Origin of the sequence: Streptomyces sp. NPDC088725 (assembly GCF_044751305.1) — a bacterium.
Classification (GTDB): Bacteria; Actinomycetota; Actinomycetes; order Streptomycetales; family Streptomycetaceae; genus Streptomyces.
This window is the reverse complement of the sequence record NZ_JBIVLO010000006.1, coordinates 457078-512823: the sequence shown is the minus strand read 5'-3', so window position 1 is coordinate 512823 and position 55746 is coordinate 457078. Positions and strand designations below refer to the sequence as shown.

Here is a 55746-nt window from a genome sequence, read left to right as displayed (position 1 = left end):
CGGCTGGCAGTAAGCCGTCACCACGGACCAGCACCAGGAGCACATTCATTCGCGGCGGACGGATCGCCGCACAAGCGGAGACGGGTGAGATGGAGACAACGCTGCGAGGCGTCGGCGTCAGCCACGGTGTGGCGGTCGGCGAGGTCCGCCACATGGGGACCGCCGTGCTCGAGCCGTCGGCCGGGCAGATCCCGGAGGAAGAGTCGGAGCGCGAGCGGGAGCGCGCCCGCCAGGCCGTCGAGGAGGTCGCCGCGGACTTGAACACGCGCGGCGACCTGGCCGGGGGCGAGGCGCAGGCCGTGCTCGAAGCGCAGGCCATGATGGCTCAGGACCCTGAGCTGATGGCCGACGTCGAGCGGCGCATCGACGGCGGCAGCACGGCCGAGCGCGGCGTGTACGACGCGTTCGCCTCGTACCGGACGCTGCTCGCGGGTGCCGGTGAGTACATGGCGGGACGGGTCGCCGACCTGGACGACGTGCGGAACCGCATCGTCGCGCGGCTGATGGGCGTTCCGATGCCCGGCGTGCCGGACAGCGACACGCCGTACGTACTGATCGCCCGTGATCTCGCGCCCGCCGACACGGCGTTGCTCGATCCGGCCCTGGTGCTCGGCTTCGTGACCGAGGAGGGCGGCCCGACGAGTCACAGCGCGATCCTGGCGCGTGCGCTCGGGGTGCCCGCCGTGGTGGCGCTGCCGAACGCCGGCACGCTGGCCGAGGGCACCGTCGTCGCGGTGGACGGCGGTACCGGCGAGGTGTTCGTCGAGCCGAGCGCGGAGAAGCGCGCGGAGCTGGAGGCCGCCGCGGCGGAGCGTGAGGCCGCGCTGGCCGGGTCCTCCGGGCCCGGCTCGACGTCGGACGGGCACAAGGTGCCGCTGCTCGCGAACATCGGCGGTCCTGCGGATGTGCCGGCCGCTCTCGCGGTGGGCGCCGAGGGCGTCGGTCTGTTCCGCACCGAGTTCCTCTTCCTGGACGACAGCAAGCGGGCGCCGTCGGAGGAGAAGCAGGTCGAGGCGTACCGCGCGGTGCTGGAGGCGTTCCCCGAGGGCCGCGTGGTCGTACGGGTGCTGGACGCAGGCGCCGACAAGCCGCTGGAGTTCCTGACACCGGCCGACGAGCCGAACCCCGCGCTGGGTGTTCGGGGTCTGCGGACTCTGCTCGACCACCCTGAGGTGCTGCGGACGCAGCTGACCGCGCTGGCCAAGGCAGCGCACGGGCAGTCCGGTTACCTGGAAGTCATGGCGCCGATGGTGGCCGACCGCACGGACGCGAAGGCGTTCGCCGACGCCTGCCGTGAGGCGGGTCTTGAGGCGAAGGTCGGCGCGATGGTGGAGATTCCGTCCGCCGCGCTGCGGCCGCGGTCGATTCTTCAGGAGGTCGAGTTCCTTTCGCTGGGGACCAACGACCTCGCCCAGTACGCCTTCGCCGCCGACCGTCAGGTGGGCGCCGTCTCGCGGCTGCAGGATCCGTGGCAGCCCGCGCTGCTCGACCTGGTGGCTTCGTCGGCGGACGGGGCGAAGGCCGAGGGCAAGAGCTGTGGTGTGTGTGGTGAGGCTGCCTCCGATCCGCTGCTCGCCTGTGTGCTGACCGGTCTCGGTGTGACGTCGTTGTCCATGGGCGCGGCTTCGATTCCTTATGTGCGGGCGGAGTTGGCGAAGTACACGCTGGCGCAGTGCGAACGTGCCGCTGCCGCCGCGCGGGCCGAGGACACCGCGGAAGGTGCCAGGACGGCTGCGCGGGCCGCGCTTTCCGGCTCGTGACCGTATAGGCGCGCACAGCGCGTGAAGGGGCCTTCCGCCGTCCGGCGGGAGGCCCCTTCCGGCGTCAGTGGTGCGTTCCCGCGTCGTGTGTTCCCGGGTCGTCGACGCCGAGGTCGAAGCCCGCGCGGTAGTCCACGCCTGACTCCGGGGAAAGCGGCTCCCCGGTGTCCGCGTCCGTGCAGTAGGCGTTGAAGACCTCGCCCGCGCTCAGCGGATCGAGCCGCCCCTGATGCAGCCGCCAACCGTGCAGCCGGTCGGGGAGGCCGGGTTCTGTGGTGCGCAGTACCAGTCCGCCGGTGCTCTCCAGCGCGATGCCCGCGGCGAGCACGGTGGCGAACTCCGCGGCCTGGGGCGAGTCGAGTAGTGCGGGCACTCCCCTGGTCCGTTCGGTGTGGAGCGCGGCGAGCAGGTGTTCTTCCACGGCGGGGACGCTGCACACCAGGTGGTGTGTGCCGGGACCCGCCGCTTCGAGGAGGCGCAGCAGGAGGTGGGAGGCGCGCTCGAAGGCGGCGCGTCCGATGTCCTGCCCGCAGTCGGCGCATTCGTCGAGATCGGCGAGGAGGGTCGTCGCGTATTCCCAGGTCGCCTGGCGTGCGGTGGCGTCGATGAGCAGCGGGACGAGGCTGTCGATCGGCTGACCCGTGTATCTGATGACGGCACCGCTGGTGGCGATGCCGGCCGTGAAGCGGCTGCGGCTGGCCGCGGTGTCGGGGTCGAGCCCGGCTTCCGCGCAGTATTCGGCGAACTCCTCGGGGTCGAAGAGGACGACGGAGGTGTGAGTCCCCTCGTCGGCGAGCGATCTCAGCAGCCCTTCGAGCTGCCGCAGGTAGGTGTCGTGGTTGTCGAAGGTGAAGGAGCGGTAGTGCCGCATGGCGGCGAAGTCCCGTTCGTCGGCCAGCAGGCCCACGGTGCTCGGGACTTCGCGGCGCAGTCTGCGCCGGATCGCCTCGGTGTCATCGGGCCGCCCGTGGTGATCAGCCTGCCCGCTGTGGTCGGTGTGCGCCATGATTCCCCCTGAGCGCTGTCGATCAATGCTCACTCACCGTAACCACGGGGTCTGACAACGGGGTCCTGGGCGGCGCGGCCCTCCCCCGTCGGATCAGTGGCGCTCGCGCGCCAGGCGCACGTAGAAGCTGAGCAGTTCCGGGTGGTCGACGGAGCCTGTGTTGACCGCCGTGTCGAGTGCGGCGCCCTGGAGGAGGCGTTTGACCGGGACTTCGAGGCGCTTGCCGGTCAGGGTGTGCGGGATGGCGGGCACGGCGATGATCTCGTCGGGGACATGGCGCGGCGAGAGCTGCTGCCGGATGGTCTGCGTGACGCGTGCGCGCAGGGTGTCGTCGAGCGCGGCGCCTTCCGCGAGGTGGACGAAGAGTGGCATCCAGTAGCCGCCGTCCGGTTCCTCCAGGCCGATGACAAGGGATTCGCGGATTTCGGGGAGCCGTTCGACCGCCTCGTAGATGTCGGCGGATCCCATGCGGACGCCCTGCCGGTTGAGCGTCGAGTCGGAACGGCCGTGGATGACGACGGAGCCCCGGTCGGTGAGGGTGATCCAGTCGCCGTGCCGCCAGACTCCGGGGAACATCTCGAAGTAGCTGTCGCGGTAGCGGCTGCCGTCCGGGTCGTTCCAGAAGCGGATCGGCATGGACGGCATCGGGGCGGTGACGACGAGTTCGCCAACCTCGCCGACGACGGGCTCGCCCTGCGCGTTCCATGCCTGGAGGCTGGTGCCGAGGCAGGCGGCCTGGAGTTCGCCGAGGTGGACGGGGAGCGTGGGGACGGCGCCCGCGAAGCAGCTGCAGACGTCCGTGCCACCGCTGACCGAGGCGATCCAGAGGTCGTCGGCCACCTCGTCGTGGAGCCAGCTGAAACCGTCCGGCGGCAGGGGTGATCCCGTGGTGGCGACGCACTGCACGCGGGAGATGTCGTGGTCGCGCGCGGGGTGCGCGTCCGCCTTGCGGCAGGCCATCACATACGCCGCCGAGGTGCCGAAGAAGGTGGTGCCGGTGCGCTCCACGATGCCCCACTGGGCGTCGACGGCGGGGTAGCCGGGGCTGCCGTCGTACAACACGACCGTCGCGCCGGTGAGCAGGCCGGAGACGAGGAAGTTCCACATCATCCAGCCGGTGGAGGTGTACCAGAAGAACCGGTCCTCCGGGGTGAGGTCGCAGTGCAGGCCGAGCTGTTTGAAGTGCTCCAGCAGGATGCCGCCCTGGGACTGGACGATGGCTTTGGGCAGGCCGGTCGTGCCGGAGGAGTAGAGGACCCACAACGGGTGGGCGAAGGGGACCTGTTCGAAGACCGGCTCGGTGTCCGCGGCGGTGAGGGCGGACCAGTCGAGCGCGCCTTCCGGTGCCGGGGTGCCGAGGAGCGGGATGTGGACGACGGCGCGCAGGGTGGGCAGTTCGCGGCGGAGTTCCGCGACGGTCTCCGTACGGTCGTGTTCCTTGCCGCCGTAGCGGTAGCCGTCGACGGTGAACAGCACGACCGGCTCGACCTGTTGGAAGCGGTCCAGGACGCTGCGGGCCCCGAAGTCGGGGGCGCAGGACGTCCAGACGGCGCCGACGGCCGCGGTGGCGAGGAGGGCGGTGACGGCCTGCGGGATGTTGGGGAGATACCCGCTGACGCGGTCGCCCGGGCGCACGCCGAGGGCGCGCAACTGCTCGGCCAGTGAGCCCACTTGGCGGCGCAGTTCGGTCCAGCTGACGGGGGTGGTCTCGGCCGTCTCGTCCACGTGCAGGAGCGCCGGTTCGTGTGCGCGGGCCGGGTCCTCGGCGCTGCGCAGGGCGTGTTCCGCGTAGTTGAGGGTGGCGCCGGGGAACCACTCGGCGCCGGGCATGGCGCGTGCGCCGAGTACCCGTTCGTACGGGGTGGAGAAGCGGACGCCGAACCAGTCGGCGATCGCGGCCCAGAACGTGTCGAGGTGGTCGACCGACCAGCGGTGCAGCGCCGCGTAGCCGCCTTCGGCCGGGGCGTCGTACCGTTCGGCCGCCCAGGCCTGGAAGCGGGTGACGCTCGCGGCGGCGATGCGCTCCGGGCCCGGCTGCCAGAGGAGGGCGGGGCTGGCTGCTGCGGTCATGGGGCGGCTCCCGTGCTGGCTCGACGCGTCGTGTGCGTGCGGTCGCGCGCACGTGCGGGGTGTGCGCGTGACGCGGCTGACACGGACGATGCCATGTGATCGTCGTTCGCACCAGGCACCGGCGCCGGTGACCGGCAGCGTGTGAGGGGGGTCCGGGGGAGGTGAACGGGAGCTGAACGGAGCCCGCGTAGCCTGGGCCGGATGGCAGGCTGAGCAGCATGGACGGTCGTGAACTGGTGCGTTCGATGAGAGTGGTCGGCTCGATACAGGGGTTCCGCGCCGCGCGGTCGGCCTGGCGGCAGCGGCGCGCCGACGCCGGGGAGCCGGCGCGGCGGGGTCCTGAGCGCGCCCGGGTGCCCGGTCCTGTGAGTGGGGCGGAACCGCTGCCCGGCGGGGGCACCGTACGGTTCGCGCGTGCGCGGCTGCGGCTGTGCGTGACGGTGAACGGCGCGGTCTTCTGGGGGTGGGACGGCGCGGAGCCGCTGCCGTCGTACGCGCTGGACGGCGCGCCGCCCGAGCCGGATCCGCGGGCCTGCCTTGAGCCCGACACGGACGGCGGCTGGCGGGTGGTGTCGGAGCGGGTGACGGTGGCGGTGTCCCGGCACGGCGCGGTCGAGGTGCGTACGCCGGGCGGGGTCGTGCTGCGCCGGGAGCTGCCGCCGCGCTGGTGGGAGCCGGTCGCGGGCGGTCGCGCGCGCTGGGTGCAGCGCAGCCAGGTGCCCGCCGACGCGCGGTTCTTCGGTCTGGGCGGGCGTGCGGGCGGGTTGAGGCTGCGGGACGGCACGTACCGGTTGTGGAACAGCGATCCCGGCAAGGGGTCCGGGGCCATCGGCGACGCGCCGAGTCTGACGATGCCGGTGCAGGTGGTGGTGGCGGACGCGGGTACGCATCTGGCTTTCCACGACAACGCGTGGGACGGCGGGTTGACCCTCCGGGAGGGCGAGGAGGGTGAGGGCTCGGGGCACGACCGGCCCGGTACGGCCGAGTTGCGGATGGACGGCGGCCCGCTGCGCTGCTGGGTGGTGGTCGGTACGCCGGCGCGCGTGCTGCACGGCTGGACGGCGCTCACGGGTGCGCCGACGCCACCGCCGTCCTGGGCTCTCGGCCCGCAGCACGCCCGGTCGGGTTCCGGCGGTGTGCGTGAGGTGCGGCGGACCGTTGCCGGTTACCGGGAGCACGGGCTGCCGCTGTCGGGGCTGCATCTGGGCACCGGTCATCAGGACGCGCCGACGGCCGGCCGGGACGGTTTCACCGATCTTCCGGAGCTGGCGGGGGAGTTGTGCACGGACGGGATCCGGCTGGTCTCGGCCGTCGGTCCCGCGGTACGGGCGGAGCCGGGGAACGCGGTCTACGCCGAAGGACAGGCCGCCGACGCCTTCGTACGCGATGTGCGGGGCCATGAGGTGCGCGGGCGTCAGACGCACAGGGGTCGGACCCGCGGGGCATCGCGGTCCGGGGAGTACGCCTATCCGGACTTCACCGATCCGGCGGTGCGCGCGTGGTGGGGCGGTCTGTACGAGGAGCGTCTCGCGCGGGGCTTCGCGGGGGTCTGGCACGATGCCAACGAGCCCGTGGCGTTCGCGCCGTTCGGCGCCTCGACGCTGCCGCGCTCGGCCAGGCACCGGCTGGACGGGCGCGGCGGCGATCACCGTGAGGCCCACAATGTGTACGGTCTCGCGATGGCGAGAGCCGGGTTCGAGGGACTACGCCAACTGCGCCCCGAAGAGCGGCCGTTCGTCCTCGCGCGCTCCGGCTGGGCCGGTTCGCAGCGGTACGGCGGTGCCTGGTCGGGCGGGGTGCCGGAGGGCTGGCCGGCGCTGCGGGCCGCACTGGCGCTGGTGCTGGGGCTCGGTCTGTGCGGGGTGCCGTACTCGGGTCCCGACGTGGGCGGCTGCGACGGCGCTCTTTCGCCGGAGCTGTATCTGCGGTGGTGCCAACTGGCCTCTTATCTCCCGCTGTTCCGTACGCACGCGAGGACCGGCGCGGGCCCCGGGGAGCCCTGGGAGTTCGGCGGCGACGTACTCGGACACGCGCGGACCGCGCTGGTCGAACGGGAGCGGCTGCGGCCGTACTTGGTGACGCTGGCGCAGTTGGCGCGGCTGACGGGGGCGCCGTACGCGCGTCCGCTGTGGTGGGGCGCTCCCGAGGACAGGTCGCTGCGTGACTGCGAGGACTCGTTCCTGCTGGGTGACGCGCTGCTGGTCGCGCCGGTACTGGAGCGCGGGGCGGAGAGGCGTGCGGTGCGGCTGCCGCGCGGGCGGTGGTACGACACGCTCACGGAGACGGCGTACGAGGGCCCCGGGCCGGTGGTGCTGGACGCGCCGCTGTCGCGGATTCCGGTGCTCGCCAGGGCGGGTGCGGTGATTCCGGTCCGCGGCGAGGACGGCGGCCTCGAACTGGAGGCGTGGGCCCCGGCGGCCGGGCGTACCGGTGGCGGCCTGGTGGTCAGGGATCCGGGTGACGGCTGGGAGCATGCGGAGGTCGAGCGGTACACGTCACGGCTCGCGGACGGCGAGGTCCGGGTGACGCGGGTGACGGCCGGCCGCTCGGTGGAGCCGGGGTGGCCGGTACGGGTACGGGGTGCCGGACGCTGACCCGCACCGGTGCGCGTGCGGCGACGTGAGGCGCATGAGGTCCGCGCCGGGATCAGCCGGTCAGCCGCGCGCGTCGGGCCGGCCCGGCCAGTCCAGCGGCTCCGGCCAGGCGTGGAACGGCAGCAACTCCCGGAGTGTGGCTGACTCGTGGCGCCCGAGGACGACTTCCGTGTCGATGTTGGCCGGGTCCAGCTGCCGGATGAACTCCCGGCAGCGACCGCACGGGGGCAGGACGTGCAGCGCTCCTTCGTCGCTTCGCCAGACCGCGACGATCTTGGCTATGCGGTACTCACCGGCCGTGACCATGGCGGCGATCGCGGCGTGTTCGGCGCAGAACCCCGTGCCGCAGCCGGTGTCGACGCACACGCCTCCGTGGAGGTTGCCGTCCTCGGTGAGGAGGGTGCTCGCGACGTTGCCGAAGAGCCGGCCGCCGACGGCGTGCGGGTTCAGCAGGTCGTCGGCGTGGGCGATGAGTGCGTCGTGGCTCAGCTCGGTCATCAGCGCTTCCTTGTCGGTCAGTCGGTGTAACGGCCCGCGAACCAGGCACGTACCGCTTCGGTGTGCAATGGAAACGTCAACTCGGCGGGCGCGCGCAGGAGATGCCAGCCCTCGGTCTCGTCGGTGGGCTCGGAGACGGGCAGTTGGCCGGCCGGGCGCTCCGGCAGCAGGCCGAAGAGCAGCAGATGACCGTCGGGTGAGCTGAGCGCGTCGGCCAGCCGTACGTCCTCGGCGCGTGCCTCGATCCCGGTCTCCTCGTGCAACTCCCGTACGACCGCGTGCCGCCAGTCCTCGGTGTGGTCGACGAAGCCGCCTGGAAGCGCGACACCGCCGCGCTGTGGCTCGATGGTGCGGGTGATGACCACGAGGGCGGTGCCCTGCTCGTCGGTCACGGGCAGCAGGGCGACGCCCACCGGCAGGGGGTTGAGGTAGGCGGTGGCACCGCAGGCCGCGCAGGTGCGGGGCCAGGACGCGGACACCGTGTAGGGCGTACCGCAGCTGTCGCAGTGCGAGTGGGGAACGGGCTTCTTACGGGGCTCGGACACGCACGGACTGTATCTCTTGCGTTCTCTTCGGCCGTCCGGAATTCCCGCCGCCGGATTCGCCGCCACCCGAAGAGTGGTAGACGGTGTGTTCATGACACGACTCATGACTGGACCCGCGACGCGCCGCACGACACAACCCGCGGCCCGCCTCGGCTCCCTGCTCCGCGCGTCCGCCGCCACCGCCGCCGCGCTCCTCGCCGTCACCGTCACCGCTCCCGCCGCCCACGCCGCCCCGGAGCCCCGCGCGCCGCAGGAGTTCGTGGCGCTGCGGACGGTGGCGCCGACGATCATCCAGGAGATGCGCTACATCACGCCGCACGACTTCATGGGCGAACCGGTGGACGGCTATCAGCAGCCGCTGTGCATCGTCACCCGTCCCACAGCCCTGGCCCTGCGCCGTGCCCAGGCGACACTGCTGCGGCAGGGCTACTCGCTCAAGGTGTACGACTGCTACCGGCCTCAGCGGGCCGTCGACCACTTCGTACGGTGGGCCAAGGATCTCCAGGACGAGGTGATGAAGCCCGAGTTCTATCCCCGGGTCGACAAGTCACGGCTGTTCGAGGACGGTTATATCGCGGAGAAGTCCGGGCACAGCAGGGGCAGTACGGTGGATCTGACGATCGTGAAGCTGCCCGCGCTGCCGACGCCGCCGTACGTGCCCGGCCAGCGGCTCGCGCCGTGCTACGGGCCGAAGTCCGAGCGTTTCCCGGACAATTCCGTGGACATGGGCACCGGCTTCGACTGTTTCGACACGCTGGCGCACACCGACGATCCCCGGATCCAGGGCGTTCAGCGGGCTAACCGGCAGTTCCTGAAGAAGACGCTGGCCGATGTCGGATTCACCAACCTGCCTGAGGAATGGTGGCACTTCACGTACACACCGGAGACCTTCCCGGACAGCTACTTCGACTTCCCGGTCGCCCGGCGCTCGGTCACGGGACACTGACGGGCCGCGCGCCCGGGAGGCTTCGAGGACGGGCGGCCGGGACCACCCCCGTGGGCTCCGGCCACCCGTCTCTGCCACACAGACGCTCGCGCACCCGTTCCCGGTTCTCCTCCGAGCGGCTACGGTGCCCCTATGGCGCAGCAACCACCTGAACGGCCGACCGCGAAACAGGCGTCAGTGTCCCCGTCCACCGGGCCCCTGCCGTCCGAGTCGCAGGCATCCGAGTCGCAGTTGTCCGAGCCACAGGCATCCGAGCCACAGCCGACCGAGCCGCCGGCATTCGAGTCGTACGAGGAGTTCTGGCCGTACTACGTCGCGATGCACTCCCGGGCCGCGACCCGCTGGATCCATCTGACCGGCACACTCACCGGGCTCGCGATCAGCGCGTACGGGCTGGCGCGCGGCCGCAAGCGGTATCTCGCGGCGCTGCCGCTGATCGGCTACGGGACGGCGTGGCCCGCCCATTTCCTGATCGAGAAGAACAATCCCGCTTCCTTCGGTCATCCGGCCTGGTCGCTGCGGGGCGATGTGGAGATGATCCGGATGATGCTGGCGGGCCGGGACCGGGAGTTGGCGGATACCGCCGCCAAGTGGCTCGCGGAGCACCCGCGCTGAGGCGCGGTCCGGGCCGCCGTGCCCGGACCGCCGCAGACACACGGCCCGTACCCCCGTCGGTGGGGGTACGGGCCGTGTTCCGTACCGATGTGCCGCGACCCGCCTGTCAGTTGACGGCGTGCTCGCGCTTCGCCGCCGCCCGCTTCATGGCGTGCTCGACCACCGACACCAGAACTTCCTTGACGGACTCGCGCTCGCGCGCGTCGCACATCACCAGCGGGACCTCTTCGTCGAGGTCGAGCGCGGAGCGTACGGTCTCGCCCGGGAAACGCTCGGCGCCTTCGAAGCAGTTGACGGCGACGCAGAACGGGATGCCGCGCCGTTCGAAGTAGTCGACCGCCGCGAAGGAGTCGGCGAGACGCCGGGTGTCCGCCAGGACGATCGCTCCCAGGGCTCCCTGGGCCAGTTCGTCCCAGAGGAACCAGAAGCGGTCCTGGCCCGGCGTGCCGAAGACGTACAGCACCAGGTCCTCGCGCAGCGTGATCCTGCCGAAGTCCATGGCGACGGTGGTGGTCGTCTTCCTCTCGACACCGTCGACGTCGTCGACGGGACGGCCGACCTCGCTCAGCACCTCTTCCGTACGGAGCGGCTTTATCTCGCTCACCGCGCCTACCAGGGTGGTCTTGCCCACCCCGAATCCGCCCGCGACCAGGATTTTCAGCGTCACCGGATCGACCGGCGTCTGCCTGCGGCTAGAGCGCCCGAAGACCATTGATCACCTCGCGGAGAATGTTCACGTCCGGCAGTTCTGCCGGCGGAACGGGACGGGTTACGTGGACCAGTTCGTCGTCGAGGAGGTCGCCGACCAGGACCCTGACCACCCCTACGGGGAGATCGAGACCGGCCGCCAACTCGGCGATTGACTGGGGGGTTTCGAAGCAGCGTTCCACGATCTCCACATGTTCCGGGGAGAGCGTCTGATCGCGTCCGGGGTCGTCGGCCGCCGCTTCGGGGACGACGACGGCGATCAGGTCGAGCTGATGACGGGACGTGCTGCTGGTACGGCCGCGCGTCATCGCGTACGGGCGCACCACCGGTCCGGCTTCGCCGTCGAACCAGTGCTGCGGATCCTCACCCGTATCACTCATGCCGGCCCACTCATCCTCCGGCGGGCAGACCGGTCCGCGGTGCGGTGGCGAGGTGCGCCCCGACCCGCTTGACCATGAGCGTCATCTCGTAGGCGACCTGCCCGACGTCGGAATCAGCGTCCGACAGGACGGCGAGGCAACTGCCGTCGCCCGCCGCTGTGATGAAGAGGAAGGCGTCTTCCAGTTCGACGACGGTCTGGCGGACGCCACCGGCGTCGAAGTGCCTGCCGACGCCTTTGGCGAGGCTGTGGAAGCCGGAGGCTACGGCCGCCAAGTGCTCGCCGTCCTCGCGGGTCAGGTCTCGGGACGCGCCTTTGGCGAGTCCGTCGCCGGAGAGCACCAGCGCCTTGCGGATGCTGGCGACCCGGTCGACGAGTTCGTCGAGGAGCCAGTTCAGTTCTCCGTGTGCGTCGGGGTCGGTGGCGTTACGTGCTGCGTTCGGTGCGGTCATCGACCGTCCCCCTCCGATGTGGTTCCTTGTGTCTCGCCGGAGCCGGTGGTGTCGTCGGCGTCATTCTGCCGACGTCCGCGCTGCCAGCCGCGTTGGAGCGAAGCCATGCGGTTGCGTACTTCGTCCGCGTCACGTTCTGTGTCGTTGCGCCCGGTGGGTGCGGGTCCCGCGGAGCGGTCCGAGCCCTCCCTCAGCTGAGGGGCGAGGCTGGCCTGCCTGACCCGGCGGGGCAGCCCGCCGAGTGCGGACGCGGCCTCGTTGGCCAGGGCCGCGTCCTGTGAGGAGGGTCCGCGCGGCGCGGTCCGCCCGGCGTCCGGGGCGGACCGTTCGGTGTCCCGAACCGACCTGCCCCCACCCTGAGTTGCCCGGTCAGCGTCCGGCGCTGTCCCGTCGGCGTCCTGCGCCGGGTGGGCGCGGCCCTCTTCGTCCACCCTCCTGCCGCGGTCCGCGACCAGTGTCGGGGGCCTGCGGCGCGGCAGTTGCGAGGGTCCCGCCGGACGCGCCGGGTCGGAGGCCTGCTGATGCTGGTCGTGGCTGTCCCGCGCGGGCTCGGCGGGGCCGCCGCGCGCCCACTCGCGCCGGTCGTCCCGCGCTTCGCGGATGCCGTCGCGGGTGATCAGCCGTGCGCCCGTCCCGTCGGGACCCGGTCCCGCGTGGCCGGATCCGCCGGAGCGGGAGCCGGAGTGGCGGGAGTCGGAGCTGCCGGAGCCGGAGTCGGACGGGTCGTGGCTGGCGTCGCGGAGGCGGTCGCGGGCGCGGAAGATCCCGCTGCGCCTGCTCAGCTTGTCGTCGATGTCCCCGGGCCGCACGATGTCGTCGTCTTCTCCGGACATCTCCGCGTCCTCCGTTCCGGGAAGTCCGACGGGCGGTTCGAGTTCGACGGGTCCGTCGATCACGGTGGTCTCGGCTTCCGCCGATACCTGAGCCAGCGTGCCCCGGCCCCCGCCGTCCACGCGCCCTCGTCCACGCTCCGGCGCCTTCTTGCGGTCGAGGCGGAAGCCGGCGCCCTGGGTCTCCGGGGCGTCGGTGAGCAGGGCGGCGGGAAGGAAGATGACGGCGGTGGTCCCGCCGTACGGGGAGGGCTGGAGGGAGACCCGTACGTTCTGCCGCTGCGCGAGACGGCTGACCACGAAGAGGCCGAGCCTGTCGGTGTCGGACAGTTCGAACTCGGGCGTCTCCGCCAGGCGGAGGTTGGCGTCGAGCAGCATCTCCGGTGCCATGCCGAGACCGCGGTCGTGGATCTCCAGCGTGAAGCCGTTGGCGACCCGCTCGCCGTGCACGTGCACCGCGGTGTGCGGCGGCGAGAACATCGTCGCGTTCTCGAGCAGTTCGGCGATGAGGTGGGTGAGGTCGGAGACGGCGGGGCCGCCGACTCCCAGGCGCGGCAGCCTGCGCACCTCGATGCGCTCGTAGTCCTCGACCTCGGCGACGGCGGCGCGCACGACGTCCATCAGCTGGACGGGCTTGCGCCACTGCCGGGACGCGGCGGCTCCGGAGAGGATCACCAGACCTTCCGCGTGACGGCGCATGCGGGTGGTGAGGTGGTCGAGGCGGAAGAGGTCCGCCAGTTCCTCGGTGTCCTCCGTGCGGCGCTCCATGGTGTCGAGGAGCGTGAGCTGACGGTGCAGCAGGACCTGGTTGCGGCGCGCGAGGTTCACGAACACCTCGGAGACTCCGCGCCTCAGCCCTGCCTGCTTGACGGCCGCTTCCACGGCGGCGCGCTGGAGGGTGTTGAGCGCCTGGCCGACCTGGCCGACCTCATCCCGTTCGTATTCGAGCCGCGGTGCCTCGGTCTCCACGTCGACCTGCTCGCCCGCCGCGAGCCTGCGTATCACGCTCGGGAGCCGCACGCCGGAGACCTCCTGGGCCTCCTTGCGCAGCTGGGACAGGTCTCGTATCAGGTCGCGCCCGACGCGTACGGACACGATCACGGAGACCAGCAGCGCGACGAACCCCAGCACGCCGGCGACCCGCACGCGCAGCAGAACGCTGCTGGTGGGGGGCTCGATGTGCTTCTTGAAGAGGCCGTGACCCTTCGTGCTTCCCTCGGCAAGGTGGTGCAGGACGGGAGCGGTGATCTTCTCCCAGCGCTCCGCGGTGGTCGTCTTCGGATTCAGGACGGGCCCGGCCGCGATGAGACGGTTCTCCACGTCACGCAGCGCCTCGGTATCGGGACCGCGCCAGTAATTCCCGATTTCCGCCTGGGCCTCGGGCGGCATCGACGGCGTATACGTGTCGTAGAGGAATTCGCGTCCGGCGACCAGGCTGGTGATGACGCGGATCTCGTCGGCCGTGACCCGGCCGGCTATCAGCGCGGAGTTCACGAGGGCCTCCTCGCGGGAGACCATCTCCTGCGCACGGTCGAGTCCGATCAGCGCGCGGCCCCTGTTGTCGAGGTCCACGTCCGCCTCGCCCTGCACGGTCTCCAGGAAGTTCTCCGCGGGGACGATCACGCGGTTGTAGAGGTTCAAGCCCTGGGTCGCCGAGGAGACGCTGTGCTCGTCCACGGAGACGCGCAGCGGGCGAAGACCGCTCAGCGCGTCCGAGAGGGTGGCCATGCGGGACGTCATGTCGTCCGACATCGCGTCCCGGACTCGGGACTCCTCGGCCCGGGCCTTGAGCCGTGTCACGGCCCGGTCGGTGACGTCGCGGCGTTCGCGGAGCGTGGCGAACGCGCCCGCGGGCCGTGGATCCGACAGATAGACAAGGGTCTGACGGCGCTCGGCCTGAACGCTCCGGATCGTTTCCGCCACCGGGTCGCTGGTCCGGTCCATGACGTGCTGCACGTCGAGGAGCCTGAGGGCCTGGCCACCCGTGATCGTGGTGGCGAACCCCCAGAGCGCGGTGAGGGAGACGAGCGGCACGAGCAGCAGCGCCACGATCTTCCGGCGGATGGACTTCCCGCGAAAGCGCATGGCCTCCCCCAGCTCGATCCCCCGCCTCGTGCGGGGGATACATCGTCAACAAACGGCGCGAGCCTACTACTGCCAGATCACCAACTCGAAGATGTGTCCGGATGTTTTTCGACTCCCGCACACTTCCGATCATGAGTTGTGGTGGTATCCCACGAGATGCCTCCGCCTCAGCCGCACGCACGCGAGCACGTTGACGACTGGCCGATTCGCACGGTCGGCTGAAAATGTTCGCTCTGCGCCTGGGCGAGGAATCTTTCCACGACATCATTCGTCGTGGCGGGCGGGACCGAAGGGGTGCGCCGGGGCGGGCCGGAGCGTGGAGCGGCGCACGCGAGGCGCTCAGCCCCTCGGCAGGGACGGCGGTGGGGAGTGACGGGTCCATGAATACGGATGAACGCGGTGGTTGGGCGTCGGCCGGCGGGTTCGCGGGGGTTCCGCGAGGGCTCTGGGTCGAGGAGCCCGCGGTGAGATACCGGATGCCTGATCCGGTCAGAAAAGTAGCCGTGCGAGCGGTGATCATCATGTCGGTGACACTGGTTCAGGCCATGGTCGCGTTCCTCAGCACACTGGCCGGTTCCTGGCTGGCGTTTCCCATGGTGATCAGCAGCGTGGTCTCGACGGTGCTGGCGACGTGGAGCGTGCTGGACGTATGGGTCACCCGTCAGGTGTGGAACCAGCGGCACGGCGTGGTGTCCGTACCGAGCAGCACGGCACGGCAGTTGCGCAAGGAGCGCCGCAGGGCGAGGCGCGCGGTGCGGCGGGCGCAGCGCGACGAGTTGCGCGGCGGGGCGCGCGTACGGACGGGTGGCACACGCGGGGTGCGCGGGCGCGCACGGCGACGGGGTACGACGGCGAACAGGCTGTCCGGGGTGTGACGGTCCTGGCGCGACGAAGCCCCGCCAACCCCCTTCGGGTTGGCGGGGCTTCGTCGTACCGAAGCGCGCGGGGCACGACGTCAGCCGGTGAGGAACGCACCGTCCTTGACACCTGCCACGAAGGAAGCGAAGGCCCCGGCGAGGACGTTCAGTGCCGGGCCGCTCGGATTCTTGGAGTCGCGGACGGGGACGATGCCGCGCGTGAGGACGAGGTTGGCGGCGACCTCGACGCAGTCGCCGCCGTTGCTGCTGTACGACGCCGTGAAGAACTGCGGTTCTGTCACGAGGTGCCCTCGGTACCAAGCGCGCTGTCCTTGACGCTCGCCACGAAGGAAGCGAACGCACCGGCAGGGACGTTCAGGACCGGGCCGCTCAGGTTCTTGGAGTCACGGACGGGAACCACGCCACGCGAGGCGACGAGGTTGGCAGCGACCTCAACGCAGCTGCCGCCGTTGCTGCTATAGGAGGACTTGAACCAGCGGGGGGAATCGGTCGTGGTCGTCACAGACTTCCCTTTCGTAACTGATTGATCATGGCCACGGATGCCGCCTGCGACAGCGATTCGGCCTGTAGTTGATGGTAGGCCGTCAACATGGGCTGCACGAGCCGCATATCGCGCTCCAGGTGCCCTTGCTGCGCGGACTCGGCGTAGACGATCACTGACCGGTCGGGCAGCGTCAGCAAGTTCACCGGCAGGTCGAATGCCCGCCGTTCACCGAGATCGTATGGAGCCACTTGCAGGACCGTGGTGGGCAGCTCGGCGAACTCAGCAAGGTGGTCCAATTGTGCCACCATGACTCTGTGGCCGCCCACCAGCCGCCGAAGGCAACTCTCGTCCAGTACGGCGTGGACCAGTGGTGCGGGGGTCCGCCCTATGGCCGCCTGCCGCCGCGCGAGAAGAGCCAACCGCTCCTCTGCCTGCTGCTCCGTGATCGCTCCCCGCCGCACAGCGCCCGTTGTGATGGCGGCGGCATACTCCGGGGTCTGGAGCAACCCGGGGACGATACCCAATTCAAAGATCCTGATCTCTGCCGCACGCACTTCATGCGCGACGTACTCCGGAAACCCCTCCAGCAGCGCGGTGTGGCGTGCGGCTCGGCCTTGGCGTTCGAGCCGGTCGCCGGTTCCGAACACCTTGTCAGCGGTGTTCGCGAAGCGGGCAGTTGGGGACCGACGGCCAGTTTCAACAGCCGAAATATGCGTCCCGGAGTAACCCATCCGTTCCGCCAGGTCATCCTGCGTCCAGCCGCGCTCGTCCCGCAACCTGCGCAGACGCTCTCCGAAGGCCGCTACCGGCGAACTCTCGGGATCCAACTCTTTGCGGTTCAACGGTCACCTTCCAACTCTCCGCGCAAAAGGTGCAAGTTGAAGACTGCCCGATCCTGAGCCAGGCTGCAACTCCTGGTAGCGAAATGACCACGGAGAGGAGCGGGTCATGCCCAGCGCAACCCCGGCCACCACAAACCTCGCCCGGCATCGGTTCGCCCGCGGATCAACAGTTCAGCACTGGGGCGTCTTGTTCATACCGCCCGAGCCCCAACTCCCGGGCTCATACGCCCCACTGACACACGAAGTGATGGAGCGGGTCCTCAAAGGATTGCGGAGGTTGTCCGATGACCAGTGAAGCGCGCGGAATCTTGTCCGGCCTGAGCGAGGCGTTCGGAGCGGATGGCAAGCTGCGGGTCCCGAAGGCCGCGCCGGGGATAGAGGGTGCGGAGATCCTCCACTGGTCGGTCCTCGACTGGCCCCCGTGCGAGTGCGGCAGCCCGAAGTGCCCCGACGCCAAGGCGCCCGCCACGCCCACCACGCCTGCCGAGGACGGTGAGGAACCCGTACAGGAAACCGAGCAGCCGGACCCGGACGAAAGCCCGACCATGCGGAAGATCCGCGAACAGATGCGGCGGGAAGACAAGTTGAAGCGCAGGGGTGGTTACTGATGCGGGACGTCAGAATTCCCCGCGCCTTTGCCGAACCCCGTCACATCGCGATCGGAGCGGTCGTCTTCGACAGCGACATCGAGATGCCGGGCAGAGTGCGGGACGTCGTGGGCGACTACGTAGACCTGGAGCGCCCCACCGGACGCGTGTGGCGCGTGGGATTCAAGCGGCTCCGCCCGGCCACCCCATGGGAACGCCGACAGTTGGCCGCCATCGGCGACCTGCACACGCAACAGCAGAAAGGCCTGGTGTGGCCCGCTCCCGCCGCTCCCGTACGGGCACGGCGCCAACTCCGTACTTCGGCCGTAACGTTCCCACCCCGCCGAAGGCCGCATAACCCGTGACCGCCGACGCACACCGGACGCGCCCCACTCGAACCGAGTTGGAGCGCGTCGGGGCGGAGGGAGCCACACCCTTCTGGCGCGACGCTCCCTGTGACGGGATCGGCTTCATGTCTCTGGTGTCCGCGACTGCTGGCGGCCACCTCGGCATTGGTCTGGTGATCCTCGGGGCCATGGTGGTCACCTGCGTCGTGTTCGTCGCCGTCTTCCGTCGGCACACCTGAGGCGTGGCCCCACCGCCGGACGGTACGGCAGGATCACCGTCCACAAGTGCCACCTTCACCCCGGTGCCGGCCCGATCCATCGGTCACCCGGACCCAAAATCCCACCGCTCACTAGGATTTCACCATGATCCGGGACGGTGAATCAATGCGCGGCGGTCTGTCGACCGTACGCCGTGAAGGCGAGACCATCCTCAGGCCCTGGCGTGTCTGGACCCCGTCGGTGCGGGAACTGCTGCGCCACCTGGAACAGGTGGGATTCGTCGGCGCACCGCGCGCGCTGGGGGACGGTCCCGTGGACGGCCACGAAGTGGTGTCGCTGCTGCGCGGCGAGGTCGGGCTGTACCCGTGGCCGCGCGCTCTCCTCGCGGACGACGGCGTCACCGCGCTCGGACGATGGCTGCGCGACTACCACGAGGCCGTACGCGACTTCCGCCCCTCGCCGGAGGCCGTCTGGTGTGACCCGGACGCCCGCTGGCGTCCCGGGCTGATCATGCGCCACGGCGACCTGACGAGCTGGAACTCGGTCTGGGCGGACGACCGCTTGGTGGGCCTCATCGACTGGGACCTGGCCATCCCCGGCGACGCATTGGACGACCTCGCGCAACTGGCCTGGTACAGCGCGCCGTTGCGGCTTCCGGACCGTCAGCGCAAGGTCGGCTACGGCGAGACCGGCGCCCCGTTGGCACGACGGCTGCGGCTGCTGTGCGACGCCTACGGCGCGGACCCCTCCGACGTGTTGGACGCGCTGGCGCGGTTGCAGCGCGACGAGACCGAGCGCATCGCGCGCCTGGGCCCGCTCGGCGCGGACCCCTGGGCGGCGTTCCTGCGGCAGGACTTCATCCCGGACATCGAGGAGGAACGCGCGTGGGCACTGGCCCGGCGCGAGGAACTCCTCGGCCGAGCCTGACGCGACCCGGCCGGACCCTGCGGCGGGGTGACGCGACGGCTCGACGGCTCGATGTGAGCCTTCCGGCGGATCACGGCGACGTGCAGACCTGGGCCGGCGCGACGCCCCGGTACCCATTTGCGACGAACCCACTTCGGCGCTCGACCCGCTCGCCGAGGAAGCCGTCTACCAATGCATCCGCACCCTGAGCGCCCGCCGCACCGTCATCCTCATCACACACCGCCTCGGCTCCACCCTGAGCGCCGACCGCATCATCGTCCTCGACCACGTACGCCTCACCGAAGAAGGCGACCACGAGACGCTCCTCCAACAGGACGACACGTACGCAACAGTGTGGCGCGCACAAGCGGAGACATACGCCTCGCTGTGATGTCTTTCCATCAGTTCGTGTCGAGATCCGTCCCCCGGGAGACCTCTTCCCACTCGGTGAGCCCGGCCTGCACGGAGTGCAGGTGTGCGGTCAGGGAGTCGACCGCGTCGCTGCCGAGGGCAAGGCGTAGCGGTGTCTTGTCGGCGTCCAGGGCCAGCAGGATCGCGGTCGCGGCCTTCGCGGGGTCGCCGGGTTGGCTGCCGTCGCCGCCCTGCACCATTTGCCGGGTCGCGCCGACCTTCTCCGCGTATGCCGGGTTCTCCTCGGAGAAGTACGCCGCGCCTTTGCCGAACAGGTTTGTACGGAACGCGCCGGGCTCCACGATCAGCACCTTGATACCGAACGGCGCCACCTCGTCGGCCAAGCCCTCCGACAGCTGCTCCAGCGCCGCCTTGGTCGCGCTGTACGCGGAGAATCCGGCGAAAGACAGTTGTCCGCCGACGCTGCTGATGTTCACGATCGCTCCTGTGCCCTGCTCCCTCATCTGCGGCAGCAGTGCCCGGGTCAGACGCGCGGGGCCGAAAACGTGCAGCTCGAACAGATCGCGCAGCTCCTGGTCGGTGGTCTCCTCGAACGCCCCTACCTGGGTGCGGCCGGCATTGTTCACCAGCGCGTCTACCCTGCCGTAGCGGGCCAGGACGTTGGCGGCCACCGCATCGATCTGTTCGCCGTCGGTGATGTCCAGGCTGACCGCCTCGACACGGTGCGGGTACGCGGCAACCAGGTCGTTCAGCGCCTCGGTTCGCCGGGCGGTGCCGATCACCGTGTCACCAGCGGCGACCGCGGCCTCCGCGATGGCCCGACCGAAACCGCTGCTCGCGCCGGTGACCAGCCAGACCTTGGCGTCCTCGCCCATCTTCGTCTCCCTCGTGAGCAACCATTAGGTGCAACCCCGTTGACAGGTCTCATCCTTCGTCAGGAACCGGGTCTGCGTCCAAGACCTGTGGTGATAGCTATGAGTTATGAATGCCCATGGGCGCGACCCGGTGGCGTACGCAGCAATGTGGCGCGCACAGTCGGAGACGCGCCTCGGACGTGAGGTGCCGCAGGAAAGTTTCGCTGCGACCGGATCCCGGTCCGGCGGTGCTGTTCCGGTGGCCCGTCGTACGGTCCGGGGACGGGCCGAGGACATCCGATGGTTCAGCGTCCGGGAAGCCGTTCAGGCCTCAATCACCCGGGGGGTCACCTGTTCGATGGAACATGGTGAACCTGGTCAGTCGTCCGGAGTTGTATTGAGGGCACCGCACGACCAGCACGACCAGTCGCCCGGCAACTCGTAATGCGTGGTCGTCCAAAACCCCTTGGGGTGGCCCTGAATGACGTTGGTTTCCCAGCAGCGCCCGCACTCGAATTCGAAGTCTTCCATCGGATGCCTACGGTTCGGGGATGAGGCGTACGACGGTGATGGTGAGGATCCCGGCCGAGATCACGTAACGGACGATCACGCGGGACACGACGGCCTCCCGCCGCTCTCTGTCCCCGCCGACCGACGTGGAGCCATGACCATAGGGATTGGCCCCGAGAGTGCGTGCCACCGCCGCCCGAAAGCCGCTGGGGGAGGCCAGCTTGCCCAAGGCCTCTTCTGCGACGGGTGCGAAGGCGACCCGGTAGGCGCTCACGCGGCGGCCGACCCGAGTCCGGCAGCCTGCTGCTCGGCACGCAGGAGGATGTCAACGCGGTCGAGGTCGTCGCCCGGGATCACCTCCAGGGCCCACCGGCGGATCAGCCGGCCGACCATCCCCGGCGGAGCGGCCGCGATCTCCTCATCGAACGCGACCCGCTGCTCCTCCGGGAGCGTCGCCCGGACGTCTTTGACGGTGAGCGGCACGAGATACCGCTCACCGTGCACGGTCACGGCGACGGGCCCGTTGACGTCGCGGAGGTGTGGTACGCGATCGAGTTCGGCGAACCCGGCGTTCTGCGCCTGGATCCGCTGAACAGCGTCCTCTTCCTCGGGGTCGTACGGCAGGGGGTCCACCATGAGCCGCTCCTTCACTCTGCGTACGGACGAGACTACCGGCCGCACGCAACCGCTCCACCCCGTACGGCACAAACGCGCCCTCGCGGGTGCTCAAACGTCCGATGCCCGCAGCGTCGCACGACACCGACTCACCCCGTTGTGGTGACCTTCCTCGGCTAGCTGAGAGCTGGTGCAACAGCGATGCGGCGGCCTTGGCGTGGTCATGTGGCATCGAATCATTCAGCGGCTGTACGCAGATCACCTCGACATCGGGCGCGCACGCCTTCACCACATGCCCCACGCCGGTGGCCAGCGCGCCGCCGCCGAGAGCGATCAGGACGGTGTCGAACGACGTCGCGGAGTCCACCAGTTCCAGGCCGATGGTCGCCGCGCCCTCGCAGTTCTCGATGTCCAGGCTGTCCTCGACCAGCCGGATGCTGTGGCACCGCGCGATGGCCGCCGCCCGCTCGCGAGCCAACCCGTGATCGCCGTCGACCAGTTCCAGCCTGGCGCCCAACGCGCGGATGCGATCAAGCTTGGCCACTGTCGCGAAGCGGGACGCCACCACGATGACGTCGAGCCCCCGGCCGCGACCGGACCAAGCGAGGGCTTGGCCGAGGTTGCCCGCGCTGGCGCACACCACGGCCGGCGAGCCATTGCCGACGAGCAGGCTCGCGACTACCTCGGCGCCTCGGGCCTTGAAGCTGCGGACCGGGTTCGCCGTTTCGAGCTTGATGCTCACCTCGCACCCGAGGCCGGGCTCCAGCGCCTCCCAGCGGTACAGCGGGGAGTTGAGGAAAACCGGGTCGATCACCTGGCGAGCCGCCCGGATCCGAGTTGTGTCGAGACGTGTCTGCCGCACAGCACAACAACGTAGTGCCGACGGCACTGTTCCATCGAGTAATTGTCCATTCCCACAGGCCGGTTGAGCTTGATCAGGCTGCGTGGGCTTCGGGGCATTCGACGAGGTGGCCTCGTTCCCAGCACGCCTCGGCTCGGAGGAGGGCGACGAGATGGTGCGCGTTCACGGATCGCCGGCGTTCCTGGGCCGGGCGCAGCGACGGCCTCAGGGCGCGATCTTCTCGGCAACGGGGAGGTAGTCGACGTGCGGCTGTCAATTACGGGAGAGGCCTGAGGACCCAAGGAAACGAGTACCGGATCCGCCGCCCCGCTCACATCCGGTTTGCGACCAGCACGTAGTCGTAGTAGATGAGGTACCCCTCTTCGTCCATCGGGTACTCGTAACTGCTCTCGTTGGCCAGGATCACCTTCAGCTCCGGCAGCCCGTCGAAGCCGGGGTCGTTCTCTTCGATGGTGTGGCCTCGCTCCGCGAGCTGCTCAAAGAGGTCCTCGCTCGGCGTGCGGAAGGCATCGAGCCCATCAAGCACCACCCGCACGTCGGCGTCCTCGTTCGTGAACCGCCACAACTCAACGCCGCTCAACGCTCCCGAGGTAAACCCGAGCACGACGCCCAGCCCGGACTCGTCGTTCGACAGCTGGATCTGCCCGGGCACCGGGTCGCTCGACACGGTCCGGAACAGCCCCCAATCCCGCACCGCGTCCCGCGCTTCCTCAACCGACATGCCCAGCCGGAAACGCGCGACACCGACGTGCGGCAACAGCTCCAGTTCCATTTCGCTCCCAAATCTCATCTTCAGAGCCCCTCTGCGGATCGAGGCTTAGACGGTGATCAGAACGTAGTCGTAATAGAGGGGGTCCCCTTCTTCGTCCACCGGGTAGTCGAAGCTGCTGTGATTCGCGAAGCGCAGCTTGAGATCCGTGACCTCGTAATATCCGTAATCACTCTCGACCACCTCATGCCCCCGCTCCTCCAGAATCCCCGGCAGATTGTCCGCCGGCGTGCGGAAGACGTCAATACCCTCAAGGAGAAAGGCAATATCTTCAGCCTCGTCCTGGAAGCGCCACACCTCAATACCGGTCAACAGTTCTTGCTCCTCCAGCTCAAAGATGAGCACAAGCTGGACGGTATACGCCTCACTGGCGATAACATACTTGCCCGGCGGGCGCCCACTCTCGGGAGAATGATGAACGCTCCCCCAGGCCCGGGCCTCCGCGACAGCATCGTCAAACGACATACCGAGCCGGAACGCCCCCAAACCGACATGCGGCAACAGCTCGATATCCATCCCGCTGTCTCCCCCCTTGCAAGCCTTTGTTGTGCCATCGGCATCATGCCGAGCGGTTCCTACAATCTGGGAACTTCGCCTTGATGTCGTTGGTGTCCGTCCGCTGGCCTCGGGTGGTGCGGCCTGACCGATCAGCTCTCCTGTTGCCTCTGGTCCGACACGTGCGCCTCAAAGCCATAGCTGGTGCTGCAGAATTCCAGGTGCTCGTCGCGATCCATGCGGATGGCCGGTCCGCGACGTACGGAAAGACGGCGGTGACGCGCTCCTCCGTCCCGCCGTACGAGAACCCCCACCCGACATCACGATGTGCCGGAAGCCCGCGCCGGTGGCTTCGGCCAGAGCGGCGCGGTTCCGGTCGGAGGCCGTGCCGATGCCGCGCGGCAGCGTTCTTCAGATCAGTGGCGATGAGGGCATATGCGAGTGCGACCACGATCCGAAGAATACGGATCAACCGCCCCAATCAACCGCCCGCTTTGCAGCGGAAATCGCAGTAACCCGCACTGGGGCGAGTACCGGATTCGCCGCCCCGCTCACATCAGGTTTGCGACCCGCACGTAGTCGTAGTAGATCGGGTACCCCTCTTCGTCCATCGGATACTCGTAACTGCTCTCGTTGCCCAGGCGCACCTTCAGCTCCGGCAGGCCGTCGAAGCCCCCATCGTCCTCTTCGATGGTGTGGCCCCGCTCCGCAAGCTGTTCCAAGAGGCCCTCGCTCGGCGTGCGGAAGACATCGAGCCCATCAAGCACCACCCGCACGTCGGCGTCCTCGTTCGTGAACCGAAATAGCTCAACGCCGCTCAGTGCTCCCGAGGTAAACCCGAGCACGATGTCCAGCCCGGACTCTTCGTGCAACAGGTTGATCTGCCCGGGCACCGGGTCGCTCGACACGGTCCGGAACAGACCCCACGCCTGCACCGTGTCCCGCGCCTCCTCCACCGACATGCCGAGCCGAAAAAGCTCGACACCGGAATGCGGAAACAACTCCAGTTCCATATTGACTCCCTCAGATATTCACGCCAGCAAGGCGGACTCGTCAATTGCCCATCCCCGCTTCTGAAGCATTGCCTGGAGGGGCTTGTTGTGCTTCAGGCTGTTTACCATTTCCTCGATGTGCTGGTCGTACTTGCCCGGGAACCGCCCCTTGATGTCGTCGATGTCCATACGCATAGCCTGGGTGATGCGCCCCTGGTTGATCAGCTCGCGCTGCCACTGATGCCACGCCAGGGACTCCGGCGAGGACCCGGTGCTGTAGAGCTTTCGGTGCTCCTTGTACTCCATGCGAATAGAAGGACCATTGTTGACCATCTGCATCTTGTGCGGCTTGTTCGCGATATAGAAGCCAGGCTCAATGAGGTCCTTGCAGGCTGCCTTGGGCGGGATGTGGTTGACCTCCATCTTCTGCGGATACTGGCTTCCGCTCGCCATCCGGTTCGCCGGCAGCAGCCCCCGTACCAGCCGCCCTCCTGCGTACACCCCTTGGCTATCAGACCCTCGGGGTCCATCCAAGTGAAGGGGTTGACGACGTACGCGGCCGGATTCGGCGCGGGCACGAGGCCGTGCGGGTCCGCCGACATATAGCGCGCGGTCTCAGGGTCGTAGTGCCGGTTCAGGTTGTCGTGCAGGCCCGTCTCCTGGTCCGCGTACTGACCGGGGAAGCGCAGCGGCGTCAGGGCCCGGGCGTCGCGGTTGCGGGAGGTGACGCCCCACACGGTGGAGCGCTTGTGCCAGGCGATGTCGCCCTGTTCGTCGACGAGTTCGGTCGGGGCGCCGATGACGTCCGTGACGATGGCGAAGAACCGGCTGTCCACCTCCTGCTGACCGGTGTCGGCCGGCAGTCTGCGCTCCAGTTGGGACATGGGCTGCGGGCCCTCGTACTCCCACGTCAGCGTCACGCCGGTGGCCGTGTCGGTCTCCTCTGCCAGTTGTGTGCCGTCCCACGCGAAGCGGACCGTGGCCGCGACGGCGTGCCCGTCGGCGGTCATGCGGTGCTTGGCGGTGCGGCGGCCCAACGCGTCGTAGGTGTAGCGCCATTCGGTGCCGTCCGGTGTGGTGCAGGACTCCAGACGGTCCTCCGCGTCCCACGTGTAGCGCCAGGTCTCGGGCTTGCGGGACAGACGCTGCTTCTGGCGCAGTACGACCCGCCCGGCGTCGTCGTACTCGTAGCGCAGCCCGTCCGCGCCGACCAACCGCGTCCCGCTGTAGGTCCGTTCGCCGCCCTGCGTGTCCCGGGCCCTGCCGGGCCACCGGGCACTCGTCTGGTTCCCGGCGGAGTCGTAGGTGTACCGCTCCGTCCAGTCGCCTGCCGTGACGCCGAGCGGGCGCCCCACAGGGTCGAGTTCGAACTGATAGGCCAGACCAGTCTGTTGGTCCGTGATGTGAGTCAGGAACCCGCCCCGGTGGTGTACGTCTGCGACCGGAGAGTGCCGCGGGGCGTGGTGAGCGACCGGCCCGAAAGGCGGCCGATCGTGTCCCACTGCGAGGCGAGCGTGACCGGTGCGTGTGCCGGCCCCAGGGTGCGCTGTGTTTCCCGGCCGAACGTGTCGCGTGAGAAGTCCAGTGCATGGCCGCCGCATTCCACGCGTACACGGTTGCCCGCGCTGTCGTAGACGTACGACGTCATAGCCCCGGTCGGTGTGGTCCGCGAGGCCAGTTCGCCGTGCGGGTCGTAGGCGAACCGCATGCTGCGTCCGTCGACCGTCTCCGCGAGCAGGCGGCCCAGGGCGTCTCACCCGAGGCTGGCAGAGAGGGGGCCCTCCCGGGCTGCTGGCCTCGGCGTTGACAGCACCGCCACTGAGACAAACTCGAGCGAGCACAGCGCCGAACCTCAGGGCGCGATCTTCCGGGCCACGAGGAGGTAGTCGAAGTACAGCGCAAATCCGGTCCTGGGATCTGCCGGGAGTTCCTGGCTGCTCGCGTTGGCCAGGATGACGTTGTAGTCGGCGATCCCGTCGAAGCCGGCGTCGTTGTAGTCGATGGTGTGTCCTCGCCGTTCGATCTCGCGTCGCAGCTTCTTCTTGGGCGTGCGGAACACGTCGAGGCCATCGAGCGAGACGTTCACGTCCTCATCCTCGTTCACGAACCGCCACAGCTCGACGCTGTCCAGCTGCTCCCGCGCGTCGAATATCAGCACGAAGTTCAGCGTGACGTCCGAGTGCTTCACCACGTACTTACCCGGCGGCCTCCCGCCCTCTGGGCTGTGCTTCACCGTGGCGCCCCGCTCCCGTGCCGTCTCCATGGCATCGTCGAAAGACATGCCGAGCTGAAAGGGGCCGGCACCGACGTGCGGCGTGATCTCGATGTCCATCCTTGGTCCTTCTCCATTCACAAGTTCGGTCTGTTCCGCTCGTCCTATTTCAACAGAGCAGCTGTGTCGATCGACCACCCCCCGTGGTTCGCGAGCATCCTCTGCAACGCGCTTGTTGTGCTGCAGGCTGTTGACCATGTCCTCTATGTGCTGGTCGTACTTGCCCGGGAACCGCGACTTGATGTCGTCGATGTCCATCCGCATGGCCTCGGTGATGCGGCCCTGCCCGATTAGATCTCGCTGCCATTGGTGCCACGCCTGCGTTTCATGGCTGTAACCAGTGCTGTAGAGCTGTTGGTGATCGTCGCGGTCCATGGGGATCGCCGGGCCGCGAGTACCTCCTGATCCGCGTGCGGTTTGCCGGCACGGTAGAAGCCCGGATCGCTGATGTTCTTCCATGCCGCCTTAGGCGGAATGTGATTGACCTCCCTGCTGTCCTTGGGCAGAGGGTTGCCTTGGTCGTCGAGGTTCGCGGGCAACAGACCGCCGTACCAGCCGCCCTTGAGCGTGCACCCCTTGGATATCAGGCCTTCGGGATCCATTGCCGTGTGGGGGTTGACGACGTACGCGGCCGAGTTGGGGGCGGGCCCTAGGCCCAGCGGGTCCGTCGAGACGTACCGGCCGGTCTCGGGATCGTAGTGTCGGTTCAGGTTGTAGTGGAGACCGGTTTCCTGGTCGGCGTACTGGCCGGGGAAGCGGAGCGGCGTGTAGGCATCGGCCTCGCGGTTCCAGGCCGTAAGACCCCAGACCGTCGTGCGCTTGTACCAGGCGATGTCGCCCTGTTCGTCAACGAGTTCGGTCGGTGTGCCGATGAGGTCAGTGACAATGGCGAAGAAACGGCTGTCCACGTCTGACTGCGGGGAGCCCGGCGTCAGCCGGCGCTCGAGCTGGGAAACGGGGCGGTGCCCCTCGTAGTCCCAGGTCAGCGTCACGCCGGACAACGTGTCTGTCTGCTCAGCGAGCCTTGTGGCGTCCCAGGAAAAGTGGACCGAGGACGCAGTTGTCACCCCGTCCGGGCTATGCGGTGCTTGGCGGTGCGGCGGCCCAGCGCGTCGTATGTATAGCGCCACACCGTGCCGTCCGGAGTGGTACAGGACTCCAGTCGGTCCTCAGCGTCCCACGTGTAGTGCCAGGTGTCGGGCTTGCGGGACATGCGGCGCTTCTGACGCAACACGACTCTTCCCGCGGCGTCGTACTCGTAGCGCGTCGCGCCCGCATAGGACAGCCGCGTCCCGTCGTAGGTCCGCTCGCCGCGGCTCCCCATGTGCCGCGCCCGATCGGGCCACTGGGCGTGAGTCTGATTACCCGTGGCGTCGTAGGTGTAGCGCTCCGACCAGTCTCCGGCCGTGACGCCCAGCGGGCGGCCCACCGGGTCAAGCTCGAAGCGCCAGTCCATACCTGCCAGTTCGTTGGTTATGCCGGTCAAGAAGCCGTCGGCGCGGTACGTGTATGACCGGTCCCGCACCGAACCACGGGCCGTGATGACCGACTGTCCCGTCAGACGTCCGATCGAGTCCCACTGCGAGGACAGGGTCACCGGCGCGTGCGCGGGCCCTAGCGTCCGCCGCAGCTCGCGGCCCAATTTATCCCGTGCGAAGCCGAGTTCATGCCCTGAGCTGTCGACGCGCACCCGATTGCCTGCGGCGTCATAGTCGTACGACGTGAACGCTCCGGTCGGGGTCACGCGGGAGGCGAGCGCACCGCGCTGATCGTAGCTGTACCGCATGGTACGCCCGTCGACGGTCTCCGCCACCAAGCGCCCGACGGTGTCCCGCTCCACGGCCAGGGAGGACGACGCCGAGTCGGCCTCCACGAGACGGTCCGCGGCGTCGTAGGTGTAGCGGGTGACGACACCGTCCGCGTACTTTGCGAGCAAGTTGCCCACGGTGTCGTAGTCCATGGTGATGCGCTGCCCGAGTGGGGTTGTCCGGGCGACGAGTCGGGACGCCGAGTCGTACTCGTAAGCGGTGGTACGGCCGTCGAAGTCGGTCTGAGAAGCAGTCAGACCCGACAGCCCATAGCGATAACGCCAGGTCGCCCCTTCGGGGTTCAGGACGCCGGTGATCCGCAGCTCGTTGTCGTACGTGAACTCGTAGCGCACTCCGTCCTTGCCTGTGCGTGCTGCGAGCAAGTCAAACCACGTGTACTCGAAGCGAACAATGCCGCCCAGCGGATCGGTGTACGTGAGGCAATTGCCTTCCTCGTCGTACGTCCACGAGTCCGTGGCCCCGTCAGGGGCGATGCTCCGGGTCAGCCAGCCGTCCGCCGTCCACTCCAGGCGGGTTACGGAACCGGCCGGGTCGACGGACTCGTACGGCCGCCCGAAGGCGTCGCGGCGCACCGCGTAGGTGGCACCGTGCCCGTCGGAGACCGAAAGGGGCAGGCCCGCCTGATCGTTACTCCGCGTCTCGGTCTCGCCGGTCGGGAACGTGACGGCTGCGACGGCACCCGCCGCGTCATGGGTGAAAGTGGTCGAGGTGCCGTCTGGCGCGACGATCGCGGTGCGGTTGCCGTGCTCGTCGAAGGTCTGGCGCCACACGATGCCGTCAGGGCCGGTCATCGTCTCCGGGAGGTGCAGGGCGTTGTACGTGGTCGACGCCTGACGCCCGTCCGGGTAGTGGACGATCAGCAGGTTGCCCGCGTCGTCGTACGTGAACCTGGACGTGTGGCCCAACTCGTCAGTCCGAGCAAGGAGGTTGTCGTAGCGGTCCCACTCGAAGCGCACCGTGTGGCCAAGCGGGTCGGTCTCGCTGACGGTCTGCCCGAGAGCGTTGAGGAGGGTGATGGTGACCGCTCCGGTGGAGTCGGTGAAGCGGGTTTCGCGGGCGGCGGTGTCGTAGGCGAAGCGTGAGGACAGCGCGCCGCCGGGGCCGATCGTCTCCACGACCCGGCCGGCCGCGTCGTACACGTAGCGGTACGTGTGACCGTTTCGGTCGGTCCATGACGTGACGCGGTGCTCGCCGTCGTACGTGAACCTCAGCGGCACGCCGCGCGCTCCCGACACCGCGTCGAGGTCGTGGGCAGCGTCGTACCCGAACGAGGCGACACGGACCCGGCCTTCCGGTGTCCGCAGATCCAGCGAGGCCACCCGGCCTATTCCTGTGTCGCTCGTGACACGCACGCGATAGCCGCCCTCGTGCAGGACCATTGAGGGGAGGCCTTCGGTATCGCGTGCGAACTGCAGGGCGTTGCCGTGGCGGTCCTCGATCTCGCCCAGCCAGTACAGGCCGCCGGAGGCATACGGGTTGCCGGTGAACCGGCGGGTAAGGCCCGCACGGACATCGGTCGTGGCGTATGTGACGTCGCCGAGAGTTGACCGGCCGTCGAAGGTGAGCGCTATGCGCTCGCCCTCCAGCGGCAGTATCTCTTCGCCCGACTCGCGGGGCAGTTGAGGGTAGACCAGCAGGGAACCGTCTTCGCGGGCCCAGACGGCGCCACTGCCCGTCAACTCCAGGCGCTCGTCGAGGGTGGAGGCCCAGCTGGGTCCGAAGCAGTGGCCGTAGCGATAGCCGGATATGTGGGTACGCCGTAGTACCAGAGGCAGGATGCCGGGCAGCGCCAAGTCCGTCTGGGAGAGGACCATTTCACCGCTGGCGATGTCGACCGGATCGGTCTTGCAGCGGCGCGTCGCCATGGCGACGGCCCTCTGACGCGCCGTGTCGAGAGCGTCCTTCATGGAGCCGGGCAGGCGCCGGACCGCGTTGACGCGGGTGCGGCCGCCGTCCTCGGCGCCCTCTTTCCTTCCGGATGTGATGGCGTGCAGACGGTCACGGACGTCGTGGTCCGTCTCCTTGTGTATCCGCGAGGCAGCCTTCACCCGGTCCGGCACGGTCTCCGTGATGTGCTTGGCTATCTTGCCCAGAGCCTTCTCAGAGCCCTTGAGCGCGCCGTGCAGCACGCTGTCGAAGGCCTGCGTGAACGGATCACGGCCCTTGCTGCGGCCGAACGCGCCCCTGGCCCGCCCGAGCGGCAGGGAAGCGGCCGCGTGCAGCTCGCTGCCGCGCCGCGAGACCTGCCCGGCACCGTCCTCGAACTCGGTGTGGTCAATCCTGGTGGCCTTCTGAGCGCCGCCCGCGCCGCTGCTTCCGTAGGAGCCGCCGGCGGAGGCGATGTGCATACTTCCATGCCCGCCGTGTCCACTCTGTCCGCCGCTACTGCCTCCGGACCCGCCGCTCCCTTCGACGGGCGGCATGGAGAACGCCCCGTCTGCCAGGTCGAGCACCATGTCCTCGACCATCGCCTCCATTTTGGCGTTGATCGGCTCGGTGATCTTCGCAAGGACCTCGTCGACGATCCGGTCCACGGCCTCGTCGATGATCCGCTTGACCGCCTGCCGCATCGCCGTAATCTCGGCCGCGCCGATCAGCGCGGACAGGCCGCCGGTCACGAAGGCGAACCCGGCCGAGATACCCACCGAGGCCGCCATGACGCCCAGTTCGATCTCGGCCTTGGTCTTCATTCCGAAGATGATGTCCGCCAGGACGTCGCAGGCATCCGCGAACAGCCGGGCAAGCTCCGGGAGTTTCTCCAGATGGCTCGCCTTGACCTGGTTCCAGTGGTTCTCCATGGCGTCGACGGCCCAGCCCTCCGAGGAGGACAGGATCCGTGAGAACGCCGTGTGCGCGTCGCCGCCATGGCCCTCGAACTGCTCCGCGAACTCCCTCATGGCGTCAGCCATTTCACGGTAGTCGTCCTCGTCCACATTCGGGAACTTGATCCCGATGAAGTCCAGGACCTCATCCAGCCAGCCCGGAATTGTGTAGCCCATCCCCGTATCTCCCCCGTTGCTGCACCTGTTCGCGGAAGCCGCGCTCATGCGTTGCGGGTGAAACTCTAGTGCAGCTCCGAACACGCTTGCGGATGGATGCTGGGCTTCCAAGTGGCCTTGAGTGGGGAGGCCGTTGTAGCTCTACCTGCCGGGTTGGGGACTTCCGTACGGGAACACGCGCACCGGTAGCGACGTGACACCTCTTGCGTAGGCATCGGCGCCACCGTGGCCGTCAAGTGGCAACGAGCCCCGGCTGAATCCGGGCGCCTACGCCGCCGACATCGCCAGTCCGGAAATGTCGGGCTGGAGGCACGAGGCTCCGATGGATTCCAGTACCTTCCCAAGGCACAATCACCGGCACCAACCAGGTCTGCTTCGCCAACGAACCCGAGACTGGGACACAGAGGGCAGATTCCGTGAACGAGCATGTACGTCGTCTCGTCAGAATTCTGGGGGTGGACACCGCGACCCCGCAGCCGCGGGACTGATCCGCCATCGATTCGGAACTCCAGGTGCGGCTACCCGACGACTACAAGGCGTTCGGGGCCCCCTCTTCGTCCGTCGGATACTCGTAACTGCTCTGGTTGGCGAGTCTCTTGTTCAGCTCCGGCAGTCCGTCGAAACCCATGTCGTCCTCTTCGATGGTGTGGCCCCGCTCCGCGAGCTGCTCAAAGAGGGCCGCGCTCGGCGTGCGGAAGACATCGAGCCCATCAAGCACCACCCGCACGTCGGTGTCCTCGTTCCGGAACCGAAACAGCTCAATGCTGCTCAGCGCTCCCTTGGAGAAGCCGAGCATGATGTTCAACCTGAACTCGTCATTTGTCAGCTGGATCTGCCCAGGCACCGGATCGCTCGACACGATCCGGAACAGCCCCCCTCCCGCACCGCGTCCCGCACTTCCCCAACCGACATACCGAGCCGAAAACGCGCGACGCCGATGTACGGCAACAACTCCAGTTCCCTATTCGCTCCCGAAGATCATCGCCAGAGCACCCTGCGGATCGAGGCTTAATCCTTGATTGGTGCGGCCGACCTGGCGGCCTGCTCGATCTTCGCGCAGTAGGCTGCACGGGATTCCTCGTCGATCTCCTTCTCGAATTCGGCGCGCAACCCGGTCCGGCCGTCGAGGCCCTCGCGCAGGATATCGGCGTGCCCGGCATGCCGGATGGACTCACCGAGGACGTGGACCATGACGGCGAACAGGTTGGTGTCGGCATAAGGCTTCGGCCACCACGGCACGTGGCCGAAGGTATCGAGGGGAAGCTCGTTGATCGTCGCGTCCGAGTGTTCCCACGTGCGCCGGTAGAACCCGATTATCTGATCGCGGGTCTCGTCCTCGGTCGCCCACAGATCGCTGCCGATGGAGTCCTGCCACCGGGGCAGCAGTTCCGGGGAAGGGCGGTCGAAGACCTCGCCGAAGTACCTGGCCTCGACGGTGGCCACGTGTTTGACCAGGCCGAGGAGGTTGGTCCCGGTCGCTGTCAAAGGTCGGCGGGCGTCGTATTCGGACAAGCCGTCGAGTTTCCAGAGCAGCGCCTTGCGGTTCTGCCGCAGTCTCCCGTGCAGGTTGTCTTTCGCGAATTCATCGATCATGCGGCATGAGCCTGCCATGGGCTGCTCATGGTCTCAAGATCCCGTACAGGGTCCGCAACGACTGGCAGAGCCGAGGCCTGGCCGAGGCCGCCGCCCTGACCTGCTACAAGAATCTCGCGAAACTTGCCACATGAGACAACCTCTTGGACGGTGATCAGAACGCAGTCGTAATAAAGGGGATCCCCCTCTACGTCCACGGGGTAGTCGAAGCTACCGCAGTTGACGGTACACGTCTCACTGGCGACGACATATGTTCCCGGCGGGCGTTCACCCTTGGGAGGTTGATGACGCTCCCCCAGGCCCGAGCCTCTGCGAGAGCGTCATCAAGCGACATACCGAGCCGGAACGCCCCCGAACCAACATGCGGCAAAAATTCAATATCCATCCTTCTATCTCTCTCTCGCAAGCTCGTGCCCGTCGTCGGCATTCGAATAGCGGGCCACCTGCGCCTCCGAAATCGTCCGCGGAGAATATCCGTGCACCACGTCCTGCGCACGGGGCTATCCGAGGCCGCCGTTGCTCTGGAGAAGCTGGGCGTTGATCCATCCGCCCTCCGGCGAGCAGAGAAACGAGACGAGATTCGCGCAGTCCTGCGGCACACCGAGGCGTCCCAGGGGCGTGGAGCGGATCATGTCCTCCTTCGGCTCCTCAGCCATCCACCCGGTGTCGGTCGGTCCGGGATTGATCGCGTTGCAGGTCACTCCCAGGTGGGCGAGCTCACGGGCGGCGGCCAGCGTGATCCGGTCCATCGCTCCCTTGCTTGCCCCATACGGGAGGTTGCCGACTGTGTGATCACTGGTCAGGCTGACGACGCGTCCGCTGCCGTGCTGTCCGCGAAACCGCAGCCCGTACTCCCGGATCAGCAGCCAGGCTGCCCGCGCGTTGACCGCGAAGTGCAGGTCGAAGCTCTCCACCGTCGTGTCCAGCAGCCCGGAGTCGACCGACTCGCAATGGCAGAGCACCAGCGCGGTGACGTTCCCCAGCTCACGCTCGACGCTGTCGAAGAGCTGAGCCGGCACGGCCGGGTCGCTCAAGTCCGCCTCGATCGCGAACGTCCTCGCCCCAAGGGACGCCACCTTGTTCCGCAGCTCCTCCGGCGCACCCGGCTCCATGCCCCACTGCATGCGCGCGTCATACGGAGTCCAGTACGTGAAGGCCACGTCCCACCCGTCCCGGGCCAGATTCAGCACCACGGCCGCCGCGATCCCCGCCGAACGTCCCGCCCCCGTCACCAAGGCAAGCGGGTGCCCCGTCTCTTCCACGTCGTGCCGGCTCTCCCCGTTCGTCTCACCATTCATGAACCTCATCCTGGCGGGCCGTCCTTCAGACGGCACCCGGTTTCCCGGGCCCTGCCGCGCTCACACTCATGGCGGGAACGGCGTGCTCCGGAGCCGTCAACGCTGCGTCTGCGCCCAAGAGTGGGTGGCTTGGTGACGGTAGTCCCTGGGCGGAAGGCCGTAGGCGGTGCGGAAGGCGCGGCTGAAATCGGCGTGGTGGGTGAATCCCCAGCGGGTGGCGATGGAGTGGATGGGGGCAGTTCGGAACGCGGGGTTGGTGAGGTCGTGGCGGGCGCGTTCCAGGCGCTGCCGCCGGATCCAGAAGGCGACCGTGGCGTCTTCGTCCAGGAACAGGCGGTGGAGGTAGCTGAGGGAGATGTGGTGTGCGGCGGCGATCGAGCGCGGGGTCAGGTCGGGGTCGTGCAGGTGCCGCTGGATGAATGCCTGAATCCGCAGGGTCAGCGTTCGCCGACGGGTGTCCGGCGCCAGGGACGTGTCGCTGCCGAGGCTGTGGGCGAACAGGGCGGCCACCAGGTCGGTCACGACCATTCCCAGACGGGGTCCGTCCTCAGGAGCGTATTGAGCGGTGTCGCTGGTCAGCTGGATGAGGAACTGGGCCAGCAGCGCGCCTACGCCTTCCTTCGCGGACATCCGCCGCCCGATCGCCTGATCGGCCCGGCCCCTCGGCATGGGCAACTGCTCCTTGGGAAACTCAACTCCGACGATCCTGAGCTGCTCCTGGCCGGTCCATGTCTCGGACGGCCGCGAGGATTCGTTCGTATGGAACTCGTACGCGTCGCAGGTCACTTCGTCCCTGCCCAGGATGAGTGTCCCGCTGCCTTTCAGGACGAGAGTGAGCTGGTAGACCTCGGGGTCGGACTGCCTGATCAGTTTCGGCGTCCTCCGAAAGACCAGTGGCAGAAATTCACCCGGCCATACCGATACCGCACCGAGTCCGATCAAACGCTGGTGCACCCGGAAGTCGGCCGCATGGTCGCTGCGCAGCTCCATCGGCGCGTATGCCCGGCTCATGAGCTCCCGCCAGCACTCAAAACGGTCCGCCGCAGGCACGTCCTCACTCCGGAACACCGTCTCGACCAGCACGTCCCCCACCAACTCTCATCGAGTCCCCGAGCGGCTTGCCACTGCTCCTCCACTTTCATCCCATGCGGACGAGCACTTCAACAAGGAAGTGGCCAGGCAAAATGTGATGCGATCCGGCCTACATAGTCACGGTCGCCGGACGGGCATCCCAGTGGCGACCGTGCCACTGCCTGCGGCCTACGCCGGGTTCCCTCCCCTTCTCGGTACATGCGGGTGCATGCGGCCAGTTGCTCAGCCGAGACCAGACCGTGCAGCCCGACCGTGCCGCCGCGCTGAGCGCCCGAGCGCATTGAGCCGTGAAGCGGGGGCGCGGTCGGCGGGGTCCGGTTACTCCATGGCCGGTTCCGGGGTTCGTTTGAACATGCGCGTCGCGGTGATCTCTCCGTGGACCTTTTCGCCCTCCGGGTCCTGGTGCGGCAGGCCCGGGCGCAGGTGTTCCTCCACGCTGATGTACTTCAGGCCCGCGCGCAGGTCCGCGTCGTTGCGCAGGCGGATGACCAGGGGGAATTCGGCGAGTGCCGTGGTGTCGAACAGGCCTGTGGTGTAGAGGAGTTGGACGCCCAGCGCGTCCGAGACGGCGCGCTGGAGTTCCAGCAGGTACGTGGCGTTCGCGCGGCCGATCGGGTTGTCGAGGAAGAGCGTGCCCGCGTGCCGGTGCTTGTCCCGGCCGCGGTCGTTGCTGCGCAGGGCGGCCATCGTGCAGTAGAGGGCGATGGCGGCGGTGAGCAGCTGGCCGCCGGAGAAGACGTCGCCCATCTGCCCGACCGGCACCCGCTCCGCGCGCAGTACGGCGTCCGGCTTGAGGATTTCGACGGCGACGCCCTTGGGCTCCAGCGCCGCCTGGACGCCGCGCAGCAGCAGCGTCATGCCGTCCCTGCGCAGGTCCGAGTTCTTCTTGACGGCGGCGCGGGTCGCCTCGTCGATGACCTCGCCCAGCCGTTCGTTGAGCGTGGCCCTGTCCGTCTCCTCGAAGCGGATGCGCAGGAACTCCTGCCCCGACCACTCCCCCAGGCCCTCGGGCAGCCGGGAGAGCCGCTGGGCGGAACGGAGGGTTGTCAGCGCGGATTCCACCAGCCCGCGCAGCCGGTCCACGATGGAGTCGCGGTTGCGTTCCAGCTGCGCCAACTCGTCCGTCAGTACTCGCAGTCGGGGCGCGAAGGCCTGTGCCCAGCGGTCGGCGTGTTCGGGGAGGGCCGCCGCCGGAAGCTCACGGATCTGCTGGCGGGCGGGGGTGCGCACCTGCTCGTAGCGAGTGGAGTTGGCGTGCCGTACGAGCACGTCGCAGGTTTCCCGTACGGTCGCCTCCGCCGTGGACAGGTCGGAGGCGCAGCCGCGCAGCGAACGGCGGGCCTCGGCCCCGGAATGCCGGGCCTCCTCCAGAGTGCCGGGGTACGGCTCCGGGGACGCCTGTGCCTCCTCGTCCGCCTCCTCCTCGGTGGCGGCGCCGCGCAGCAGGTCGCGCAGCATCGCGGCGGTCTCCTCGAAGCCGCCCGCCGCGTCCTCGGCGCCCCGGTGGGCGTGCAGCAGTTCCGCGTGGGCGGCGCGGGCGGTGTCCAACGCGTCGGTGCGTACCGCGAGTTCGGTGGTCGCGGTACGCAGCAGGGTCTGGGCCTGCTCGGCGTCGGTGGGGACCTGGTCCTCGGGCAGTTCGGTGTGCGCGTCGCCGTCGGCGGGGGCCAGCCGTTCGGCCTCGCCACGCAGCCGGCCCAGTTGCTCACTGGTGGCCGTGACCCGCTGCTCCAGCATCTGGACGAGTGATTCGGCGCGGGCGGCGGCGGCCTGCCGGGACGGGCCGTCGGCGCCGTCGGTGGATTCGAGGAGTTGGGCGGCGCGGGTGCGCACCTTGTTGGTGAGGCGGTCCAGTTCGGCGAGGGCGGCGCTCTCGTCGCTCTCAGCCCGGGCCTGTTCGGCGCGCAGGTCGGCGCCGACGCCGACCTTCTCGTACAGCTGGGAGGCAGCGCGGTAGGACTCCCGGAGCGAGGGCAGGGCGACGCGCGGGGCGTCCGGGTCGGGCTCCGGGAGCGTTTCCGGCGCGCCGGCGATCTCGGCGCGTTCGGCGCGCAGCGCGCGGGCGGTGCGGCGGGCGTCGTCGGCGGCGCGCTGGGCGGCCCTGCGGTCCTCGTCGGCGGCGCGGGCCCGTTCCAGGCAGGAGGTCGCGCGGGCCTCGGACTCGGCTGCCTCGTCGGCCAGTTCGCGGAGCTTGACCTGCCAGCCCGCGCGCTCGCGGAGCCGGTAGGCGAGCCCGGAGAGTGCGTCGGCGGCGCGGCGGGCCCGCTGGGCGGTCTCCTGGCGTTCGTCGCGGACGCGGGCGGTCTCGGCTGCTGCTTCGTCCGCCTCGGCGCGTGCGAGACGGGCCTCGGCGAGCGTGGCCGCCGACGTCTCGGCGGATTCCCGTGCCGAGGCGGCGCCCGCGGCGAGTTCGGCGAGCATGCCCGGCGGGCAGTCCGTGCGCCAGGAGTTGAGGCGGGCTGCGAGGGAGCGGTCGCCGGCGAGCCGGGCCGCGAGCACCTTGATCTCTTCGTTGCGGGCGGCCTCGCGGGCGCGCAGGGCCTGCCGCTCCTCGTCGGCTGCGTGTTCGTCGTGCATCGCGGGGTTCGGCGGTACGAGGAACACGCCGTCCTCGCTTCCGCTGTCCGGCTCCGGTACGGGGGCGAGCAGTGCGGCCGAGGTGCCGACGGCGACGGCGGAGCGCGGCAGCAGTGCCGCGCCCGCGAGGACTTCGCGCGCGCGGGCGTGCGAGGCCGGGTCGGTGATGACGACGCCGTCGACGAGTCCTGGCCTGGCGGCAAGGACCGCCGCGTGGTCGGCGGGGGCGACGGCCTGGGCCAGGTAACGCCAGCCGGGCAGTGCGGGGATGCCGTGCTCGCCGAGGTATTCGACGGTGGCGAGGACGTCGGGGCCCGGGGGCAGCAGGCCGCCGTCGCCGAGCGCGCCGAGGATGCGGGAGTCGTCGGCGGCGACGGTCCGCAGGTCGAACAGCTGGCGCTCGGCGGAGGCGACGCCCTGGTCGAGCAGTTCGCGCAGTTCGTCGGCGTAACGGTCCAACTCGTCCGCGCTCAGGGCGCCTTCTGCGGCCGCGCGCTGCGGGACGGGTACGGGGGTGGGCTTACCGGGGGCGCCGCTCTGTTCGCCGCTGCGGGGTGCTGGGACCCCGGCCTGGACAGGCGGCGTGCCCGGCAGGCTCAGCAGTTCCGCGAGGCGTTCCTCGGCGGCGATCGATTCCGCCGCGCGCCGCTCCGCGTCGTACGCGCGCTCCGTGGCCTGGGCGGCATCGGTGGCGCGGGCCGCGGCCAGTTCGGCGCGGGACTCGGCCGCAGCCGTCTCCCTGGCCAGGTCGGCCGCGATGCGCGCGGCCTCGCGGGCGGTGTCCCAGGCGGCGACCGCCGACTTCTCCGCGTCGCTGGCGGCGAGCGCCGCGCGGGCCGGGTCGGCGTCGGGCGCGGAGTCGTCCAGCCAGCCGGCCCGTACCGCCTCCTCGGTCTCCTGTCCGACCTCGGCGAGGCGCTGGCGCAGGTGCCCCGTCTCGCTGCGGGCGCGCTGCGCCTCGGTGGCGGCGGCCGTCGCGTCGCGGTGCGCGGCTTCGCCGATCTCCTGGAGAGCGGCCGAGCGCTCCTCTTCCTCGTTGGCGACGCGCTCGCCGTCCTCGGCTGCGGCGTGCAGCGCGCGGACGAGGTCGGCGGCGGCCGTGGCGCGCGCGGCCAGGGCGGGCGCCGCGTCGCGCTCCGCCTCCCGGATCGCGACGGCCACACGGGCCGAGCGGTCGGCGGCGGCGCGGTGGCGCAGCACGTTCTCCGCGGCCTGCCAGGCGGAGTGGAGCGTACGGGCGTCGGTCAGCTCGCGGCGCTGGGCGGCGGCTCGCTTCTCGGCGGCGGTGAGGGCCAGGGAGGCGTGCCGGTAGGCCAGTTCACTGGCGATGAGCGCGCTGCGGCCACGGGCTTCCTCGGCCTCGGTGACGGTGTGCGCTGCGCCGGTGACCTGCTGGGCGAGGTCGGCGGCGCGGCTGCGCTCGTCGGTGGCGCGGGCTCCGAGACGGCGTACGAGCATCCGGGCGCGGCGCTCGGCGGCGGTGTGGATGTCGCGGGCGCGGGAGCGGATCTCCGTCGCGTCGACGATCCGGCCGAGCAGGTCGACGGAGCCCGCCGTGAAGTCGCGCTCCGCGGTGAGTTCGGCCCTGCGGCCCAGTTTGTTGCCGAAGCCGCTGACGAGGTCGGCGAGTCCGTCCGTGTCGCGGGTGTCGGTGACGGCGCGCAGCAGCAGGTCGGTGAAGTCGGAGTCCTTCTTGACCGCGAAGAGTCCGGCGGCCTCGCCCTCGTCGGCGTTCATCTCCCGCTGATAGCGGAACAGTTCGGGGTCGAGGCCCATCTCGCCGAGGTGTTCGTTCCAGCGGTCGTGGATCTCCTCCCAGTGGATGTCCAGGTGCGGATAGACCTTGCCCGCCTCGGTGATGGCGTCCCGGAAGCCCTTCATCGTGCGGCGCCTGCCGCGTGCGCCGGAGGCGCCCTCGACCGGTCTGCGCACCGCCGCGGACTCGGCGACGGGCAGGGAGTCAAGGCTGAGTCCGGGTCCCGGACGGAAGGAGTACCAGGCCTCCGCGAACTTCCTCGGGTCGTTGGACACCTGACGGCCGCGCCACTCACTGGCCTTGCCGACCACGATCAGCTCGCCGGTGAGCACATGCTGCCATTCCAGGGCGACATGGCCGCAGTCGTCGGCGAGCAGGAACTTGCGCAGCACGCCCGAGCTGGCGCCGCCGAGGGTGTTGCGGTGACCGGGCAGCATCACCGAGAAGATCAGCTTGAGCAGGACGGACTTACCGCCGCCGTTCTCCAGGAAGAGCACGCCGGCGGGGGCCGGGCGGCGCGGTGGCCCTACGGGCTCCTCCTCGAAGAACTCCGCCTGGGTGGGAGCAGGGGTGGGCACGGGCGCGCCCACCCCGCGCAGGTCGAGCAGGGTGTCGGCGTAGCGCGCACCGGCAGGCCCGATGGAGTAGAGGCGGACCCGGGACAGCTCGTACATGGCGGCGGACTCTCGTTGGTAATAACAGTGGGGGGTGGGGCTTGGGCCGGCAGCGGGCCGGGTCAGGTGTGGAAGGGCAGGCCCGCGTCGGCGGCCAGTTCGAGACCTTCGGCGTCGGGCGGCGGCAGCAGCGTGGCCGAGCCGTCACTGACCGGCACGATGCCCAGCTCGAGAAGCTCGGCCATGGCCGCGTCGCCCGCCATATCGCGCACCTGGAGCTGGTAGCGGGCGGTGGTGCGGTACGCGCCTCCGGCGTCGTCGCCGGTGCGCTGGAGGAAACCGGAGTCGGTGAGGAAGGCGACGGCCTTCCCGATGATGCCGGTGGTCGAACCGGCCAGCCTGCGGGCGTCCTTGGTGGCGCCGGTCGCGCTGCGGCGGGCGTAGGTCCGCCAGGCCGCTTCGAGACCGGGCGCTTCCGTCGACGGGTCGGTGTTCTCGCCCTCCGCCTCGGCCCGCTCCTCGAGGCGGCGGCACGCCTGGCGTACGAAGGCGTCGACGCCGTTGACCGTGATCCGGCCGATGTAACCGTCGTCCGCCAGATCTTCGGGACGGGGGAACGACATGGCCGCGACCGCCAGATGGGCGAGGCCGTGCAGGAAGCGGTCGCCGGAGTCGGTGGAGGCGCGGCGGGCGTAGTCGCCCATCCGGACCGCGAAGACGGAGTCCTCCGCCGCCGTCACGGCCATGCCGGCGCGTGGGGAGACCTCGAGGACGATCAGCCCGAAGCCGGTGGCGATGGCGTCGGCGATCCGCGCGAAGGCGGTGTCCTCGCGGTAGCGCCGCAGCAGTTCGGTGTACTCGGTGTCCCGGGCGGGCAGCAGCTTCGGCTGGAGCCCGAAGGAGACGAGCCGTGCGGCGTCCGCCGCGTCGGCGGGTGTGAGCGCGCCGCTCGTGCTCGGCGCGGTGGCCTCGGCCGCCTCGCCGGGATCGCCCCACGCGGCGCTGTGCTCTGCGGGGTGGTCGCTCACGACTGCTGCTCCTTGCGGTGGGTGGGGTGAGGGGTGTGACGCGTGCGGTGAGTGGTGGCTGTGACGAGAACGACGCGGCCGGCGGTACGGGTACGGCCTGCGGTACGGGCACGGCCTGCGGTACGGGCACGACTGGCGGTGTGAGTGCGGCCGCCCGTACGCGTACGGCCGGCGGTGTGAGTGCGGCCGCCCGTACGCGTACGGCCGGCGGTGTGAGTGCGGCGAGGCGTACGCGTACGGGCGGGGGCCGTCGCCGTGCCAACGCCGCCCGTGCGCCGGTGCGGTGACCGTGGCGTGCGCCGCTGGGCGGGGGCGCTCACGCCGCCTCCGTACGGCCGGCTGCCATGCCCGCCACGTCCAGCAGCGCCGTTCCCACTATCAGGTCGGCGCCGCCGAACTCCGGGTCGTCGAGCACCGTGCCGTCGTCCACGGCGAACAGCAGCTGCCGTTCGCCCTGCCGGTAGGCCGTGCCCACCGGCGGGCTCGCGGCGTGAATGGCGAGCAGGGCGACCAGATACGGCAGTTCGGGGTCGCGGCCGCGGGCCTCGGCCAGCAGGCCGGACAGGCGGCGCGGCGCGTCGTGTTCGAGGTCCAGCAACTCCATCGCGGACGCCAGCTGCTCCTCGCTGAAGCGGCTGTCGTCGGGCGTCGCGATGAGGTCGGGCTCCGGCATCTCCGCGCCCAGATGCTCGCGTTCGACCGGTGGCGTCAGCAGCAGGCCGATGAGATCGCTGACCCGGACCGCCGTCGGCGTGCGCAGACCCGTGCCACGCGCGAAGAACGCGTCCGTCACGCGCGTGGCCTGCTCGACGGGCAGTGGCAGGATCGGCGCGACCAGCTGTCCGTACAGGTCGAGGCCGGTGCGGTTGGTGGGCCGCGCGAAGGCCTGGCGGTCCTGCTCCGCGCGGAACAGCGGGCCTGCCTCCAACAGCCGGGACTGGAGCTGTGTGTGCCTGCGGATGCAGTCCTTGACTATGTCGACCAGCTCGGCGGCGCGCCGCTTGTGCTCGGCCGTCTTCGGGTCGGAGCCGGTCTCCGCCTCGTCGCGGGCCTTGCGGATGTTGTTGAGGATCGCGTTCTCATGGCGGTAGCGGTCGGCTACGTGGTCCAGCGCCTCGTCGATCATGTCCGGGACCGCGTTGAGCCAGTCGACCGCGCGGACGTTGCGGCGGGTCGCCTCCAGCGTCCTGCGGAGCGTCTCCGCGTACTGCACGGTGCGGTACCTGGCCTGCTCGGCGGCGAGTTGGGCGTCGGCGAGCCTGCCCCTGTTGATCAGCACCTCCAGCTTGACCTCGGCGGCGATCTGCGCGCTCGTGACGTCCGTGTCGAGCGCGCCCACCAGCACGTTCACCGCTTCGTCGGTGGTGCGGAGGTAGACGCTGCCGCCGTCGCCGGGCACTTCCTCGATGAGCTTGAAGTCGTAATCCCTGCGGGTGTAGACGCCGTCCGTGCCGAACGTGCCGTAGACCGCGCGGAATCCGCGGTCGACACTGCCGACGTTGATCAGATTCTCCAGCACCCAGCGGGCGACCCGCTCGTGCTCGGTGACCGGACGGCGTGGTGCCTGGGCTGCGACGCGCGGCAGCAGCCTGGCCACTATCTGGTCGTGGTCGGCCCCGGTGTCGAAGTCCATGTTGAGCGTGACCAGATCGATGGCGGCGAGCGCGATCTCGGCCATCGCGTAGACCGAGAACTCGCCCGCCAGATTGGCCTTGCGGGTGTCCAGATCATGCAGCGGCGCGGTGCACGCGAGCGCGCGCAGCCGCCGCGCGAGCCCTTCGTCGGCGGCCGGGCCCTGCGCGGGCCGCGGCCGCGCGCTGAGCTGGGGCGGAACGGATTCCGTCGAGGCAGGCGAAGTCACGTGGACAGATTAGGTCCTCGGACTGACAACGGCCGAAACGGCGCAGAGTGACCACGCGGCGAAGTACGGAAGAAGCGCGGAAGGATCATGGAAGAAGCCCGGCGGAAGCCGGAAGAGACCAGGAAGGAGACCGCAAGAAGCCCGAAGTGAGCCCGGCGGAAGCGCTGCCGGAGCTCAGTCCCGTACGGCTGTGGCGGTCCCGCCGGCCGCGACGAGACGCGCGTACACCTCGATCAGCTGGTCGCGCGAGTCGTCCAGATACGCGGCGAGCAGCCGCTCCGCGCCCGCGCCGTCCCCGGACTTGAGGGCTTCGAGGAACTGCCTGTTCCGTACGAGGTACGGCTCGTGCAGCCCCCTCGGATCGTCCACCACGTGGAAGGCCAGGCGCAGTTCGGCGAGCACGCCGCGCATCAGCTCGTCGGTGCGCACGCTGCCCGCCAGCGCGACGAGTTCACGGTGGAAGTGGATGTTCGCCGTCGCGACGCCCTTCCATGCCTGCTCATCGGCCGCGAGTTCCCCGGCCTCCACGGCCTCTTCGAGGCCGCCGACATCGAAGGGAGGCGCGCCGAGCCCCCGTACCACCGCGCACTCGACCAGGCGGCGCGTGCGGTAGATGTCCCGTACGTCCTCGACGGCGAGCACGCGTACGAAGACGCCGCGGTTCAGTTCGTGCACCAGCAGCCGCTCGTGGGTCAGCAGCCGGAAAGACTCGCGCAGGGTGTTGCGCGAAACGCCGAGTGCCTTCCCGATGGCGTCCTCGGAGAGCCGTTCTCCTGGCGGGAAGTGGCCTTCCGCGATGCGGGTACGGAGGATCTCCGCGACGCGCTCCGCCGTACTGGTACGGCCCAGCAGCGCGCGGTCGTCCGACAGCGGGCCGAGCGCGGCCCCCGACGCCCCGGTCGTGCCGGCCGTCCTGGCCGTCCCGGTGGTCCCCACAGCGCGCGCTCCCCCTGTTTGCCGAGTTTCCCGGATTCAATCCTAGAAGTCCTGAAGAGAGAACGAACCGGAAGGGGGAACGAACCGGAAGGGACAGCGACACAACATGCCCCTTGTGGGATCGTTGAACAATCTTCTCGGTTTCTCTCCCCACGGAAGGTGACTCCATGACCCCGGTGGCCATCGATCTCAACGCGGACCTCGGTGAAGGCTTCGGCCGCTGGCGGCTGACCGAGGACGAGCAGCTGCTCTCCGTCGTCACCAGCGCCAACGTCGCCTGCGGCTTCCACGCCGGGGACCCGGCCACCATGCGGCGGGTCTGCGCCTGGGCCGCCGAGCGCGGCGTACGGATCGGCGCGCAGGTCTCGTACCGCGATCTGGCGGGCTTCGGGCGGCGCTCCATGGACGTCCCGCCGGACGAGCTGGCAGCGGAGGTGGCATACCAGATCGGCGCGCTCCAGGTGTTCGCCAGGGCGGCGGGCGCCGAGGTCGCGTACGTCAAACCGCACGGCGCGCTCTACAACCGGATCGTGCACGACGACGAGCAGGCCGAGGCCGTCGTCCAGGGCGTCAGGCTGGCCGGCGGGCGGCTGCCGGTGCTCGGGCTGCCGGGCTCCCGGGCGCACGCCGCCGCCGGGAGGGCCGGGCTGCCGGTCGTCACCGAGGCGTTCGGCGACCGCGCGTACACCGCGCGGGGCACGCTGGTGCCACGCGGCGAGGACGGCGCGGTGATCACCGACCCGGCGGCCGTCGTGGAGCGTTCGGTGCGGCTGGCCACCTCAGGCACGGTGGACTCCCTGGACGGCCGGCCCGTCGCCGTCCGGGCGCGCTCGCTCTGCCTGCACGGGGACACCCGCGGCGCGGTCGAACTCGCCCGCCGGGTACGCGAAGCACTGGAGGCGGCCGGGGTGCGCGTGGAGGCGTTCGTATGAGGACGCTCCCGGTCGGCGACCGCGCGCTCCTCGTCGAGCTGGACAGCGCCGAGGAGACGGCGGCGCTCCACGCCGAACTGCTGCGCCGCCGCGCCGCGGGCACGCTGCCCGCGCTGCGCGAGATCGTGCCCGCCGCACGCACCGTGCTGCTGGACGGCCTCGCCGATCCGGCGGGTCTCGCCGCGCGTCTGGAGAGCTGGGTGCTGCCGCCGCCGGACGTGCGCGCGGCCGATTCCGTGGAGCTGGCCGTGCGGTACGACGGACCGGACCTGCCGGAGGTCGCGGCGCTGTGGGGAGTGTCGGAGGAGGAGGTCGTACGGATCCACTCGGCGGCCGAATTCCGGGTCGCGTTCTGCGGGTTCGCGCCCGGGTTCGGCTACCTCACGGGCCTCGCGGAGCGGTACGCCGTGCCGCGCAGGCCCTCGCCGCGTACGTCGGTTCCGGCCGGTTCGGTGGGTCTGGCGGGGCCGTACACCGGCGTGTATCCGCGCTCCTCCCCGGGCGGGTGGCAGCTGATCGGGACGACGGACGCCGTCCTGTGGGACTCCGCGCGCGACCCGGCGGCGCTGCTGGGGCCGGGGACGCGCGTGCGGTTCACGGCCCGGTCGGCGGGGGCGGTCCTATGACATACGGAGACGGCCGGGCGCCGCGTCAGGACCGGACGCTCACGGTCGTGCGGGCGGGCGCGCTGACCACCGTCCAGGACCTCGGGCGCGTGGGCCACGCCCATCTGGGCGTGCCGCGCTCGGGGGCCCTCGACCTGCCCGCGCTGCGGCTGGTGAACCGGCTGGTGGGCAATCCGCCGGGCGCGGCGGCTCTGGAGACGACACTCGACGGCTGCGCGGTACGGCCGGCGCACGCCGTCACGATGGCCGTGGGCGGCGCGCCGTGCGCCGTGTCGGTCGACGGGCGGCCGGTGGCCTGGGGCGCCTCGGTACGGGTCGCCGCGGGCGCCGTGGTGGAGGTGGGGACGGCGACCTCCGGGGTGCGCGGTTACGTGGCGTTCGGCGGTGGCGTCTCCGTGGAGCCCGTGCTCGGCAGCCGGTCCACGGACCTGCTGTCGGGGCTCGGTCCCGCGCCGCTGCGGGAAGGAACCGTCCTGCCGCTGGGCGCGCCGGCGGGCCCGCCGCCCCCGGTCGACGGCGTGCCGTGGCGCGCGCCCGCCACCGAACTGACGCTGCGGGTACGGCTCGGCCCGCGCGACGACTGGTTCACGCCGGACGCGCTCCGGACTCTGACCACGGGCGTCTTCCGCGTCTCGTCGGAGAGCAACCGGATCGGGATGCGGACGGAAGGACCCGCGCTGGAGCGCGCCGTGCACGACGAGCTGCCGAGCGAGGGGATGGTGGCCGGGGCTGTGCAAGTGCCTTCGAACGGCAGGCCGTTGGTCTTCCTCACGGACCATCCGACGACCGGCGGTTATCCGGTCGTCGCGGTGGTCCGGGAACGGGACTTGGCGGCGATGGCCCAGGCAGCGCCGGGCACGCCGGTGCGGTTCGTGGCGACGCGGCGGTGAGGGGCGACGCGACGGTGACGCGCGACACGACGGTGAGCGGGGACCCGTACCGAGGCAGAGCCGCGCGCGCCGCGGTTCCCGTGCCGGGACCGGTGCCGGTGCCGGTGCCGGTGCCAGGACGGAGCCGCGCGCCGGGCAGGGCCGCTGGTCAAGGAGACGGGACCACGCTCACTCCCGTGTTCCGGCCGCCCCGAGCCCCGGGCCCATTCCTCCCATTCCCGGGAGCCCGGTGTTCGGAGTCAGGGCCGCGAGCGCCCGGGACAGGGCCTGCTCGGCGCGCAGGTCGAGGCGCGCGCTCGTACCGCGGGCCCGGTGCCGTATCTCGTCGCCCGCCAGCCGCAGCAGTTCCGGCAGCAGGTCGTCGCACCGCCTGATCACCCAGCCGGTCCCGGCCGTGGCGAGCCACAGGAGCGACGCGGTCCGGGTCGGCGCGGGCTGGTCGGACTCCAGCGCCGGGGGCGGACCGAGATCCACACCGCGCTCTGCGAGCAGGGCGTGGAAGCGCCGCGCGATCATGCGGTGTCCGCGCTGCCCCGGATGCAGCCGGTCGGCGCTCCACAGCGAACGGTCGGCGACCCAGGAGGCGTCCGACATGTGCAGGTGGACGGAGTCGTAGCGCGCGGAGAGGGCGTGCACGACGGCGTTGACCGCGCGCTGACGGCGGGCCAGCGGCCTGGCCAGGGGCGCGGGCAGCGCGAGCATGCTGCCGGGGTCGGGGAGGCAGGCGGTCAGCAGCAGGGTGCCGTGCGCGGCGAGGTCGCCGAGGACCCGGTCGAGGCGCCGGGCGAGATCCTGGATGTCGAAGGCGCGGCGCAGAGTGTCGTTGACGCCGACGACGACGGCCGCGATGTCGGCACCGAAGCTGATGACCTCGGGTCTCTGGAGCTCGTCGACGTCCCGGGTCAGCGCCCCGCTGACGGCGAAGTTGCGGAACAGCACTTCCGGTTCACCGGCCGCGTCCCCTCCGCCGGACCCGCCGTCACCGCCCCCGAGCAGCGCGGCCCAGCCCCGCCACCCGCCGTCGACGGGGTCGCCGATGCCCGCGGTGAGGGAGTCCCCGAGCGCGGCGAACCGCAGGGGTCGGGTCCGGGCGTACGCGCGCCCCGCCCGGTCCGCGACCGGCGCGGGAACGGGCGGTCCGGCCGGCGCCTCGAAGACGGGCGGTCCGGCCGGCGGTGCGGGGACCACGCTGACCGGCAGCGCGCTCAGCGGCGCGAGCAGCCCAGCCACCGGCTCGGAAACGGACGGTTCGGCCGATAGCTCGGAGACGGGCGGTCCGGCCGGCGCCGCCGGGACCACACTGACCGTCAGCGCACTCGGCGCGGGAACGGGCAGCACAGCCAGCGATCCGGGAACGACGGGTACGGGCGGCGCGGCGGACGTCTTCTCCCCCTTCGCCTCCGCGGCAGACGCGGTCTCCCCCGTCGCCTCGCGCATCCAGGCGACCACGCCTGCCGCCGTCCCGGGCGCCCGGCCCGTCCCCGGGGACGGCGCGCCCAGGCCCTCCCCGTCGGACGGCCGGCCGGACGCGCCGGTAACGCTCCCGCCGGTCCACACGACGCGGTCGCCCTGGCCCGTCCGGATGTCGACAGCAGGACCGGCCTCAAGCGGCCGCGCCTCCACCGGACGTGTCTCCACCGGCCGCGCCTCCAACGGCCGCGTCTCCTGCGTCTGCGCCTCCTCCGCCGGCGACGTCATCGCGGCTCTCCGCCGGAGCGCCGCTCCCGTATCTGTCCCGCCGGATCCGACGGCGTCAGGGGGCGGAGTACCGGAGCCTCGTGGGCGTCCAGGAAGGCCGTGACGGAGTGATCCCAGCCGAACAGCTCCGCACGCGCCCTCGCCGCCTCCCGGCGGTCCGCCTCCGGCCGGGTCAGCAGTTCCTGCACCGCGTCGGCGAACGCCGCTCCGCTGTCCGGCGCGGCGATGCCCGCGTCCCCGATCACCTCGGGCAGCGCGGAGGACGCGCTCGCGACGACCGGTGTGCCGGAGGACAGCGCCTCCAGGGCCGAGAGGCCGAACGTCTCCGCCGGGCCCGGAGCCAGGCAGATGTCGGCCGACGCCTGGAGATCGGCCATCGCGCCCCGGTCGCCGACGTGTCCGAGGAACAGCGCGGGCAGCTGCTGGGCGCGGGCGCGCCGGACCAGGCCGGCGCGCAGCGGACCCTCGCCCGCCACCACCAGCACCGCCCGTACGCCCCGCGCGCGCAGCTCCGCCAGCGCGTCGAGCGCGGTCCCCGGCCGTTTCTCCACCGACAGCCGGGAGCCGAGCAGCAGCAGGACGTCCGCTCCCCGCGCGTACCGCTCGCGCAGGGCCGTGCTGCGCCGGTCCGGCGTGCAGCGGGCCAGGTCGACGCCCAGGGGTGCGCGCAGCACGTTGTGCGCGCCGATGCGCAGGAACTCGCGTTCCGCCCATTCGGTGGTGCACACGATCCGTGAGTACGACCACGCGCTGCGCGTGTTGAGGCGGTCCGCGGCCCGGCCGGCCGCCGCGCCGGGCACGCCCCAGGTGCGCAGGACGCCGTCGGCCGTCTCGTGGGACACCATCATCGACCGGACACGGTTGCGGCGCGCCCATTCCCCGGTCCAGCGCAGGGTCGTCCGGTCGGATACCTCGAGCCGGTCGGGTTCGAGCGATTCGAGCAGTTCCCGTACGCGCCGCTTCGCGGTCAGCACCCGGTAGCCGCCGGTGCCGGGCAGCACGGGCCCCGGCACGGTGATCACCCGGCCCTGCGGGGTCCGCTCGTCTGACATCCGCTCCCCGGGCACGATCAGCACCGGGTCGTGCCCGGCCGCCAGGTAGCCGCGCCCCAGCTCCTGGAGCGCGGTGCGCAGGCCGCCAGAGGAGGGCGTGACGAAGTTGGCCATCCGTACGATCCGCAGGGCGCTCACGCGACCACCGCCATGCGGGCGCCCAGCACCTCGGTGTAGTGGTCGATCAGCTGGTCGCCCACCCGGGCCCAGGTCCTGCCCTCGACGGTGGTCCGTGCCGCGCGTCCGTAGGTCGCGCGCACGGCGGGTGAGGCCTGGAGGTCCCGTACCGCGTCGGCGACCGCCCGCGCGTCGTGCGGGGGCACGAGCAGTCCCGTGCGCCCGTGGTCGACGAGGTCGAGCGGACCGCCGGCCGCGGGCGCGACCACCGGTACGCCGCTCGCCATGGCCTCCTGCACGGTCTGGCAGAACGTCTCGTAGGGCCCGGTGTGGGCGAACACGTCGAACGAGGCGAAGGTGCGCGCCAGTTCGTCTCCGGTCGTGCGGCCGAGGAAGACCGCGCCGGGCAGCGCGGTCCGCAGCAGCGGCTCGCTCGGTCCGTCGCCCACGATCACGACCCGTACGCCGGGCAGTTCGCAGACCTCGGAGAGGAGTTCGACGTGCTTCTCCTGCGCGAGCCTGCCGACGTATCCGACGATCAGCTCTCCGTTGGGAGCGAGCTTCCGGCGCAGCGCCTCGTCACGCAGCTCGGGGCGGAACCGTACGGTGTCCACCCCCCGCTGCCAGAGCCGGACGCGCGGTACGCCGTGCTCGGTGAGGTCACGGACGGCCGCGCTCGACGGCGCGAGGGTGCGGTCGGCTGCGCTGTGGACCGTACGGATCCGGCGCCACGCGGCGGCCTCGCCCGCGCCCACGTAGGTGCGCGCGTAGCCGGCCAGGTCGGTCTGGTAGACGGCGACGGCGGGCAGGCCGAGCCGGGTGGCGGCCGTCATGCCTCTGTTGCCGAGCACGAAGGGGCTGGCCAGGTGGACGAGTTCGGCGCGGTGCGCGGCGATGGTCGCCGCGACCCGCCGGCTCGGCAGCGCCACTCGTACCTGCGGATAGCCGGGGAGGGGGAGGGAGGGGACGCGTACCACGGGGCACGGCGGCTCCAGTTCACCGTCCGAGGCCACCGCCGGGGCGATGACGAGCGGATCGTGACCGCGGGCGGCGAGGTGCCGTGCGGTCTGGAGGGCGCAGTGGGCTACGCCGTTGACGTCTGGCGGGAAGGACTCGGTGACAATGACGACACGCATACCCGTGTTGTCGTCCTGCGGGACGTGTCCCCGCCAACGTCGATCTTGCCGCACGGGAAACGTCCCGTGAGCATCTGACTTCGGCCGGTCCCAGGGGTACGAAACCGGGAGCGAACACCCCCGGGGCACTCGCGCACCTCGCTCCGGCGGCAGCGGCCCGGCGTCTCCGCACGGTCACCGCGCCGCGGTGTCGGGCCCCATCCTGCTGCGTACGGCGGTCTGCACCTCGGCCTCCTCGGCCGGGTCCGCGGCCAGCCGCCGCAGTTGTTCCGCCACACGGACGTCCGCGGTCTCCGCGTGCAGCGCCGCGACCTCCCTGGTGGTCTCCTCGCAGTCCCAGAGGCATTCCACGGCGAACCCGGTGGCGTACGACGGGTCGGTGGCGGCGAGCGCCCTGGCGGCGCGGCCCCGCAGGTGCGAGGAGGCGGTCTCGCGGTAGACGTGGCGCAGCACGGGCGCGGCGCAGATGATGCCGAGGCGTCCCGCGCCGTCGGCCAGGGTCCACAGCAGGGGGGCGTCGGGCCCTTCCGCACGCACGGTCTCGCGCAGCGCGCCGAGCACCAGCTCGGTGTCCTTGGTGGAGCCCCGGGCGGCCAGGACGCCGGCGGCGGACGCTCCGAGCGCGTCGGGACGGTGGATCCAGCTCCGCGCGCGGTCGACGGCCGCGGCGCCGCACATCCGCTCGAAAGCCGCGATGGCGGCGTCGGCGACGGTGCGGTCGGCGCCGAGGGCCGCGGCCTCGATCAGGTCGAGGACGGCCGGATCGCCCACCTCCGCCAGGTAGTGGAGCGCCGCGCACCGGGCGCCGTCGGGGCCGCCGGCCGCCGCCTCGACGATCGCCCGCCGGTCCTCGGGTCCCGCGACGGCGGTGAGGCAGCGGGCGGCCGGTACGTGCAGCACGCTGCCGCGTTCGAGCGCCTGCTGCGCCCAGTCGAAGACGGCCTGCACGCTCCAGCCGGGCCGGGGCCCGGTGGGGCGCATCTGGCGTTGCCAGCGGTCGAAGGAGCCCTGTTCACCGGCTGCCTTGATCCGGGCGCCGATGGCCGCCCTGGGATCGTCGGCCCACAGCCGCCAGGGCCGGGGTTCGTAGGCGTCCCGTACGACCGCGGCCAGCTCGGTGTCGCCCTCGGGGGTGGCGGGGAACCGGGCGAGGACGGGAGCGGCGAGGGCGCGCAGCCCCGCGTCGTCGTCGCGCAGCGCCAGCTCGTCCAGCGCCCATGCCCAGTTGGCACCGGCCGCCGCGTACCGCCGGAGCAACAGGAGTGCGTCGTCCCTGCCGTACGAGGCGAGGTGGCCCAGTACGGCGAGGGCGAGCCCGGTCCGTGACTCGTCGGTATCGAGGTGGTCCTCGGCGTGGAAGAGGTGGTGATCGACGGCGTCGAGATCACCGTGGAGATCCAGATAGAGGCGGGCGTAATACAGCGAGCGGTTCTCGACCTGCCAGTCGTGGCGCGGGTCGTTCAGCACGCAGTGGTTGAGGGCGGCGAGCGCCTCCGCGCGGGGCGCGGCGAGCGCGTGCAGTGTGCCGTCACCGCGGCCCCTCTGCAGCAGGCCGAGCAGCGTGCCGCTCGGCGCTATGACTGGATCGAACATGTGGAAAGCCTCACATCAAGCTGTCGACGCAACCGGGGAGTTTTGACCTAGGCCGCGCGGCAACATGATCGTCCGACTGTCGTCGTGCGCTTGGTGTAGACCATCTTTCGCTGCCTCTCGTCGGTGGCCCCTTGCAGGCCCGACGTCATGATGACCCACCCATTTCGCCACCGCGACCACATTTACGACGCCTCCCTCACTGGGCTCCGAACAGCTCCAGGAGGTCTGTCTTCCCAAACATCCTTGCGGTATCCACCGCCGAGGGCGTGCCGGCCGCCGGGTCGGCGCCGCCGGCGATCAGCGCGCGGATCACCGCGTCCTCCCCCTTGAAGACGGCACCCGCGAGCGGGGTCTGCCCCCGGTCGTTGACGCGGTCCGGGTCGGCGCCGCGCTCCAACAGGGCCTGTACCGCGCCGGCGTGGCCGTGGTAGGCGGCGAGCATGACGAGGCAGTCACCCCGGTCGTTGGAGAGGTCCGCGGACACTCCGGCATCCACGTACGCGGCCAGCGTCTCCGTTTCCCCGCTGCGCGCGAGATCGAAGATCCTCGTCGCCAGTTCGATCACCGCGGGATCCAGGGCGTCGCTCATCGGTGGACCGCCTTTCACATCGTTGACCTGCTCCGCACGGGCAGCCGCACCGTACGAGTGAATCGACAGGGTACTGCCCGGTAGCCCGGGTACCGCCCGGTAGCCCTACACGCTCCAGCCCGCGTTTTCGCCACCCGAGAGGTGTCGCCACGTGGGCCGATGCAGTGAAATCCTCAGTATTTCACCCATTTACACCTTAAGCCCCATAGATACTTGCCGTAATCCTGGAAGAACTCATGGTGACTGTCCCCTCAACCAGGAGAATCCCCATGATCCTGTCCATCTCAGGCGTGATGCTCTTCGGCGTCATCGTCTTCCTCTTCTTCAGGAAAGACGGCCTCAAGCCCTCTCACGCCTGCGTCAGCGTGCTCTTCGGCTTCTATCTGGCCGGCACGGCGATCGCTCCGAGCATCACGGCCGGCAGCGCGAGCCTCGCCGGTCTGTTGGGCGGGATCAAGTTCTGACCTTCCCTTCCATCCCTTCCGCACCCTCAGGAGACCGATGTGGCCCGGCGACCACTCCCCCGCATTCTGACCAGCGGCAGTGCGCAGATCGCGCGCAGCCGCGAGATGGCCAGGACAGCAGCCGACAGCGCCACCGACGTGCTCCATCCACTGATCACGGTCTCCCGTGGTCTGCGGCTGCTGGCCAGGGCAGGCCGGCAGAAGTGGGCCGCCACACCCAAGGAGCGGCGCGGCCCCGCGCTGTTCCTGGTGGCGGCCTGCGTCCCGGTGGTCGCGCTCATCCCCTACGGCCCCGCCCTGGTCGTGATCACGGTGATGGCCGCGGCCGCCTGGAAAGGACGTGGCGGTGCGCCCGCGGCCGCCGGCCCCGGCGAGGCGCAGACGAAGCGGCTTCAGTCCCTTTACGACGCGCTGGTGCCGTACTTCTCCGTACCGGAGGACCCGGGCCCGCTCTTCGCCCACGGCGGCGACTGGAGCACCGCGTTCAGCGAGCACGCGTTCGACGGTGACGGACGGCTCACCCGGCTCCGGATCACGTATCCCCCTTACTTCACCGACGGCGACCCCGAGGCGCGCGCCCGGATCGAAGCGCTGCTGCACGCCAAGTCGGGGCGCGGCCGTGAGTACCTGTTCGACTGGGACGAGGAGGGCAATCAGCTCGCCCTGAGCGTCCTGCCGCCGCTCTCCACCTCCGTCGCGGCCCAGCACTTCGTCACCGTCCCCGGTGAGACGGTGCTCGGCTTCACCGACGGCGGCACGGTGCAGCGCACCGTGCCGGTCACGGACGGCGAGGACGACCGGGACGCGCCCCCGGTGATCTGGCGCACGGGTCCGCGCTCCACCGAGCCGCATCTGCTGGTGGCGGGCCAGCCGGGCAGCGGCGCCACCACACTGCTGCGCTCCCTCGCCCTCCAGGCGCTCCAGCACGGTGACGTACTGATCGTGGAGAGCGGCGGCGCGGGCGAATTCGCCTGCCTGTCGGGGCGTACGGGCGTACTGGCCGTGGAGAGCGGGCTCTCCGGCGCGCTCTCCAGCCTCGAATGGGCCGCGCACGAGACGGAGCGGCGGCTGGTCTCCGCCAACCGCGCCAAGCAGGCCGGGCACCCCGCGCCCGACGACGTCAGAAGGCCGCTGTGGATCCTGGTGGACCGGCCCACCGTCTTCAGCCATATCGCGGCCCTCGACGGGCGGCCCGACCCCCAGGAGCTGCTGCACGTACCGCTGCGGCACGGCCGGGCAGCGCAGGTGACCGTCGTCGTGGCCGATCAGCTCGAAAGCCTGGACGCGCTCGACAAGACCGTCCTGACGCACACCCGCGCCCGGGTCGTGCTCGGCCCCGCGACGCGCCCGCTGGTGGAGGCGGTGCTCGGAGCACCGCCGCACACCACGCCCACGCCGGACGTCCCGCCCGGCCGGGGCTACGCGCGGCTCGGCACGGGGCCGGTGCTCAGGCTCCAGGTCCCGGCGACGCCCGACCCGTACGACGACGCCACGAGCGAGGCGCACCGGCAGGCCGTCCGGGACCTGCTGCCCGAGCTGCACGTGCCGCTCGCGGCGGCCAAGGAGCGGGTACCGGAGGGCGAGCGGGTCCCGGTCGAGGAGCGGGTGCCGGCCGAGGGGTGACGTCAGGCGACGGACGTACGCGGTGTGTCCGTGCCGGTGCGCGCGCCCGTCTCGACCAGACGCGCGGCCGCCGCCAGCCGGACCGCCGCCTCGTCGGCCAGCGCCCCGCCCACGGTGAACGGCAGCCGTACGTACCCTTCGAACGCGCCGTCGACACCGAAGCGCGGCCCCGAGGGCACCCGCACCCCGACGCGTTCGCCGGCCTCGGCGAGGCGCGAGCCCGAGAGCCCGCCGGTCCGCACCCACAGCGTCAGGCCGCCGCGCGGTACGTCGAACTCCCACGACGGCAGCTCCCTGCGGACCGCCGCCACCAGCGCGTCGCGGTTGCCGCGCGCCTGGGCCCGGCGCAGGCCGACCGCCTCCTCCCAGCCGCCGGTCCGCATGAGCCAGTTGACGGCGAGCTGTTCGAGCACCGGGGTGCCGAGGTCGGCGTACGCGCGCGCCGCGACCAGTGAGCGGATCACGTCGGGCGCCGCACGCACCCAGCCGATCCGCATGCCCGCCCAGAACGCCTTGCTGGTGGAGCCGACCGTCACCACCGTGCTGCCTGACGGGTCGAAGGCGCAGACGGGCCCCGGCATGTCCAGGTCCGCGTCCATCCGCAGCTCGGTCATGGTCTCGTCGACCACCACCATCGTGCCCGCCGAGCGTGCCGCGTCGACGAGCTGCCGCCGCTGGTCCTCGTCGGCCAGCGCGCCCGTCGGATTGTGGAAGTCGGCGACGACGTAGGCGAGCCGGGGCGCGGCGTCGCGCAGCACCTGGCGCCAGCGGCCCAGGTCCCAGCCGGCCAGGCCCTCCGCCATGGCGACGGGCACCAGCCTGGCGCCCGTCTCACGCATCAGCTGGAGGATGTTGGCGTACGAGGGTGACTCCACCGCGATGCGCTCGCCGCGGCCCGCGAAGAGATGGCAGATCGCGTCGATCGCGCCCATCGCGCCGGTGGTGACCATG

The 55746-nt window shown here is 70.4% G+C and carries 53 protein-coding genes and 1 pseudogene (2 of these 54 cut by a window edge); 15 read left to right on the top strand and 39 right to left on the bottom strand.

The genetic code is table 11. From position 1 onward, the window contains the following. Together ACIP6N_RS18685 and ptsP are read left to right on the top strand one after the other, a co-directional pair. Window positions 1-13 carry the 3' end of a PTS glucose transporter subunit IIA gene (locus ACIP6N_RS18685; protein ID WP_401816858.1) on the top strand. 437 nt of this gene lie to the left of the window's left edge, so the window shows 13 of its 450 coding nt (coding positions 438-450); its start codon lies off the left edge, out of view; it ends in the stop codon at window positions 11-13. Between the two features lie 76 nt (window positions 14-89). Next, window positions 90-1760, top strand: a complete 1671-nt coding sequence (gene ptsP, locus ACIP6N_RS18680; RefSeq protein WP_401816856.1) for a phosphoenolpyruvate--protein phosphotransferase — start codon at window positions 90-92, stop codon at window positions 1758-1760. 64 nt (window positions 1761-1824) lie between these two features. Here ptsP and ACIP6N_RS18675 read toward each other — a convergent pair whose 3' ends face one another. Together ACIP6N_RS18675 and ACIP6N_RS18670 are read right to left on the bottom strand one after the other, a co-directional pair. Then, window positions 1825-2766, bottom strand: a complete 942-nt coding sequence (locus ACIP6N_RS18675) for a hypothetical protein (protein WP_401816855.1) — start codon at window positions 2764-2766, stop codon at window positions 1825-1827. Window positions 2767-2859: 93 nt separating this feature from the next. Then, window positions 2860-4836 carry an acetoacetate--CoA ligase gene (locus ACIP6N_RS18670; protein ID WP_401816853.1) on the bottom strand — a complete coding sequence of 659 codons (1977 nt, stop codon included), beginning with the start codon at window positions 4834-4836 and terminating at the stop codon, window positions 2860-2862. A 218-nt stretch (window positions 4837-5054) separates the two neighbouring features. Here ACIP6N_RS18670 and ACIP6N_RS18665 point away from each other — a divergent pair, with 218 nt between their 5' ends. Next, window positions 5055-7430: a glycoside hydrolase family 31 protein gene (locus ACIP6N_RS18665; RefSeq protein WP_401816851.1), complete on the top strand. Its 2376-nt coding sequence runs from the start codon at window positions 5055-5057 to the stop codon at window positions 7428-7430. A 60-nt stretch (window positions 7431-7490) separates the two neighbouring features. On the opposite strand, the gene ACIP6N_RS18660 is transcribed toward ACIP6N_RS18665, so the two are convergent. Then, window positions 7491-7928: a cytidine deaminase family protein gene (locus ACIP6N_RS18660; protein ID WP_401816849.1), complete on the bottom strand. Its 438-nt coding sequence runs from the start codon at window positions 7926-7928 to the stop codon at window positions 7491-7493. A 17-nt stretch (window positions 7929-7945) separates the two neighbouring features. After that, window positions 7946-8566: an NUDIX domain-containing protein gene (locus ACIP6N_RS18655; RefSeq protein ID WP_401816847.1), complete on the bottom strand. Its 621-nt coding sequence runs from the start codon at window positions 8564-8566 to the stop codon at window positions 7946-7948. Between the two features lie 10 nt (window positions 8567-8576). On the opposite strand from ACIP6N_RS18655, the gene ACIP6N_RS18650 reads away from it, so the two are divergent. Beyond that, complete coding sequence (locus tag ACIP6N_RS18650; RefSeq protein WP_401816899.1) at window positions 8577-9419, top strand: M15 family metallopeptidase; 843 nt, start codon at window positions 8577-8579, stop codon at window positions 9417-9419. Between the two features lie 231 nt (window positions 9420-9650). Beyond that, window positions 9651-10034, top strand: a complete 384-nt coding sequence (locus tag ACIP6N_RS18645; protein WP_401816897.1) for an Mpo1-like protein — start codon at window positions 9651-9653, stop codon at window positions 10032-10034. Between the two features lie 106 nt (window positions 10035-10140). Here the strand turns inward: ACIP6N_RS18645 and ACIP6N_RS18640 are convergent, their stop codons facing one another. Genes ACIP6N_RS18640 through ACIP6N_RS18625 form a run of 4 tightly spaced genes read right to left on the bottom strand, consistent with a single transcriptional unit; the run spans window position 10141 to window position 14488 of the window. Then, window positions 10141-10746 carry a GTP-binding protein gene (locus ACIP6N_RS18640; RefSeq protein WP_401816846.1) on the bottom strand — a complete coding sequence of 202 codons (606 nt, stop codon included), beginning with the start codon at window positions 10744-10746 and terminating at the stop codon, window positions 10141-10143. Beyond that, window positions 10727-11122, bottom strand: a complete 396-nt coding sequence (locus tag ACIP6N_RS18635; RefSeq protein ID WP_401816844.1) for a DUF742 domain-containing protein — start codon at window positions 11120-11122, stop codon at window positions 10727-10729. The genes ACIP6N_RS18640 and ACIP6N_RS18635 overlap by 20 nt, the downstream gene beginning before the upstream one ends. A gap of 10 nt (window positions 11123-11132) precedes the next feature. After that, a complete protein-coding gene (locus ACIP6N_RS18630; RefSeq protein WP_401816843.1) occupies window positions 11133-11573 on the bottom strand; it encodes a roadblock/LC7 domain-containing protein in 441 nt (146 codons plus the stop codon). Then, the gene (locus tag ACIP6N_RS18625; RefSeq protein ID WP_401816842.1) at window positions 11570-14488 is read right to left on the bottom strand and encodes a nitrate- and nitrite sensing domain-containing protein; all 2919 of its coding nucleotides are present in this window, start codon (window positions 14486-14488) and stop codon (window positions 11570-11572) included. Before ACIP6N_RS18625 ends, ACIP6N_RS18630 begins: the two co-directional genes overlap by 4 nt. 380 nt (window positions 14489-14868) lie before the next feature. On the opposite strand from ACIP6N_RS18625, the gene ACIP6N_RS18620 reads away from it, so the two are divergent. Beyond that, window positions 14869-15363, top strand: a complete 495-nt coding sequence (locus ACIP6N_RS18620; RefSeq protein ID WP_401816841.1) for a hypothetical protein — start codon at window positions 14869-14871, stop codon at window positions 15361-15363. A gap of 80 nt (window positions 15364-15443) precedes the next feature. Here the strand turns inward: ACIP6N_RS18620 and ACIP6N_RS18615 are convergent, their stop codons facing one another. From ACIP6N_RS18615 to ACIP6N_RS18605, 3 genes are read right to left on the bottom strand one after another with little or no spacing between them, the layout of a single operon-like run. Continuing rightward, window positions 15444-15647, bottom strand: coding sequence for a DUF397 domain-containing protein (locus ACIP6N_RS18615; RefSeq protein ID WP_401816840.1), 204 nt, complete (start codon window positions 15645-15647; stop codon window positions 15444-15446). Beyond that, a complete protein-coding gene (locus tag ACIP6N_RS18610; RefSeq protein ID WP_401816838.1) occupies window positions 15644-15868 on the bottom strand; it encodes a DUF397 domain-containing protein in 225 nt (74 codons plus the stop codon). Before ACIP6N_RS18610 ends, ACIP6N_RS18615 begins: the two co-directional genes overlap by 4 nt. After that, window positions 15865-16692 carry a helix-turn-helix transcriptional regulator gene (locus ACIP6N_RS18605; RefSeq protein WP_401816836.1) on the bottom strand — a complete coding sequence of 276 codons (828 nt, stop codon included), beginning with the start codon at window positions 16690-16692 and terminating at the stop codon, window positions 15865-15867. The genes ACIP6N_RS18610 and ACIP6N_RS18605 overlap by 4 nt, the downstream gene beginning before the upstream one ends. Before the next feature lie 284 nt (window positions 16693-16976). Between ACIP6N_RS18605 and ACIP6N_RS18600 the strand changes: the two genes are divergently transcribed. Both ACIP6N_RS18600 and ACIP6N_RS18595 read left to right on the top strand, forming a co-directional pair. Beyond that, window positions 16977-17300: a hypothetical protein gene (locus ACIP6N_RS18600; RefSeq protein WP_401816835.1), complete on the top strand. Its 324-nt coding sequence runs from the start codon at window positions 16977-16979 to the stop codon at window positions 17298-17300. Window positions 17301-17989: 689 nt separating this feature from the next. After that, complete coding sequence (locus ACIP6N_RS18595) at window positions 17990-18772, top strand: phosphotransferase (RefSeq protein WP_401816834.1); 783 nt, start codon at window positions 17990-17992, stop codon at window positions 18770-18772. 70 nt (window positions 18773-18842) lie between these two features. On the opposite strand, the gene ACIP6N_RS18590 is transcribed toward ACIP6N_RS18595, so the two are convergent. The 16 genes and pseudogenes from ACIP6N_RS18590 to ACIP6N_RS18515 all read right to left on the bottom strand — a co-directional run bounded on the left by ACIP6N_RS18590 (window position 18843) and on the right by ACIP6N_RS18515 (window position 32913). Next, window positions 18843-19067 (bottom strand): hypothetical protein, encoded by a 225-nt coding sequence (locus tag ACIP6N_RS18590; RefSeq protein ID WP_401816832.1) that lies wholly within the window; start codon window positions 19065-19067, stop codon window positions 18843-18845. An 85-nt stretch (window positions 19068-19152) separates the two neighbouring features. Further along, window positions 19153-19998, bottom strand: a complete 846-nt coding sequence (locus ACIP6N_RS18585; protein WP_401816830.1) for an oxidoreductase — start codon at window positions 19996-19998, stop codon at window positions 19153-19155. A 517-nt stretch (window positions 19999-20515) separates the two neighbouring features. Then, a complete protein-coding gene (locus ACIP6N_RS18580) occupies window positions 20516-20761 on the bottom strand; it encodes a hypothetical protein (protein WP_401816829.1) in 246 nt (81 codons plus the stop codon). Further along, entirely contained in the window at window positions 20758-21123 is a 366-nt protein-coding gene (locus tag ACIP6N_RS18575) for a hypothetical protein (RefSeq protein ID WP_401816901.1), read from the bottom strand. The genes ACIP6N_RS18580 and ACIP6N_RS18575 overlap by 4 nt, the downstream gene beginning before the upstream one ends. Window positions 21124-21343: 220 nt before the next feature. Beyond that, window positions 21344-21964 (bottom strand): annotated as a pseudogene (locus ACIP6N_RS18570) (pyridoxal-phosphate dependent enzyme); the annotation flags it as partial. Between the two features lie 310 nt (window positions 21965-22274). Then, a complete protein-coding gene (locus tag ACIP6N_RS18565; RefSeq protein WP_401816827.1) occupies window positions 22275-22736 on the bottom strand; it encodes a hypothetical protein in 462 nt (153 codons plus the stop codon). 45 nt (window positions 22737-22781) lie between these two features. Next, entirely contained in the window at window positions 22782-23249 is a 468-nt protein-coding gene (locus ACIP6N_RS18560) for a hypothetical protein (protein ID WP_401816826.1), read from the bottom strand. Between the two features lie 530 nt (window positions 23250-23779). After that, entirely contained in the window at window positions 23780-24241 is a 462-nt protein-coding gene (locus tag ACIP6N_RS18555) for a hypothetical protein (RefSeq protein WP_401816824.1), read from the bottom strand. 18 nt (window positions 24242-24259) lie between these two features. Continuing rightward, window positions 24260-24409 (bottom strand): hypothetical protein, encoded by a 150-nt coding sequence (locus ACIP6N_RS18550; RefSeq protein ID WP_401816822.1) that lies wholly within the window; start codon window positions 24407-24409, stop codon window positions 24260-24262. A gap of 32 nt (window positions 24410-24441) precedes the next feature. Beyond that, a complete protein-coding gene (locus ACIP6N_RS18545) occupies window positions 24442-25575 on the bottom strand; it encodes an RHS repeat domain-containing protein (RefSeq protein ID WP_401816821.1) in 1134 nt (377 codons plus the stop codon). Window positions 25576-25628: 53 nt separating this feature from the next. Next, window positions 25629-25967, bottom strand: a complete 339-nt coding sequence (locus ACIP6N_RS18540) for an RHS repeat domain-containing protein (RefSeq protein ID WP_401816896.1) — start codon at window positions 25965-25967, stop codon at window positions 25629-25631. A gap of 105 nt (window positions 25968-26072) precedes the next feature. Continuing rightward, a complete protein-coding gene (locus tag ACIP6N_RS18535) occupies window positions 26073-26750 on the bottom strand; it encodes a hypothetical protein (protein ID WP_401816819.1) in 678 nt (225 codons plus the stop codon). Between the two features lie 32 nt (window positions 26751-26782). Then, entirely contained in the window at window positions 26783-27484 is a 702-nt protein-coding gene (locus ACIP6N_RS18530) for an RHS repeat-associated core domain-containing protein (RefSeq protein WP_401816818.1), read from the bottom strand. A gap of 71 nt (window positions 27485-27555) precedes the next feature. Beyond that, entirely contained in the window at window positions 27556-31320 is a 3765-nt protein-coding gene (locus ACIP6N_RS18525) for a DUF6531 domain-containing protein (RefSeq protein WP_401816817.1), read from the bottom strand. Window positions 31321-31849: 529 nt separating this feature from the next. Next, window positions 31850-32179 (bottom strand): hypothetical protein, encoded by a 330-nt coding sequence (locus ACIP6N_RS18520; protein ID WP_401816815.1) that lies wholly within the window; start codon window positions 32177-32179, stop codon window positions 31850-31852. A gap of 149 nt (window positions 32180-32328) precedes the next feature. After that, on the bottom strand, window positions 32329-32913 hold the full coding sequence (locus ACIP6N_RS18515) for a DinB family protein (RefSeq protein ID WP_401816813.1): 585 nt from the start codon (window positions 32911-32913) through the stop codon (window positions 32329-32331). Between the two features lie 5 nt (window positions 32914-32918). Here ACIP6N_RS18515 and ACIP6N_RS18510 point away from each other — a divergent pair, with 5 nt between their 5' ends. Beyond that, window positions 32919-33047, top strand: a complete 129-nt coding sequence (locus tag ACIP6N_RS18510; protein ID WP_401816812.1) for a hypothetical protein — start codon at window positions 32919-32921, stop codon at window positions 33045-33047. Window positions 33048-33413: 366 nt separating this feature from the next. Here the strand turns inward: ACIP6N_RS18510 and ACIP6N_RS18505 are convergent, their stop codons facing one another. The 4 genes from ACIP6N_RS18505 to ACIP6N_RS18490 form a co-directional block, all read right to left on the bottom strand. Next, window positions 33414-34211 carry an SDR family oxidoreductase gene (locus tag ACIP6N_RS18505; protein WP_401816810.1) on the bottom strand — a complete coding sequence of 266 codons (798 nt, stop codon included), beginning with the start codon at window positions 34209-34211 and terminating at the stop codon, window positions 33414-33416. Window positions 34212-34307: 96 nt separating this feature from the next. Next, window positions 34308-35294, bottom strand: coding sequence for a helix-turn-helix domain-containing protein (locus ACIP6N_RS18500; protein ID WP_401816894.1), 987 nt, complete (start codon window positions 35292-35294; stop codon window positions 34308-34310). A gap of 327 nt (window positions 35295-35621) precedes the next feature. Then, a complete protein-coding gene (locus tag ACIP6N_RS18495; RefSeq protein WP_401816809.1) occupies window positions 35622-40310 on the bottom strand; it encodes a hypothetical protein in 4689 nt (1562 codons plus the stop codon). 62 nt (window positions 40311-40372) lie between these two features. Next, the gene (locus ACIP6N_RS18490; protein ID WP_401816808.1) at window positions 40373-41278 is read right to left on the bottom strand and encodes a hypothetical protein; all 906 of its coding nucleotides are present in this window, start codon (window positions 41276-41278) and stop codon (window positions 40373-40375) included. Between the two features lie 35 nt (window positions 41279-41313). Between ACIP6N_RS18490 and ACIP6N_RS18485 the strand changes: the two genes are divergently transcribed. After that, window positions 41314-41565: a hypothetical protein gene (locus ACIP6N_RS18485; protein ID WP_401816806.1), complete on the top strand. Its 252-nt coding sequence runs from the start codon at window positions 41314-41316 to the stop codon at window positions 41563-41565. 29 nt (window positions 41566-41594) lie between these two features. On the opposite strand, the gene ACIP6N_RS18480 is transcribed toward ACIP6N_RS18485, so the two are convergent. Then, complete coding sequence (locus ACIP6N_RS18480; RefSeq protein ID WP_401816804.1) at window positions 41595-43139, bottom strand: hypothetical protein; 1545 nt, start codon at window positions 43137-43139, stop codon at window positions 41595-41597. A gap of 174 nt (window positions 43140-43313) precedes the next feature. Then, window positions 43314-44075 (bottom strand): GntR family transcriptional regulator, encoded by a 762-nt coding sequence (locus ACIP6N_RS18475; RefSeq protein ID WP_401816802.1) that lies wholly within the window; start codon window positions 44073-44075, stop codon window positions 43314-43316. 167 nt (window positions 44076-44242) lie between these two features. Here ACIP6N_RS18475 and ACIP6N_RS18470 point away from each other — a divergent pair, with 167 nt between their 5' ends. Genes ACIP6N_RS18470 through ACIP6N_RS18460 form a run of 3 tightly spaced genes read left to right on the top strand, consistent with a single transcriptional unit; the run spans window position 44243 to window position 46523 of the window. Further along, the gene (locus ACIP6N_RS18470; protein WP_401816801.1) at window positions 44243-45007 is read left to right on the top strand and encodes a LamB/YcsF family protein; all 765 of its coding nucleotides are present in this window, start codon (window positions 44243-44245) and stop codon (window positions 45005-45007) included. Continuing rightward, a complete protein-coding gene (gene pxpB / locus ACIP6N_RS18465) occupies window positions 45004-45633 on the top strand; it encodes a 5-oxoprolinase subunit PxpB (protein ID WP_401816800.1) in 630 nt (209 codons plus the stop codon). The genes ACIP6N_RS18470 and pxpB overlap by 4 nt, the downstream gene beginning before the upstream one ends. Further along, a complete protein-coding gene (locus ACIP6N_RS18460; protein WP_401816799.1) occupies window positions 45630-46523 on the top strand; it encodes a biotin-dependent carboxyltransferase family protein in 894 nt (297 codons plus the stop codon). The genes pxpB and ACIP6N_RS18460 overlap by 4 nt, the downstream gene beginning before the upstream one ends. Window positions 46524-46691: 168 nt before the next feature. On the opposite strand, the gene ACIP6N_RS18455 is transcribed toward ACIP6N_RS18460, so the two are convergent. The 5 genes from ACIP6N_RS18455 to ACIP6N_RS18435 all read right to left on the bottom strand — a co-directional run bounded on the left by ACIP6N_RS18455 (window position 46692) and on the right by ACIP6N_RS18435 (window position 52708). Then, the gene (locus ACIP6N_RS18455) at window positions 46692-47600 is read right to left on the bottom strand and encodes an SGNH/GDSL hydrolase family protein (protein ID WP_401816893.1); all 909 of its coding nucleotides are present in this window, start codon (window positions 47598-47600) and stop codon (window positions 46692-46694) included. A gap of 617 nt (window positions 47601-48217) precedes the next feature. Next, window positions 48218-49387, bottom strand: a complete 1170-nt coding sequence (locus ACIP6N_RS18450) for a glycosyltransferase (RefSeq protein WP_401816891.1) — start codon at window positions 49385-49387, stop codon at window positions 48218-48220. Window positions 49388-49407: 20 nt separating this feature from the next. Beyond that, window positions 49408-50526: a glycosyltransferase family 4 protein gene (locus tag ACIP6N_RS18445; RefSeq protein ID WP_401816797.1), complete on the bottom strand. Its 1119-nt coding sequence runs from the start codon at window positions 50524-50526 to the stop codon at window positions 49408-49410. Window positions 50527-50700: 174 nt separating this feature from the next. Continuing rightward, window positions 50701-52119 carry a HEAT repeat domain-containing protein gene (locus ACIP6N_RS18440; protein ID WP_401816796.1) on the bottom strand — a complete coding sequence of 473 codons (1419 nt, stop codon included), beginning with the start codon at window positions 52117-52119 and terminating at the stop codon, window positions 50701-50703. Window positions 52120-52315: 196 nt separating this feature from the next. Further along, window positions 52316-52708: an ankyrin repeat domain-containing protein gene (locus ACIP6N_RS18435; protein WP_401816794.1), complete on the bottom strand. Its 393-nt coding sequence runs from the start codon at window positions 52706-52708 to the stop codon at window positions 52316-52318. A gap of 269 nt (window positions 52709-52977) precedes the next feature. Between ACIP6N_RS18435 and ACIP6N_RS18430 the strand changes: the two genes are divergently transcribed. Beyond that, window positions 52978-53172 (top strand): hypothetical protein, encoded by a 195-nt coding sequence (locus ACIP6N_RS18430; RefSeq protein ID WP_401816792.1) that lies wholly within the window; start codon window positions 52978-52980, stop codon window positions 53170-53172. Window positions 53173-53211: 39 nt separating this feature from the next. Beyond that, complete coding sequence (locus ACIP6N_RS18425; RefSeq protein WP_401816790.1) at window positions 53212-54795, top strand: hypothetical protein; 1584 nt, start codon at window positions 53212-53214, stop codon at window positions 54793-54795. A gap of 2 nt (window positions 54796-54797) precedes the next feature. Here ACIP6N_RS18425 and ACIP6N_RS18420 read toward each other — a convergent pair whose 3' ends face one another. Further along, a protein-coding gene (locus ACIP6N_RS18420) for a PLP-dependent aminotransferase family protein (RefSeq protein WP_401816789.1) crosses the window boundary here: on the bottom strand, window positions 54798-55746 show its 3' portion. It continues 551 nt past the right edge of the window; the window shows 949 of its 1500 coding nt (coding positions 552-1500); its start codon lies off the right edge, out of view; the stop codon is at window positions 54798-54800.

Coding starts and splice junctions, on each gene's coding strand:
- ACIP6N_RS18635 (WP_401816844.1), bottom strand. CDS start 11,122: ATGAGTGATACGGGTGAGGATCCGCAGCACTGGTTCGACGGCGAAGCC.
- ACIP6N_RS18600 (WP_401816835.1), top strand. CDS start 16,977: ATGACCAGTGAAGCGCGCGGAATCTTGTCCGGCCTGAGCGAGGCGTTC.
- ptsP (WP_401816856.1), top strand. CDS start 90: ATGGAGACAACGCTGCGAGGCGTCGGCGTCAGCCACGGTGTGGCGGTC.
- ACIP6N_RS18450 (WP_401816891.1), bottom strand. CDS start 49,387: ATGGCCAACTTCGTCACGCCCTCCTCTGGCGGCCTGCGCACCGCGCTC.
- ACIP6N_RS18430 (WP_401816792.1), top strand. CDS start 52,978: ATGATCCTGTCCATCTCAGGCGTGATGCTCTTCGGCGTCATCGTCTTC.
- ACIP6N_RS18445 (WP_401816797.1), bottom strand. CDS start 50,526: ATGCGTGTCGTCATTGTCACCGAGTCCTTCCCGCCAGACGTCAACGGC.
- ACIP6N_RS18660 (WP_401816849.1), bottom strand. CDS start 7,928: ATGACCGAGCTGAGCCACGACGCACTCATCGCCCACGCCGACGACCTG.
- ACIP6N_RS18555 (WP_401816824.1), bottom strand. CDS start 24,241: ATGGAACTGGAGTTGTTTCCGCATTCCGGTGTCGAGCTTTTTCGGCTC.
- ACIP6N_RS18675 (WP_401816855.1), bottom strand. CDS start 2,766: ATGGCGCACACCGACCACAGCGGGCAGGCTGATCACCACGGGCGGCCC.
- ACIP6N_RS18525 (WP_401816817.1), bottom strand. CDS start 31,320: ATGGGCTACACAATTCCGGGCTGGCTGGATGAGGTCCTGGACTTCATC.
- ACIP6N_RS18460 (WP_401816799.1), top strand. CDS start 45,630: ATGACATACGGAGACGGCCGGGCGCCGCGTCAGGACCGGACGCTCACG.
- ACIP6N_RS18560 (WP_401816826.1), bottom strand. CDS start 23,249: ATGGATATCGAGCTGTTGCCGCATGTCGGTTTGGGGGCGTTCCGGCTC.
- ACIP6N_RS18620 (WP_401816841.1), top strand. CDS start 14,869: ATGAATACGGATGAACGCGGTGGTTGGGCGTCGGCCGGCGGGTTCGCG.
- ACIP6N_RS18670 (WP_401816853.1), bottom strand. CDS start 4,836: ATGACCGCAGCAGCCAGCCCCGCCCTCCTCTGGCAGCCGGGCCCGGAG.
- ACIP6N_RS18440 (WP_401816796.1), bottom strand. CDS start 52,119: ATGTTCGATCCAGTCATAGCGCCGAGCGGCACGCTGCTCGGCCTGCTG.
- ACIP6N_RS18550 (WP_401816822.1), bottom strand. CDS start 24,409: ATGGACATCGACGACATCAAGGGGCGGTTCCCGGGCAAGTACGACCAG.
- ACIP6N_RS18470 (WP_401816801.1), top strand. CDS start 44,243: ATGACCCCGGTGGCCATCGATCTCAACGCGGACCTCGGTGAAGGCTTC.
- ACIP6N_RS18665 (WP_401816851.1), top strand. CDS start 5,055: ATGGACGGTCGTGAACTGGTGCGTTCGATGAGAGTGGTCGGCTCGATA.
- ACIP6N_RS18630 (WP_401816843.1), bottom strand. CDS start 11,573: ATGACCGCACCGAACGCAGCACGTAACGCCACCGACCCCGACGCACAC.
- ACIP6N_RS18575 (WP_401816901.1), bottom strand. CDS start 21,123: ATGGTGGACCCCCTGCCGTACGACCCCGAGGAAGAGGACGCTGTTCAG.
- ACIP6N_RS18435 (WP_401816794.1), bottom strand. CDS start 52,708: ATGAGCGACGCCCTGGATCCCGCGGTGATCGAACTGGCGACGAGGATC.
- ACIP6N_RS18515 (WP_401816813.1), bottom strand. CDS start 32,913: ATGATCGATGAATTCGCGAAAGACAACCTGCACGGGAGACTGCGGCAG.
- ACIP6N_RS18565 (WP_401816827.1), bottom strand. CDS start 22,736: ATGGAACTGGAGCTGTTGCCGCACGTCGGTGTCGCGCGTTTCCGGCTG.
- ACIP6N_RS18535 (WP_401816819.1), bottom strand. CDS start 26,750: ATGGACATCGACGACATCAAGTCGCGGTTCCCGGGCAAGTACGACCAG.
- ACIP6N_RS18495 (WP_401816809.1), bottom strand. CDS start 40,310: ATGTACGAGCTGTCCCGGGTCCGCCTCTACTCCATCGGGCCTGCCGGT.
- ACIP6N_RS18510 (WP_401816812.1), top strand. CDS start 32,919: ATGAGCCTGCCATGGGCTGCTCATGGTCTCAAGATCCCGTACAGGGTC.
- ACIP6N_RS18595 (WP_401816834.1), top strand. CDS start 17,990: ATGATCCGGGACGGTGAATCAATGCGCGGCGGTCTGTCGACCGTACGC.
- ACIP6N_RS18585 (WP_401816830.1), bottom strand. CDS start 19,998: ATGGGCGAGGACGCCAAGGTCTGGCTGGTCACCGGCGCGAGCAGCGGT.
- ACIP6N_RS18655 (WP_401816847.1), bottom strand. CDS start 8,566: ATGAACACACCGTCTACCACTCTTCGGGTGGCGGCGAATCCGGCGGCG.
- pxpB (WP_401816800.1), top strand. CDS start 45,004: ATGAGGACGCTCCCGGTCGGCGACCGCGCGCTCCTCGTCGAGCTGGAC.
- ACIP6N_RS18625 (WP_401816842.1), bottom strand. CDS start 14,488: ATGCGCTTTCGCGGGAAGTCCATCCGCCGGAAGATCGTGGCGCTGCTG.
- ACIP6N_RS18640 (WP_401816846.1), bottom strand. CDS start 10,746: ATGGTCTTCGGGCGCTCTAGCCGCAGGCAGACGCCGGTCGATCCGGTG.
- ACIP6N_RS18505 (WP_401816810.1), bottom strand. CDS start 34,211: ATGAATGGTGAGACGAACGGGGAGAGCCGGCACGACGTGGAAGAGACG.
- ACIP6N_RS18650 (WP_401816899.1), top strand. CDS start 8,577: ATGACTGGACCCGCGACGCGCCGCACGACACAACCCGCGGCCCGCCTC.